The sequence below is a fragment of the Alkalibacterium sp. m-11 genome (genome assembly GCF_054658155.1).
Genome location: NZ_BAAGIR010000002.1, coordinates 1 through 57,671 on the forward strand (window position 1 = coordinate 1; position 57,671 = coordinate 57,671).

A 57,671-nucleotide genomic window follows, 5' to 3' on the forward strand; every position below is an offset into this window, starting at 1 on the left:
ACAACTGATTCACACTTTTTCCGCCATGGAAAGCGACTGTGAATAAAAAAGTAACGATAGCATTCGTACTGATACCATCTTCTTTTTTTATATTTGATTGGTGTAACAAGGTGCCTATTTTAAATTCTTTAAGAAATCGATCAATGCTCGAATAGAACTCGTTTTTTTCTGATTTTTTTGGTAAAATATTAGCCATAAGACATCTCTCCTTTGGAATGTTTGTTGGTAACTACATTTTACCAAAGAGAGGTGTCTTTTTCTGTACTTTTAAGTTCAATATTCTAACTGATCTTTACGGTAAAAGGATAGAACGTCGTTCTTAGGGGTGCGAAACTTGAGTCACTTATAGTATACCAAAATTAAAGCGTGTCTTCATACTTAATCCACTCACGCACTTCCAAATCATCCGGTTTCAGTTCAAGGTAACGTCTGGCCGTATTAATAAAGCCGGCTCTATCTCCATCTTCACGAAGGAATACGGCATAATCTTTCAGGAAGTCAGCATTGTCACTCAGATACACAGCAGCTTTATCATAGTAATCTCTTGCTTCTTCAAAGGCTTCTTCTTCATTATAAGCAATAGCCGCATACCAGAACAGCTGCGGGTCTTCTTCTCCACTCGCAAGGACCGGTTCAAACACGGCAAGTGCTTCTTCAAAGGCCTGCTCCCCGAAAAGGACTTGCACATACTCCAGAATCATTGTGATATTATCAGGGTCAAGCGCAATTGCTTCCTGATAAAACTGACGTGCCTTGTCCGAATCTCCAAGAATCTTGGCTGCTTCTGCGCCCATCGCATACAAGGAAGCATTCTGCCGGTCGTAAAAGAGCCCTTCTTCCACTTGTTCCAGCGCACGTTTTTCATCAGCAAGTTCAAGAAATCCTTTGGCCAGATAACTGTAGACGGACGTGTAGCTAGGGTCCAGTTCCTTAACTTTGAAGAAATGGCTGTTTGCCGTATCGTAGTCCTTTTTCTGAAAATACACGAGACCAAGCTGGAAAAGATGATCGCTCGTCTCCTGCAAATCAACAGCTTCTTTCAAGTAATCTATAGCAGAATCAAGGTCTCCTATCGCCGCATAAGCATTTCCCAGCCGTCCATTGAGACTGGTCCCGGCGAATTCAATATGGTTTGTGACGATCAGTTTTTCGTAATGAGTAATGGCCTCTTTATACTTCCCACTGGCAAAAAGCAGTTCTCCCAGTGCGAATTCGATTACCGGTTCTTCAGGCAGCAAAGTTCTTGCTTCTTCAAGCTTCTGTCTCGCTACTTCCGGTAGGTCCAGCACTTGATAGTAGTCCGCTGAAACCAGAAGCGCCTGGACATAATATGGACTGTCCTTATCTACTTTTTCGATCCACTCAAAGGCTTCCAGTTCATTGCCTTCTTCGATCGCTATCTCAGCCAAGGTCAGTTTCAGCCCCTCTTCATCGGGATGTGCTGTCAGCAGATGCTGAACAACCTGCTTCGTTTCATTTAAAAACCCCAGATCGAATAAGGTTTCAACTAGTGCAAACAAATCTTCATCCGAATCGTCTGCAATTGCCCGATCCAGCAAGAGTTCTGCCTTTTCGAGTTCTTCGTTCTGAAGTGCATCGATCATTTCTTTTGAGTACGACATCCTGACATCCCTTCTTTCCTGTCTCTTTTTATTATCTTATCATATCTAAGGGTTGATTTACTATATCAAAAAACAGTTCAAACCAGCTAAGGGTTCAAACTGTTTCTCGGCTTACTGTCCAGCATCTGTATGATAATACACGTCAATTAGAACACTCCCGCTCAGCACGTCTTCGCTTTCTCTCTGATAGGAGAGCTGATAGCTGTTTAAGAGTCGGTCCTGCTGATTCATGGTGGCCAGCATGCCTCTAATATTAGAGGCTTCTGAGCTTTCGAATTCAATCTGATAAACTGAATGAACATACCGGTCATTGGGTCCTTCAACAGGCTGCTCGTCGTTCAGGCGTGAGATCTGACGCAGTTTGACGTCATTTGACTCTGCCGCAGACTGGATCAGGACAATGACTTCGTTGATCGTTTCTCCTTCAGGAATGAAGCGCGATGAGTCAGCATAAGCCTCTTCCAGCTCATTAAGATCCTGTTCAGAAGGCGGGAAAGCATCCAGGAGCGATTCCTGCTCACTGACGATAGCTGCGGAGTTTTCCGCATCAGCCCTTACCGGTTCAATAAAATATCTGTTTCCATAATAGAACAGAGCAATCAGAATCATGATAAGGGTCAGCATCACCAGAAGGGATTCTCTAGTCCATTTGATGATCATTGCACTTCCCCCTCTTCTTTCAGAATCTGCTCATCGATGTCCAGTGTCAGTTCGATCAGATGACCGGCATCCTCCCCCTGATTTTCGAGACGAGTCATGTGCACTCGGGTGACATAGGGAAGCTCTTCAAGATCGGCTATTAATTCTGCACTTTCTTCTACTAATGACTGGTCCAGCTGTACCATCAGCTCATTCGTTTCGGTTAAAGTGAATGTCACAACCGTTTCTTCGCTGTCAGGAATCACACTGGAGATGTCCTCAGTCAGATAGACTAGAGGATACTGATTGTCCTCCAGCACTGTAATAGCCTGCTCATTCATCGTGATTGCCCGGTCTACTCTAGACATTTCCCGGGCCACTGACACTTCCTCGGAACGCTGCTGGAGAAGTTGCATACTGTGCTGATTTTGTCGAATGTAGAGCCCGCGCATCAGATAGAAATAGATTCCTATTAGTATAACTCCGGCAAAAAAGAAAACAACCATCAGATGAGGAAGCACATTTCTAGCTTTCTTCTCAAAAAAATTAATCTCGATCATTTGGCCACTTCCCCTTCGTCCTCAACAGTCAGATTCTCTACTTTCCTGAATCCTCTTCCTACCTTTTTATGTTTAGTTCCTAGGCTCTCCTTTGAGGCCCCGAACAGGGATTGCCCCGACTTAGGCTCTTTTAACGACAAACCGTACAGGACAGAGTCAGCCTGTACAAATTGGGAAGGAAGATCGACCAAGCTTATTTTGACAGTGAAACGTTCATCTAGCAGGCGTTTCAAACGGTCAAGATCCGGGAAATAACCGCTCAGCACGATAGCTGAAACGCTGTCTTTTCCATCCATAACGGAATAGCGGTAAAAATCCATAAACCGCTCCAGACCATTCAGCTGGTCCTCCAGATTATCTGTCAGTTCTTCATCCGTGCTTTTCCATTCCCACTTACCTTCTCTCGTCAGGTTCCATGATTCCATGAGTCTCTGAGATCGCGTATGCCTGTTGAATTGTGGGATTCCTTTATTGAAGACTGTGATCGAGGTATCCACTGGATTCCACTGCAGAACCATGACATGATCCTCTTCTTTGGCTTTAATCTGAGTCTGCTGGTCTAGAATTCGGTAGACACAAAGAGACGAAATATCTGCCACTTCCGGTTTCAAAGACACTCCTTCCAGAAGGTCCAGATAATGACGAACCTGATCTCCAGGATAAGCGGCAAGAAAAAGCGTCTGAGTCGTTTCATTCCTTCTGATGACTTCATAATCCACTTTCGGGTGATCAAAAGGCAGACGAATCGACTGGTTGATATGTAGATTCAAGTAATCTTTGATCTCATTTGAAGCAAGCTGAGCTGGAATGTCTTCCTCACGAATCGTGACAAAATCGTCTGGGAGAACGATGGACACCTTCGCATTTTTCCATTTCTTTTCTTTGATGAGGGCATCGATCCGGGCCTGAAGAAGCGGCACATTAGTCAGTCTGCCTTCCTGAACAATAGCTGTATCAAAAACAAGTTCGTCTTTTTCAATGAGTGTTTTTCTCTGACTCTCCATCACCAGATACTTGATACTGCGTTCAAGAAACTGCATGAACAGATGTGGTTTGGCTTTAAATAACATAATGATTCCTCCAGAAGTTCTTCATGTCAATCTATCAATTTCAGTAGATACTGTTCAAAACAATGAAATATACCAGCCGATCAACGGTTCTCCAATAAAGAAGACAGTTAGTGCCGCCAGCCCGATATATGGCCCGAAAGCGATACGAGACTTGCTGCCGAGGCGTTTGATTTTCATTGTAATGAGCCCCCCTATACTGCCGAACAAAGTAGATAGGAAGAATAATAACAGAAAATGATATAATCCAAAAACAAAACCGAATAAAGTAAAGTACTTCAGATCACCCACACCCATGCCACCTTTAGAGACTAAGATAATTATCAGGACGAGGATGAAGGCGACGGCTGCTCCGATGCCTGACATGTAAAAAGGGTTAAGCGGAAAGAACAGACGATACATCAGAAACAGCGGACTGAAAAAAATAAGAAGTCTGTTTGGTATCCGTTTATATTCAATGTCCGATACAGTTGTCGGAATAATTAGACTGATCAGTAGGAGGCCCAGAACCATTCGGTTAGTGAATCCGAAGAAAAAGTAATTTATCGCAAATAACATGCCGGTCGCCAGTTCCATCAGTGGATAGATTAGAGAGATGTGTTCACGGCAACCTCGACACTTCCCCTTTTGAATAAGATATGAGAAAATCGGGATCAGCTCTTTCCAGCTCAGCGTCCGCTGGCACGTATCACAGTATGACCTTTTTTCACTGAAAAGGGACTTTGTGGGAACCCGTAGACCCACCACGTTAAAAAATGAGCCGAAGATCAGTCCATATAGAAAGCTAACTACTATGAAAAATATGTCCATTTTTTACTCCTATGTAGTAAGAAAGACCCCGAGTGGGGGTCTTTCTTTTATAATTAATCGTTAATTCGATGTCCGGAGTTCTGCTCCTCCAGTATCGGTTCTGTCTACCATTCGAGTATTATCACTAGATAGATTTCCATCTCTAGGATCGAGGTAGTTTTCTTCTACGAGGGTACCTACGCTAACTTCTGTTGCTCCATCGTTTTGAGTGAAGTATAGTCGCGCAGCGTCTTCGATTAGTGCATTTTCAGCTGTTTCTGCATCTGTATTTGCTCTGCTAATAACTCCACCAATTGCTGGAATTGCAATAGCTAGAATAATAGCCAATATAACTATAACCGCCAGCAGTTCAACTAGTGTAAATCCGTCTTCTTTTTTCATCATCTGTCTGATTTTGTTTCTCATTTTATCATCCTCCTAATTTTTTCTTTATATTTTCATCCAGACTTAACAGAACATAAACACGATTGGGATGGCCGTGGTGAACTACCCACCACTTAAATCCTCCGGATTTTGAAGTGGGGGCTTCCTACGAACTCCATTCTTGTCTGCACAGGTTTCATGCAGACAGAGGAATCGGATATGGGTAGGCTCAAAAGGCAGTCCCTGCCTCATAGGTTTTCTTTTACTTGGCTAACGCCAAGGAATACTCAGTAGGCTTGGTTGTCGCCTATATAGACTTGGTTATCGTCTATATATAAAGTATACCAAATGAGAATGACATTAACCACTTCAAGCTATCGCTTGACCGAAATTCATCTCCCACTTTCACTGGTGCTTCGCACCCATACGCTTAGAAGTGGAAGACTTCTTTCGGAATTACGTTAAACTGAAACTAGACATCCCGCCATCTGATACCATAGGTAAAACAGTGTAATAAGCAAATGCCGACACTAATGATAGAAGCTGAAACATGAGCAGGTTAAGGGGATACCGGTAATGTTCATCGCTTTTTATATTAGAACGCAGCATTAATGCAAGTAAAGCCAGGGTGGTTACAACAATTTCTGCAAATAATCCATAAATAATAAATACGGCTACTGAGACTCCATTTGTTAGAAATAAAATTGATTTTTCAGTATGTATTGGATAAAAGGAGACTAACAGACAAAGCATAACAAAAAACATATAGTCTACAGACCATACCTGTTCCAGAGAAAACGTCGGTAAAGCCAGATAAAAAATCAAAGGAGAAAGGATGAAGAACGAGAGCCATATGCCCCCTTTTTTCTTTACTGATACCATGCTGTTTCCTCCAACATTAAATTATTTTTAGAATTTTTTCATTAAAGCTAGTTTATCTATAAATATTAAGTCCGTCAATTATTCTTAATTCAAAATATCTGTTAGGATGTAAAGGCTTAATATGAATTGAAACATTAAAAACAACTTGTACATTTTCTAGTTAACCTTATATTAATTGTTAAGATAGATGAAAACTTTTGTGCTATTTTGTTCAATTATAACAAATATTAATAAAAAACACTCAACAAAATTAGTCAGACGTATATTAACATCATGAGACTTCTTTTATTGAGCATCTTTAAACTGTTCAGTTTTGTAATTTAAGTTTAGTTAGTCTAGTGACCTCAGCTGGTGACACAGGTTTACTAAAAAAGTAACCTTGACCATATTCACAAGCATTCTCTTTAAGAAAGTTCGATTGTTCTATGTTTTCAATACCTTCAGCAATAATCTTGAAATCCAAACTCTTACCCATTTGTATCATTGTTTTGACTAATGAAGCAGTGTTTTCCTTGGAAACAACATGATCAATAAATGATTTGTCGATTTTAACAATGTCGATAAATACATTATTGAGAACACTTAGTGATGAATACCCTGTTCCAAAATCGTCTATCGCAACGTTGACGCCAATGTGATGAAGATCCTTAATGACACGGTTCGCGTGTTCAACATCCTGCATGACACTTTCAGTGATTTCAACAATGAAGTTTTTCGCATCTACTTCATATAATTCCAGAACATTCTTTATTCGAGTAACAAAATAGGTGTCTTCAAACTGCATGGCGGATACATTGACGGCAATATGTAAATGCATATCCTCTTTCTGCCATTCTTTGGCCTGTCTGACGGCTTCATAAATGACCCAGTAGCCAATTTCGTTGATCATGCCCGACTCTTCAGCAATAGGAATGAATTCTGCTGGTGAAACAGTGCCTAAAATAGGATGATCCCATCTAAGTAGAGCCTCCACACCGATGATTTTTTCATCATTCATTCTTACTTTCGGCTGATAGACAAGGTACAGTTCATTATGAAGCAGTGCCTCTTTCAGCCCGAATTCAATTCGTCGCTTACGTTCAATAGCTGCAGCATCATCTGTCATGAACAGATGGTAATTATTTTTACCAGTTCTCTTGACCTTATACATGGCGATCTCCGCCTGCTGCATCAGAGCTTCCATATCCTGAGCTGTTTCAGGATATCGACTGATTCCAACACTGGCAGTAACATAAAATGTCGATCCGTTGACCTTGAACGGCTTAGTAAACAAGTCGATGATGTCTCTAGCCAGGCTGATCGTCTGTTTCTCAGTTACATCTTCTATGAGAATATAAATTTCATCTTCACTTTCTCTGGCAATTACCGCTCGCTGACCTAAAAGAGTTCGAAGGCGCTCAGTAATTTTTATCAAGACCAAATCTCCTGCCTGTCGCCCATGAAGCTCATTGATGATTCTGAATCGATCAATATCCAGCATAAATATGGCTACTTCCACGTCAGCATCTCTCGTCGCATGTAAAGACAAGCGTTCCTGGAAATCTTTCATTAGTTTCACTCTGTTTGGAAGCTTTGTAAGCATGTCGAAGTATTTGACTTGATTCAACTCATGTTTTTTCTTCTCTATTTCTTGTATCCACTCAGTTTTCTTTCCTCTTGAAGAAAACAGCTTGTTTTTCAGTTTCTGAATCCAGCCAAAAGCTATAACTTTTTCATTCTGATCCTCTGGAAACTTAAGCGGATCACTTACGATTGAATATATGTATGGTGCCTTGAAAAAGTTTTTAGTTGCAATAAACAAGATGCCCAACGCAACTAACACAAATAAATACTCGACATAAAGCGAGTTATTCACTTGTCCTTTCATAATTTCAGTGGCCCATCCAGAGATGATTGTCATACGATTCTGTGCTCCTTTTACATAACCAGCTCAGCAGCTCAGCAGCTCGATAATTATGCAGTTTAATACGTATATTGTATAACTAGGTATAGTTTATCATACTTTAATCATTAAATTTCTAGATAATTTAAAAATTAATCATACTGATGTACTATATATATTTTTTCCTCTAAACTAAAATTTTACTTTTGATAACAGACTCAAGTTCTTTAAATTGAAGCGTTATTTCGTGAATATCCTGAGATATCTGAGCAATAAGTCTTTCTCCTCCTGCGACTACCAGATAACCCCCTACTACTGCAAACAGGTACAGCACCGCCATGATGCTGAATTCTACAGGGTCACTGATCATTGTATAATCAAGAGAAACGATCAAGCCCAGATTGAGTGCGCCCAGGCCTCCTGAAAGATAAAGAACTTTCTTATCCAAGTAAAGCATGGACAATATCAGGTACAGAAACAGAACGGTCCAGGCTGTTCTTGTATATAAGGTTGAACTAATTGCTATAGGCAATGCATACATCAGGCCGATAGTAATAAATTTTCCATAGGATTTCTGTCCGAATACTTTTAATGACAGGAACATCAGTACCAGAATTACTGCAGTATAACTTAGAAAAGCAAGGAAATTGTCCTGCTCGATCCAGTCCATTACTGAAAATAAATACACAATAGGATAAGCACTAAGTACCATTCCGATCATAATATAAGTCATCAATTTGTTTGCTTTTACATTGAACGACTCTTTCATATTAAGGTTTGATTCTGATTCATTAAATAACTTTTTTGGAGCCGGTACAGCAGCTGTCTTCATTTAATTACACTCCTTCTATAGTCTTCCTAGTAGTTATTATCGGATAGTTTTTCGAAAAGTTAAGACCATAATGTCTGATAGTTTGCATAGAAAAAGAGACGGTCAGACCGCCTCTTTACTATTATTTTCTTTAGTCTCATTTTCTTTTTTTGCTATGATGGTTTTTATCCGCACATAATCTTTTTCTATGATCATTAAATCGAATGATTCATTAAAGTTTTTTGAAGTCATATTATAAAGATAGTCATTGTACTCCTTAATGAATCCTAGATTATCCGGATGAGCAGAATAGACAATCGTTTTTACTGCTTCAAAAAGTGCATGAACACCGGAAATATCTTTCTGCATGTAGAACACAAGCTGCCAGTACCCTCTATAAAGGTCCTCAGAAAAATCATTATACCTATAAAAAACTTTACCTACATATGACTCAGGTGACTCATCTTTATCTTCCAGGGACTCATCTGATTCCCACATTATGACATATTTTCCTGGCAACGCTGCTAAGCGTTTTTCCAGAAGGGATTTGTAGTGCAGGATATGTATCGCTGTATTAGGATCATTGATACCTGGCGAAACAGCTCTTAAAGCAACTTCTGTAAGTTTCGTACGGCCATAGTCCGGGTCGTACATTGCAGACTTCTGTTCCTCATAACTAAAGCTTTGATTCACATTGTCGGTCAGCTGAAATATATCTTTGATATTCTTATTTGACCTGATCTCCACGACGGGTTCTCCTTCAGATACAAATTCCCCTACTCTAATTTTCACTTCAGCTAAGGATTCTATTTCATCAGCTATTAACTTCAATGAGTCGAAATGAATGTGTTCAATATAGGCGCTTTGATTGGCTTTAATCATGTAAGTGTACATATACTCTACTTCAGGCAGATGCTTTACTGTCCGGTAATCCTCTAAGCGTTCGATATAGTTCTCGTATACTGTTTCTGCTTCACTGTATAAATTGTGGATCAGTTTTTCAAGCTGTACATATTGCGAACTGGAGTATACAAAACGCGTAAACATAATTACTGCACCAAATGCATAGATTAAGGCTACGGTAGCTGATACAACTAAAAACTCATCTTCTGAACTTCTCATGAAAAAGAGAGAAGACAGACAATAGATGAACCCGCCTAAAAAGACACCTAGCGTCTGCATTGATACTCGGTTAAGTAGAAAATTCTCGGTAGCACGGGGCTGAAATTGGATGTGTAAAGCGTGACAATCGTCAGCATAGTCACAAAAGTAAAGGTTGCAACTGAGAATAGAGAACCTGCCAACAGACTGAGAATCTCCCTTGCCAGATCGACACTTGTTAAGGTCCACTCTGGAAAATACTCATTCAATGTAATTAGTCTCGTATCCAAGGAAATCACTAAGATTGCAAGAAGAAAAGAAAACAACACACTCCCGCCTAAAGTTAACCAAATCTTCGTTTCTTCCAGATTAAGGTTCCATTTTTCAATCATCGTTCATTCTCCTTTAAACTTCCATTCACTTATAAATAGCTTATGTTATGTATCAGTATACACGTCTTTATTTATATTTTTTACAGATTTGCTTAAAAACCTTTAATATAATCCGATAATAACATTTGTAATCAGCGGTTACTTTTAAATCTAATACGAGGGATGATGGAATGAATAAAAATAAGTTAATGGTTGGGTTAGCGAGTATTACATTCGGCTTGAATGTGCTCGTGCATGTTTTACACAGACAGTCTACAATTGATACTCACGCGCATGGAGGTGCCGGTCATGAATCTATTGGAATAGACGTTCCGACATATTACGGCATGGTAAATGGTCTCTTTTTCACTATTCCTCTGCTCCTTCTACTCATATCAATTTATCTATATTACTTTAAATCTAATTCCCTAATATTACCGGTGACAGTGACTCTCACGCTCACCTTGTCTGTTATCAGCATGATTATGGGAGGATTTGGAGCTGTTGAATATCATTTTGGAATCTTCATGGTAGTAGCCACTATGGCCTATTATAACTCGATTCCATTAGTTTTCTTGATGACTGGTATATTCGCATTTCAGCATCTGTTCGGCTATTTCTTTTTCCCAGCAACTTTCTTCGTCTATGGGCCAGGAAATTATTCCTTTGTCATGGTCCTTATCCATGCTGTATTTTTGTTATTGACTGCTGGTGCCGTTATCTGGCAGATAGCATCAAATCAGCAGCAAGTTAAGACTCTGGAAGCTATTAACAAAAACAGCGAAGAAACAATCCAGTCTATCATCAGCCAGCTGACAGATACTAGTTCTCAAGTCGACCGAACAGCTCGTCAGCTATCAGCAAACGCAAATGATACTCAGTTGAGTAGTGAAGAAGTCAAGTCTTCTCTATTGAGTATTCGCTCCGGTTCCGAAAAACAAGTTAATCAGACTATAAGTAGCCATGGCATACTAGATTCATTTTCCAGTTCGATAAAAGAAATCGAAGCCAATTCAAAAAATATAGTATCCTCTTCTAAAGTTATGACAACTGAATCTACTGAAGGGTTTGGCCTTGTTGAACAGACGACTGAAGATATGCATCGCCTGGCAGAGGCTTTTGAACAGGTCAACGTGATTGTCTCCTCTCTTGACTCGAGATCCAGTGAAATCAGCAGCATCATTACCGTTATCTCTGAAATTTCCGAAAAAACGAATCTGCTAGCATTAAATGCTGCAATTGAAGCTGCTCAGGCTGGTGCGGCAGGTAAAGGTTTTGCGGTGGTTGCTGAGGAAGTCAGAAAACTATCTACTCAAACTGATGAAGCAGTAAGTAAAGTCTCAGACATCGTCAGCACAATTCAGTCAGACAGTACTCTGGCAAGAGATTCAGTCAGTGACGGACAGGTTAAAATGGCAGACAGTCTCGATAGTGTCTCTAAAACAGAATTGAAGTTCAAGTATATTCTGGAAGCTGTAAAGACCCTTGACTCTGATATCAATAGAACTGCTTCTACATCGAAGGTCATTTCAGAGAACTCCAGACAAATTCTGCAGGCGCTCGATCTTATGCAGGAAATTGCTGAAGAAACGGCAGCCATTACTGAATCTACTGACAAACAATCAGATAGACAACTGCAGCTCATAAAAGACACAACAGAACTGGCTCGTTCTCTGGCTGGTGAAGTCGAAAAACTGAACCCGCTTATCGAAAGTCTTCAATTGAGTAAACAGGATCAGATAGAAGAAGTTACATTGAACGACGAACCTAAGCAACGTTCATTCTTCAGAAGAAAACCTGCCGCACATACTCTATAAATATGTCTATTAAAGGATTCTCCGAACGGGGATCCTTTTTACTGCGATGAATGGATGCATTTACAGGTTCTCTCCCTTGTGTGCTGGGTTCTGTTAGTGGTCGAGTCGCTCGGCTACGAGGATCTTAGTGATGAATGCCTCATATTAGTGGTTTATAACGGATTGGAGCATGCAGTTACGTCTTTAATGCCTCATATATAGGTTTTATAAGGCATTCATCAGTAATTATGAGTTGTGAATGGCTCATATATTGGACTTATGAGGCATTCATCTTCAACAGCACTTATAAAATGTAGAAACACGCTCCAGTGTTTCTTCTAAATGCAAAAAGCACGCGGAAGCAGTCAGGCTCGATCCTGGACATGCTTGCGCGTGCAATTATTTCTGTTAAACGACGTAAAATTCACCCATTGTATTATTCAATATCAGCAGGGTATGATTTTTAGACCGGTCACTCTTGACGATTCCGTTTTCAAGCCGGATCACTCGAGCAGGCATATGCTCGACAAAGCTGTAATCATGAGTAGACATGACAACTGTTGTACCAGATCTATTTATCTTGTGGAGAAGCTGAAGCATCTTGAGGCTGGTCCTCGGATCCAGACTGCCTGTCGGTTCATCGGCTATCAGCAGTTTCGGCTTATGTACAATGGCTCTAGCGATAGCGATCCGCTGCTGTTCTCCACCGGAACAATGTTCAGGCAGGTCGAGCTCCTTGTGCTTAAGACCTACCGTAGTCAAGGCTTCCATCACACGCTCTTCTATCTGATTTTCCTCAACTCCGGTCACTTCCAGCACATAGGCTACATTTTCATAGACCGTTTTATAGTCCAGAAGGTTGTACTCCTGAAATACAACACCGACCTCTCGTCTGAGGCGATACAGTTCATTCGACTTCAATCGGCTGACAATATAAGAGTCAAACACCACATGACCGTTCGTAGGTTTCACCTGACCATACAGATGCTTGAGTAAAGTCGATTTGCCTGAGCCACTTTTACCGATCAGATAGACGAATTCCCCCTGATCGATATCAATGGAGACATTTTTCAGTGCCTGAGTCTGGGTCTTATTATAATGCTTGGATACATTCATTAATCGGATCATCAGGGTGTCCTCCTCTAACTCGGAAAAGTTTTTCTTAGTTTAATTAAGTGAACTGATTGATCAGTGAGTATATTTCGTCTGTGCTCTGCATCACTTTTGAATTAAGGGAATAGGCACGCTGAGACATGATCATTTCCATCATACTCTGAGCCAGGTCTACAGTGGATTCTTCCAGGTACCCGCTCATGATCGTACCTACGCCTCCCTGATCCGCATTTGATATCAGCAGGTCAGCGCCTTCTGCCACTCGGTACGTGTTGGTTCCTGCCGGTTCGATATCACTTGAGTTAGCGGGAAGAAATAGTGGAATCGAACCGACTACTGTCGACTGTCCGTTGACTAGGCTGAGTATGTCGCCATTTTTGTCGATGCTGACTGTTCCTCCTGCCCACTGGTCAGCCGGTACAGTCAAGTTAACTTCCAGCAAGTCCCCTCTGTCATTAACGAGCTGGTTTGTGTTATTTAAATGAAAAGCCCCATCTCGTGTCAGCAGCCGTTCGTTGTCAGCATTACGGATCCCGAAGAACCCGTTTCCTCCAATAGCTAGATGATAGGTGTCTCCTGTATGAGCCAGCCCACCCTGGGTGTAACTGTCTTTCGTTCCGGCAATGCGCACTCCAGTATTCAGTGAAAGAGGATCGGCATTTTCAGATAACCTTACATCCTGTTCAGTCACCGCATTATGCATGAGCTCACTGAACTGAACATACTTTTTCTTGAATCCAGTTGTATTGACATTTGAAATATTATGGGCAACATGGTTCATTCTATGCTGCTGCGCCTGCAGGGCACTTTTAGAAATACTATATGGTATATTCACTAGCTCTCCTACCTCCCTTTATCAGATTATGTCCGTCCGACTTCCTGAGTCGCCCGTCTTAGTGTTTCATCGGCAGACTGCAGGACTTTCTGGTTGGCTTCAAATTCTCTCGAGATCTGTAGCATATCACTCATCACATCGACCATATTGACATTTGATGATTCCACGTAGCCCTGTTCGATCGTGAAGCCATTTCCTGCAGGTGCTCCGCCGTCACCTTGGAACAAAGTCCCACCAGCACTTGTCAGGCCGGTTGGATCATCAAACTGGGTCATGTACAGGAACTGTGGCACGTTACGGTCATTGGTATAGACAAAGCCATTATTGCTTACTGTGAATGCTTCTTCGAAATCAGTTCCCACCATGATCGGAGACATGCCGCCGTTCTGCTCGATTCCCATGACGAGGTATCCTTCCTGGGTGATCAGCTGTCCGTCGGCATTCACGGAAAAGTTCCCGTTTTTTGTATAAAGGAGTTCACCTGCATCATTTTGCACGGTGAAAAAGGCGTCGCCGTTGACAGCCAGATCAGTTTTGTGATCCGTCAGCTGCAGACCGCCTGATGAAAAGTTTCGTACGGCTTCGTCCAGCTGGTTGCCGAAGACAATTGATCCGACATCTCTGCGTCTATTCGATTCAGGCCCTCTAGTGTAATTATGTACATCTGTCTGTTCAGTGGTACTGGTCATCAGCTGCTGGGACTTGTAGCCTGGCGTCATCGTATTCGCTGCATTTGTCGCCAGATTTTTCTGTTTCTGGGTCAGGACATTGAAGCTCCCTGACACAGTATCTAGACCTCTAATCATGTGCATAGTCCTTTCTCATCACTTCTCTTAGTTTAAGGAGAGCTTTTCCGTGGATCTGGGAAACCCGCGGTGTTGAAATATCATAAATGTAGCCGACTTCTTTCATGCTCAGTTCTTCAAAGTAAATGAGCTGAAGAATCTGCTGTTCTCTTTCAGAAAGAGTCAGAATGGCTTCTTTCATGAAGGAAAGCTGCTCTTTTTTAATCAGTTTTTCTTCCGCTTGAACTGCCGATTCATCCTTCATGACTTCCATAATGTTCGTTTCACTGGACGAATCCTCGAATAGAATATCATCAAGGGAGACATCCGACAGCTGGTGAACCGTTTCATAAATCTTCTTCAGGTCAGTATCAGTGATACCCATCTGCTGACAAATTTCTTTTTCTGTCGGTGTTCTAAGCAAGGTCTGCTGCAGTGAATTGATGGCATCATAATACTCATTGACTGCCTTGATTTTATTGCGGGATACCCTGGATGTCTTTCTTATCTCATCGATGATAGCACCTTTAATTCGCATGTAGGCATAATTGATAAAAGGGACATTTAAGGCATCATCATACTTCTCTATGGCTTTCATCAAGCCAATCACTCCGATATTGACCAGGTCTTCATGTTCGTATTCTTTGTTATTGATTTTCAGTCCGTGAACCACTTTATGTACAAGCGGCATATACTGCATGACCGTGTCGTTTCTCAGCTGCTCTTCCATGTTCTCCCTCCATTCTAATTCATGCTTACCATTCCAGTGCTCTCGATCGCACATTCATTAGGTATCTCATTTAATGACAGGACAGTCAGGTCCGGAAAATTGAACGACAGCAGGTTTCGCATCGCTGGTCTGATTTTCGGTGAAGTCAGCAGGACAAAAGGAATCCCTTGAGCCGTCAGCATGGCACTCTGCTGATTGATGCTGTCAAACAATTGATTGACTTCCTGAGGCTGCAGCACAGGTATCGATCCTTGCGTCGACTTCTGAATGCTTGACCCCAGACGTTCCTCGACTTCAGGGTGAACAGCCAGAACATTCAATGTGTTCTGATCATCCATGTGTTCTTTGACAATGGTCCGTTTAAGTGCCTGTCTGACATATTCTGTCAGTGTTTCATGTTCTTTTGTCGTGTTGCCGTAATCGGCCAGTGTCTCCAGAATCGTGACAAGATCCGTAATAGTCACACCTTCACGAAGCAGGCGCTGAAGGACTTTCTGAACGTCGCCCAGCTGCAGGATATCAGGAATCAGTTCATCGATAACAACGCTGTAATGCTCTTTCAGCCCTTCGAGCAGTTCCTTGACTTCCTGGCGGCCTAACAGTTCATCCGCATTCTGCTTCATCACTTCTTTGACATGTGTAACTAGAACGGTTAACGGGTCAACCACAGTATAATCATGAAGTTCTGCAATTTCCTTGTTTTTCTCTGTTACCCAGAGCGCATCCAATCCAAAAGCAGGTTCTTTTGCGTCGATCCCGTCGATTTCCTCTTCCATCCCTCCTGGTTCAACGACCAAAAACATATCGGGATAAAGGGTCCCTTGGGCAACTTCATTTCCTTTTATCTTAATAACATAATCATGCTGCGCCAACTGCAGGTTGTCTCTTATACGGATGGGATTCAGAAGTATTCCCAGTTCATAGGAAAGCTGCTTACGAATGGCCGCGATCTGGTCGGTCATGCTGGATTCCTGATCTTCATTTGCCAGCGGAATCAGACCATAGCCAATCTCAACGGCAATACGGTCGACCTGAAACTGAGAAGCTGATTCCTCGACGGGTTCTGCCTCACGACTCGCTGCTGCCTGAAGGTTTTGAGCTGCAAGATCCTGTTCAGTGGCTTTCTGACTTTCACTGACAAGATAACCTGCGACGAACAAGCCAGTAGCTAATAGAATGAATGGGAAGAACGGAAAGCCAGGTGCCATGGCAAATACGACCATCAGAGTACCAACGATATACATGACCTGAGGTGTATGGAACAACTCCCCACCGATCGTATCTCCGAAGGCTTTTTCATTAGCTGTTCGGGTAACCAGGATACCGGAAGCGACTGATATCAGAAGCGAAGGGATCTGACTGACTAGACCATCCCCGATAGTCAGCTGACCAAAGTGAACCAGTGCTTCCCCTATCGTATAGTCCCCTTGAAGAGAATGAATGGCAATCCCACCAATCAAGTTGATCAGTGTGATAATGATTCCGGCAATGGCATCCCCTTTGACGAACTTACTGGCACCGTCCATGGCACCATAAAAGTTGGCTTCTTTTTCAAGGTTTGAACGTCTGAGTTTTGCCTGTTCTTCAGTAATTAGACCACTGTTCAGGTCCGCATCGATTGCCATCTGTTTGCCGGGCATGGCATCAAGTGTGAAACGGGCTGATACTTCCGCGACTCGACTGGCTCCGTTTGTAACAACCATGATCTGAACAACGACGATGATCACAAACAGGACAGCCCCTACAATGTAGTTATTACCTGCTACAAAGCTACCGAACGTATCAATCACTTGTCCGGCATCTCCCTGACTAAGAATCAGTCGGGTCGAACTTACATTCAGACCCAACCGAACCATTGTCGTAATCAGGAGCAGGGTCGGGAAACTCAGAAAGTCCAGTACAGAGTGCGTAAACAGAGTTAGTACGAGAATCGTTATGCCTAATGATATGTTCACAACTAAAAGGAAATCTAGTATAAATGTGGGCATTGGGATGATAATGATCCCGATAATAGAGACGACGACAAAAGCAATGATTATATTTAAAGTGTTGGCTAGTGCCGCTTTACGTTTAGCTGCCATCGGGTTGTTCATAAGTACTCATCCTTTTTTATATCTTGTGTTTTCTGCTAGCTTCTGCCTGGAAGATCAGTGCAAGAATTTCTGCGATTGCTTCATACATGTCAGTAGGTATTGGATCCATTGGTTCAACTTGTTTATATAAAGCTCTTGCGAGCGGTTTGTTTTCAATAATCGGTACGTTTTCCTGCCTGGCGAGTTCTCTCATCTTGAGTGCCATATGGTCCTGACCCTTGACTAAGACGACTGGGACCTGATCTTTAGTCTGGTCATATCGGACGGCAATAGCAAAGTGAGTCGGGTTGGTGATTAGAACAGTTGATTCAGCGACGTCTTTTATATTTCCAGCTAGCATATCTCTGTAGCGCGCTTTACGCTGAGATTTAATCTGAGGGTCCCCTTCCATCTCCTTGTACTCGTCCTTGATTTCCTGCATGGACATCATCAAGTTCTTTTTATGGTCGTACCTCTGGTAAACATAGTCGAGTATGCCCAGGATAGCCATGAAAACGGCTAGACGAAAGGCCAGCTGACTGACCAGCTCGATCATTAGAGGAAAGATGGCAAAGGTGCCTACTCTACCTGCATTCAAGATGACAACGGCTGACTGATAAAGTGTATAGACTGTAAACCCTACGACAATAAACAGTTTCATCAAGTTCTTCACCAGTCCGAACAGTGCCTTTTTACCAAAGATATTCTTGAAGCCACTGATTGGATTGATTTTGCTAAAACTAGGTTTTAAGGGTTCTTTCGTAAAGAGAAAACCTACTTGAACCATATTTCCAACAACTCCAGTGCAAAAGGCGATGCCTAGAAACGGTGCAGCTAGAACGATGAACCAGATGATGGCATTCATTCCCATTGCAGGCAGTTCATGAACCACCCGTGCCGGATCATTCCCGAAACGAAGGGATTGCTGCAGATAGACATAGGCTCGTTGAAGGACATACATGGCCAGAGCAGTAAAGCCTAACGCAAAAAGCCCGAATGATATGGCCGATGACAAATCCTGACTTTTCGGCACCTGTCCCTTCTTCCTCGCTTCACGGAGTTTCTTTGGGGTGGGTTTTTCTGTTTTTCCATCTTTATCTGCCGCCATCAGTCATCGCCTCCTTTACTGAAGAGAATACAGCCATTCGTTCATATATCTGATCATGTCTGGAAACAGGGCCCCTATGTTTCTCATGAGTAGTGGTACAAAGAAGAACATGAATACCAGACTCGCCAGTGTTTTCATCGGCATCCCCAGTATCAGTACGTTGATCTGAGGAACTGTTCTGGATATCAGAGCAAGGGTTAACTCAGAAAGCAAAGCGACGATTATAAGTGGGATAGCAAGTGAAATGGCTGCGGCAAACAGATGGCCGAACAGACGCACAATGCCTTCCATACCAATATGTGAAAGCATGACTTGATCCGTACTAATTGGCGCCCAGGTAAACGATTCAACCAGTGTTGTAATGACTTGGTGATGAATATTTGCTATGAAAAAAATCATGATTGAAATCCAATAATAAATCCGTCCATAATAGGATGCGTTGACTCCCAGAGATGGATCATACATTGCTCCCATAGAGAAACCGACCTGAAAATCAACGAGGGTTCCGGCAATCTCAACTGCCGTAAAAAACAGCAGCGTAATATATCCAAGTGCCATACCAATAAGCAGTTCTCTTATTCCCAGCAGTAAAAAATTTCCCATGGTCAGTTCAGCTGTAAACGCTGGAACAGCACCTATCACAGGTAGCGCTAATCCAGTCGACAGTGCCACTTTACTGACAGTCGGAAAGGACGAGTGTGAAAATCCTGGGCTGATCGAGATGAATACGGTCAATCTGATCATGATCAGTAGAAATTGCTGTACTTCTCCTGTCATGCCATCACAATCCTGCGATGATCGAGAAGAGTCGATCCGTGAAAGCCACTAGTGTATTCAGCATGAAATTTCCGAGAAGGACAAGTGTCAGTAAGATAGCGAAAAGTTTAGGTACAAAACTTAATGTCTGTTCCTGAATCTGAGTCGTTGCCTGTATAATACTGATGACCAGTCCGATTACCAGTGCAGTGATGAGTACCGGTCCACCTACTCTGATGAGAACCAGGAATGCATCCTGGAGGACATCTAAAACATTTTGTGTTGACATATGTATATCCTTTCATTGTTACATCTCAGATTGGTACAACCGATCACATTTGTAATGAATTTACGAGAACTTTAATTTAATAAAAACTTCCAATAAGTGACTCGACCACCAGATACCACCCATCAACCATAACGAACAGCAGAAGCTTGAATGGCAGAGAAATCATCACTGGAGAAAGCATGAACATCCCCATGGACATCAAAATACTTGCCACAACGATATCGATGACGAGAAACGGAATGAAAATTAGAAAGCCAATGGTAAATGCTGTCCGTAGTTCACTGATTGCAAAAGCCGGAATGACCGTGAATAACGATAGATCTTCCGGATCTTCAGGGAAATCATCTCCGCTCAGCTGAACGAAGAGTTCCAGATCAGTTATCCGTGTCTGGTCGAGCATGAACGTCTTGATCGGTTCCTCTGCAATATCCAGCGGTTCTTCTCTTGTAATCTCCCCTGCCAGCATTGGCTGCAAGGCCTGCTCGTTCACTTCCTGATACACTGGACGCATGACGAATACTGACAGAAAGAGAGCCAGACCGATCAGCACCTGGTTTGGTGGACTCTGCTGTGTTCCTAAAGCATTTCTTGTAAATGACAGCACAATTATTGTTCGTGTAAAGCTTGTAGTCAGTACCAGAAAGGAAGGGATCAGTGCGATCAGAAAAAGCAGAAGATATAAGTTGACGACTTCAGACGTGTCGTTAGTCAGCGTCAAAGCGTCTACCAGATTTTCTGTCATGTCTTGTGTGTTCCTTTCTTCTGAAACTCTGTGTACTGTTTCTTCCACTTCTTAATATATGTAGTGAGCGTGGCCAACCTCTTACTTGATAATGAAGCGACTTGACTCGTCAGCTGTCCTGCTTCATGACTATGATGCTTCTTAGCCAGACGCTGCTGGATCGCTTCCTTTTCTTCATTAGTAAATGTCTTGATGACCTCATTAGAAGTTTCGGAAATGCTCATCAGCATGTATTCCGACTCGACTTGAACAATGCAGAGAGAAGAAGATTTGGAAACCTGTACCCGCTCGATTATTTTTATGACTTGGCTCGATGGCTGCTGGATGCCGTTTAGTTTCTTCAGCAAGAAATTAGCTAAAAACACAATCACAACCAAAGCTGTAATCATCTGGAAAATATCCATTATATCCATTTCCTCATCTCATCTCTCTTATTTTTGAATCAGTATATTCGTCACATAGACGTCTTCTATCAGTTCATTATCAAAAGACTGATTGATTCTGTCTTTGATCTGATCTTTGATGATGAACTCGCCATCTTTTTCTTCCATAATGGTAGAAACTGACTGACTTGATACAACGTGAATCACAGCATCTCTTACTTTTGCGATATCGGTAGCGATTATTTCTGATGCGTCATCATCCATACTCGTGACAGTGATCTCCATTCTGACGATCGGCTGACTTCGAGCTGTTTCCCCTTTAACATTTACTATAAATTCATCCAGTGGGATGGCAATCTCGGTCGCCTGTGCTTCATTTAACGACCTGAAGCGGCTCATCAGTGATTCCTCTCCTGGTTCACCAAAGACTGTGATTCCTATTCCCATACCAGCTACAAGGACAATCACCCCAGCTACGATCCCTATCACTAAGTTTCTTACTTTTTTCTTTTTCGACTGTTCACTATTCTGTGCCACTTGGAACTTCCTCTCTGTCATCATGAACAATTACAATGTTAACCCGACGATTAAGCGCCCGGTTCGCTGCCGAATCATTCGGTACGATCGGCCTGTATTCCCCGTACCCACGGGCAGACAAGCGAGTTGGTTCAATGTCATGATTTTCGTACAAATATCTTAATACGGTCACTGACCTGGCTACGGACAGTTCCCAGTTCGTTTCGAATCTTCCTCCACCCGTTGGAACATCATCTGTGTACCCTTCGATAATAACTTCATTGTCAAAGAGCTCGAACAGTCCTGACAGACGACTCAACGTTTCCTGCCCATTATCTTTCAGGTCGGCCAAGCCAGAGTCAAACATGATGGCTTCCTGGATATCTATATAGACACCTTCCTGATCTCTTGATAAGGTGACATCAGCTTCAAGTCCTTCTTCTTCGAGAAAAAGATTAACGGTGTCATATAATTCAAGAACTTGTTCAGGAACATAGTTCGGGTCTATAGGTGTTTCTTCTGCTGAAACTTCTTCCGGATCCATACCCTCATATTCATTGAGGTCGCCATACTCTTCAAAATCCAGATCTCCAACGGTCTCTCCGCTGTTATCCAGAATTGAATCACTGCTGCTTCCAGCAATAGCTATACGCAGCGATTCTGCTGCTTCTCTAAAGCGTTCTTCATTTACCATAGACATTGAAAACAGTAAAATAAAGAATGTTAAAAGCAAAGACATTAAGTCAGAAAAGGTTGTCATCCATGCAGGGGAACCCGCTGCTGCTTCTTCTTTTTTAACTTTAGTTCGTTTCCTAGCCATCTTTTTCTCCTAACCTTAATACATATCAAAATCTTAAAATTCTTGAGCTACTTCTACAGATTTTTGCTCTTCTTTTTTTCTTTTCTTGTCAGTCTGAGACAAAAAGCTCTGAAGTTTCTGTTCAATTACTCTAGGGTTGTCTCCTCTTTGAAGAGCCAAAACCCCTTCAACAATCATTTCATTCGTTTTCATTTCATTGGCCGTCTGAATTTCCAGATTTTTTGCAATCGGCAGAAAGACAATATTAGCCAGAAGACTCCCATAAAAAGTAGTTAGTAAGGCAGTAGCCATTCCTGAACCAATCAAAGCAGGATCCTGCAGGTCTCCAAGCATGGCAATCAGTCCGATCAAAGTTCCAATCATACCAAAAGCAGGAGCATACTCTCCCCATTTAATGAATACTTGCTGGCCAACAGAGTGTCGATCTTCAGTTTGTTCCAATTCTACGTTTAAAATTTCTTCAATCGTATCGATATCTGTTCCATCTACAACCATTTCCAGTCCATGGATCAAAACAGGATTATCAAGATCTTTAATCTCATTTTCAAGAGCCAGTATGCCTTCTGTGCGACTCTTTTTAGCTAAATGAGTTAGCGTTTCAATCAATCCCCAGCGATTTTCATCCGGTGCAAACATGAGCATTTTCAATAATGCAGGAACTTTTTTTAATGTGCTTAATGGAAAACTGATCATGATGGCTGATAAAGACCCAACAAACGTTATAATTAAAGAAGGTCCATCAAAGTATCGAAGCAAGGAACCGTCAGCTGCCATTGAGGCAAATATTAATCCGAGACCTACTACTAACCCAATAACGGGTAATAAATTTCGTTTCACTTCTTACACTCCCATCGATGACTGATAAATTTTTTGTTTAAATACTATTACTTTTTCGGCAATTTCTTCAGGTGTATCCAATACTCTAAGTGTTTTATGATCCACAAGAGTAATCAGCGTATCAAAATCCCGTTCTATTTTTAATATACAATCATTGTTCAGGTAAAATTCTTTTCCTGAAACTGTTCTTAACGCAATCATATTAAGCCTCTTTTCAGTCTGATTAAGTAGTCAGGACGGTAAGCCATTAATCGGTTATCCGTCCCGGCTTATCAATTAACGTTTCAGGTTGATCAGTTCCTGCAGCATCTCATCTGACGTAGTAATGCTTCGGCTGTTGGCCTGGAAAGCACGACTCGCAACAATCATTTCTGTAAACTCTGTTGCCAGATCGACGTTTGACATTTCCAAAAATCCAGAACGAACGACACCGAATCCGTCATCAGAAGGTCCACCAAACTGAGGAACACCTGAGTTAGCAGATTGGTTATAGATATTCTCTCCTGCTTTTACAAGGCCATCCGGGTTGGAGAAGTTTGAAAGGGCGATTCGTCCAATGACATATGCATTCCCATCGCTGTACGTTCCAAGAATAGTCCCGGTACTGTCAATACTGAAGCCCTGTAAAGTTAAGCCGTCTCTGACCTGAGGGATAGATAGTGCTGTCAGTCCGCCTTGAAGACTAGTATCCTGGTTGTAAGAATCAGCAGGTACTAATTCTCCATTAGCTGCTGTATATCCCATCAGACGGAAACCGTTTGATGTCGTAAGATTTCCTTCATTATCAGTATAGAATCCGCCGTCACGCGTGTACTGCATCAGTCCACTTTGACCACCATCCTGGCTGACAACAAAAAATGAATTGTCCCCGTTTTGAATACCGAAGTCAAGTGCACGTCCGGTAAACTGAAGTGAACCACCTTGCATCATCATGTCAGTCGCTGCAACTTGTGTTCCGAGTCCCACCTGCTGAGCATTTATTCCGCCTCGGCCGTTATTGTTCGGGCCTTGCGCATTGGCATTAGTCTGAGAAATCATATCCTGAAAACGGACACGCTGGGATTTAAATCCCGTTGTATTCACATTAGCGATATTGTTAGCTATAACGTCCATTTTAGTTTGCTGGCCTTTCATTCCTGTAATACCTGAGAACATTGAATTTAACATGTGATTTCCTCCATTTTTAAACGTTTCTGAATCGGTCGGTCATCAGAAAAAAGCGTCTTTTCAGTCCGGCTTTTACGTTTATCTATTTTTGTTTATCTGTATTGCGCTGTCTATATTAGTGACATCATTCATTTCGTTTGCTTTTAATGCAGTTATAACTGTTTTATTCTTGATGCTGGCAATGAGAGCCAGATCATCGTAGAGAATCAGTGACTGCCTGGACCCTTTTGCCTCAAGCGTTTCAACAGCCTCTTCCAGTAAATGTAAATCATTCTGGTTCAGTTTGAAGCCGTGCTGATCGAGACGCTTCTGAGCATGATTCGAAAAGGTCACACCTTCAGTGAGGGTACTGCTTTCTCTGATAGCTTCTTTCATAAATGACTGGAAAGCAGGATCTATTCTGCGATCAGATATGTCTTTATGATTGTTGACAGGTTTAATCGGGTGATTTCCTTGTATGGGCTGTACCATCTTACTGGCTCACCTCGATGACATCGTTCATCTGATATAACTTTCCGTTTACCATTAAAGTGGCGTAGCCTTCATCGAATCTGACTTTTTCTACAGCTCCTTTTACAAGCTGGTCTTCTTTGCCGGCTATGGTTACCTGTTTTCCGACCAGGCTTAGTGCCTGCTGCTGCTGGTTCATCAGCATACTCGTCTGCATGGTGTCGTTCAAATCATTAACAGCGTTCAGCATACCGAACTGGACCATTTGTCCAATATAATCTGTCTCAGAACCGCCGCCGCTTCCCTGTCCGTCAAATGAAGGCATACTCATGGCATTTGCTATGATATATAAAAACTGCTCCATATCAAGATCAGAATTCTGACGTGTCTCTGCTTCTGGCTGGATCGACTTTAAAGATCCGATCATCATATTTGATGGAATAGTCATGATCTGCTCCTTTTCTTATGCATATAAATTTAGTCCTGTTCTCTCAGTTTCTGAGTCAGTTCCATTATCTTTTTCTTCATTACTTTCTTTTACAAGTCGACTATCGTATGACGTTTGTGAAGCACTTGATGACTGCTGCTGTGACTGCTGATTAAACTGCTGACCGGATTGTGCAAATGTGTCTGCATTCTGATTGAAAACGGCAGATGGTTCCACAACTGAAAACTCAAACTGATTCATAAAGATACCCTTCGTTTCCAGCGGCAGTTTCAACTGATTCCATTGCTTCTCCATCCACTCTTTTGATTCTTCAGAGCTGAAAACAAGCTGGCCACTTATCCCATCTTTGGTATAAATCAGTTCAATTTTTACTTCTCCTAAAGTTTCTGGAGTAAGAGTTAAAGTAGAGTTATAAATCTTTTCTCCACTTTTTTCTGTACTGACAGTCATCAGCATCTCACTTATCACCTCAAGACTCTGTTCCTGAGTTACTGGTGTTGATGGCTGTGCCTCGACTTTCGGGCTGTCCTTGACTATCTGTTTATCTGTAGATGCTATTTGAGAAAGGTTCTGTTCTAAAGACTTCATATCGATTGAACTATTCTGAGTGTCAGACTCTTTTACAGAAGAATTTATAGTTGGTTCAAAAATCAAATCTTTTTCTTGGCCTTCCATATCTTCTGTGGAGTTTTCTGACTGCACCGTCATTCTTTCTAATGAATCATTTTTCTGTTCTCGTGCACCTTCTAGATTGCTATCAAAGTCAGACGGATTTTTCCGTGCCGCTGTCTGTTCATACTCGACTGAACTAGTTTTAGAAGATATAGAGTCAATTGATGTTAATTCATTATTATCATCTACTTGCTTATTATCTGAATGAGCTGGCTTAGATGCGTCATTAAAAGCATCCTTTGCAGATTCTTCAAGTCTTTGAGTGCCGTTCAGCGATATATTTTCTGTCTCTACATATTGAATGTTTTCACCAGTACCTTCTTCTATTAAGATATCCACTTCTTTATTTAAGACAGAAGGATCTTCATTAATCTGTGAACCAGTTAAATCTGACTGTGAAATCGTACTGATTACTTTGGGAGTATTCAGTACCTCTTGAGTATCACTTTCTTCAATGGTTTGATTATGTAGGGCAGTGATACCTAATTCGACAGGCAGCTCTTCCAGACCTTGATGAAGTCTGACGAAAGGATGAATGAGTGTAAAATCTACTTCTTCCTCTTCTGTAAGATCCTCGATTTCTTCAGATTCAAGCGGTGTCTGGGACGATTCACCTTTTAAATCCTTAGAGTCCTGAGTGCCTTTCTGGGTAGAAAATTTTTCCATTTTTTTAGAGAAAAGCGTCTGATCCACATCAGAAGATTCATTATTTTTAACACTGAGTGTCTTTAAATGGGTTAAGGCTGCGATTTCTATCGTATTCACCTCCCTTCACTGTCACTTATGTAATTTAAAACAGGGATGGTCTGCCGTAAGTCAGGGTGGTCAGTTCATCCAGCTGGGACTGTTCTTTTTTCTTTTCTTCTTCCTTAAAGCGGTAATGTTCTTTTTCATCCAGTTTCTGCATGACCTTCTTGTCTCTATGGGCTAGCTGGAGACCGAGTCTAGCTTGTTCAAGCTCCTGCTCCGCTTTCTGTAGAGACAGGCGCTGCCTGATGATTTTGTCATCAAGCAGGTCTTTGTATAGACTGTGACGTTTCAGATGATCGATGCTGCTTTTAAACAGGTTCTCACTTTTAAGTCGTCTGCTTTCAGACACCATTTTGTCAAGTCTGGCCTGCTCCATTAGGACGGCATCTTCTTTTTCCTTCACGACCCGCTGGGCTTCTTCTTCCAGGTCTTCCCGCCAGTCGAGTACTTTTTCCATTGAAAAACGGTAATTCTGCATTCAATCTACTCCTTATCTTATCGGCTGATTATTCAGAACAGCTCGCATAGCCTGAACTGTGTCTTCAAAGTCATACGATTCTGACGTCTTCTGTTTTAAGAATGATTTGATTGGCTGGTTCAGTCTGATCGCCTGGTCAACAATCGGATTGGACCCCTGCTGGTAAGCACCCACGTCGATCAGGTCTTTGGATTCTCTATAAGTGGCCAGGTTTTCTCTTATTTTGCCTGCCGTTTCATCATGACTGTCTGAGACGAGTTCTTTCATTAATCGACTGAGACTGTTTTGAATGTCGATTGCCGGATAATGGTTCTCTGAAGCGATTTGTCTGGAAAGGATAATATGCCCATCCAGAATCCCTCGAACAGAATCCGCAATCGGTTCATTCATGTCGTCACCCTCAACCAGTACTGTGTAGAAAGCCGTGATTGATCCTGATTCGGCGTTTCCGCTACGTTCCAGAAGCTTTGGCAGAACCGTGAAGACGGAAGGCGTATATCCTTTAGTGGTCGGCGGTTCGCCAGTAGCCAGACCGATTTCACGTTGTGCCATAGCGACACGAGTAACTGAATCCATCATGAGGACAACTTTCTTACCCTGGTCTCTGAAATATTCGGCGATTGCAGTTGCAACGTATGCGCCTTTAAGTCTGACTAGTGGAGGCTGATCGGACGTGGCTGCGACGACGACGGATTTCTTGTAGCCTTCTGGACCAAGGTCATTTTCAATGAACTCCAGAACCTCCCGGCCACGTTCCCCGATCAGTCCGATAACGATCACATCAGCGTCGCTGTATCTGGCCATCATGCCCAGGAGTGTTGATTTACCGACACCGGATCCGGCGAAAATCCCCATCCTCTGTCCTTCGCCAACAGTCAGCATGCCGTCGACCGCTTTAACACCGGTCTGCATGATCGTATTGATTCTTGGCCGCTTAAAGGGATCTGGTGAGGCCCGGTTCACATCATAAGTTGCAGTGTTTTCCAAAGCGTCCTGACTCAGTGGCCGGCCCAGTCCATCGAATGTTTTGCCCAGCATATCGGGACTTACTTCTATTTTAAGTGCTTTTCCAGTAGGCCGAACAAGACATCCGGGACCGATGCCGTCCAGATCATCCAGAGGCATCAACAGAACCGTTTCATCGACGAATCCAACGACCTCACTTAATACCGTCTTCGATCGGGACTTGATTTCGATCTCACAGACTTCACCAATAAAGGCGTCAAGACCATCGACTTTTATTATCAGTCCTATGACCTGGCTGACTTTCCCGTGCTTCAGTGCCACGGCCTTTTTATTCAACGTTTCATGATATAACTCGAATGGAATATCGATCAATTCATCTCACGTTCTCTTTCTTTCATCTCTTCCACCATAGTTTCCAGCTGTTTTCTGACTTGAAGATCTACAACTTTATGTGCACTTTCAACGATACAGCCCAACGGGTCGATATTGTCATCTCCAAAAACGACAAATCTGACACCTGGATAATTCTTCTCCAGCATAGGCAGGCGTTCTCTCAACTCTTTCCTCTTTGAAGAATGCACAGTCAGACTGACGTAATCCTCTTTCCGGTCAAGCTGATGAAGGACTGGATGGACCAGTTCCATAATCCCGTCCGGCGTCAGGTCAAGCTGTTCCTGAACGATTTTCTGAGCCATGTGGATCGCAAGCGAAAGCAGGCTGTCTTTTTTATCCTGAATATACTCTTCAATATTAAGCTGAGCTTCTGTGATCATGGCTCTTGCCTGACTCATCAGCTCCTGGCTGTCCGCTTTTCCTTTTTCGAACCCCTGGGACTGTCCTTCCCTAAATCCTTGTGTAAAGCCGTCATTTCGACCGGCTTCGAATGCTTCCCGATACGCCTCTTCTTTCAGACGGGCGATTTCTTCTGCAGCTTCCTGAATCATGATCTCTTTTTCAGTCTGTGCTTTTTGAATAAGCTGAGAACTCTTCTGCTTAGCCTGGGCCAGTTCATCAGCGGCTTCCTGATTATAGCCTTCGTACTCTTCAGCCTCTTCTTCGTACTGATAAGCTGTATCAATGATCCAGTCGCTGTCCTGTCTTGCGTTTGCCTGAACAGATTTAATAATCCTACTCGATGATGGCATCTTGATCGCCTCGCATAATGTAAATTTCCCCATACTCATCTAAACGGCGGATAACCGTGACCACATTCTGCTGGGCTTCTTCAACCGCAGACAGACGGGCAGGTCCCATGAACTGCATATCCTCTTTAAGGGTTTCCACTGCCCTGGTGGACAAGTTGTCAAAAATAAAGTCACGCAGCTCGTCGGACACCCCTTTGAGCGCCAGGACAAGATCGTCGTTGCTGACTTCTCGAAGAACCTTTTGAACATCGCTCTTCTGTAAAGAGATGATATCTTCGAAAGTAAATAGACTTGCTTTAACTTCTTCAGCCAGTTCAGGCTGACGTTCTTCCAGTTCACCGACGATGGCTTTCTCAGTAGTACGGCCGACCTGGTTGAGGATTTCGACCAGTGTCGATACACCTCCGACATTTTCAGTGTCGTTTTCAATATATGTAGAGAATTTACTCTCAATGACCTTTTCAATTTTTTCGATCACAGCTGGGGATGTACTGGTAATCGTACCAATACGTTCTGCGATTTCCGACTGTTTTTCAGGGGGGAAGTTAATCAGAATCTGAGCCGCTTTATCCGGCTGCATATAACAGAGGATCAGTGCGACTGTCTGTGGCTGTTCGCCTAAAAGCAGGTTAGTCAGCTGGGCAGGGTCGGCTTTTCGAGCGATGTTGAATGGCCGCTCCCTCAGTTGAATCTGGTTCAGCATGTCAATGACTTCTTTCGCTCTCTGAGTCCCTAAGGCCTTATTAAGCAACGTTTTGGCATAATCGAAGCCTCCATCAAGAATATATTCTCTGGCCTGGGACATTTCCAGATACTCATTAATGATGTCTTCTCTTTCCTTCTGACTGACGTGATCGATATTGGCGATCTCATAGCTGACTTTTTGTATAAACTTATCCGGCAGCTGTTTCATGATCTGCGCTGAGGTTTCAGGCCCCAGCGAGATCATAAATATAGCTGCTTTGCGTATGCCGTCCATTTCTTTAGAGGATGCTAATTTTTCAGTTGTTTCAGCCAATTAAGGACACCCTTTCTAGTCTTTTAACCAAACTTTCATTAATTCAGCAGCCAGCTCAGGGTTCTCTTTTGCCTGAGTGCGAACGCGGTCTTCTTTTTCAGACATAACTTTGTTCTTATGCTGAAGCACTTCGTTTTCTTTGTCGATCTGTTCGATCGGATCCACTTCCGGTACAAGTACTGGCTCTGGCTGGATAGCTTCCTGAACTGCCATCTCTTCAGCCTGCTGAGCTTCTTTTCCACGTTTCAACAGTGTCAGAACTGCAATAGCCACAATGACTAGTACTAAACCAAGTGACATAAACAACCAGCTTGATGTCAGGAAGTTCACTAGTTCATCCATAATGCCGTCTCCCCCACCAATTGCCAGATCTTCACCTTCAGCAAATGGTAATATCTCAACGGTTACATCTCCAGGGAGAGGAATCTCTGCCTGATTATCCAGCCCAAGTGCACGACTGATGATCCTGCTGATCTGCGGTTCTGCAGGTACAACTCCAGCATTCTGATTGACAACCACTGATGCATTGATTGCTTCGACTACACCTGGTGCACGGACATAGCGTTCAGTCACCTGATCCAGTTCATAGTTGATTGTCCGGTCAAGAGAAGATGACAAATCTTCATCTCCATCTTCGGCAACCGGCATTTCTCCACCGGCTATTAGTCCGGCCAGCATATCTCTCGCCCCGTCAAAACTCTCTGTCTGACTTCTTATAAGGCCTTCTCTGTTTTCATCATCTTCGCCCGTCATCGGAGCAGTGAATTCAATGCTCTCACCTTCAATGACATCAAAGTTCATCGACGCATTGACAACGACTCTTAAATTGTTATATCCATAGACAGGTGCCAGAAGAGACAAGATCCGTTCTTCCAGATCTTTCTCATACGACCGCTTGATTCCCTGCTGGTTAGAAGATAAGTCAGCTGGGGAAGCCATGCCTTCCCCAGCTGATTGAAGGAACCCGCTCAACAAATTGCCGTTCGTATCAACAATCTGAACATTTTCCATAGGCAGTCTGTCAACAGCTCCCGTTACTAGAGACGCAATCCCCTGAATGTTCTGCTGGGAAACGGTTCCCCTTGTCTGAACGACTATTGAAGCAGACGCTTCACTTCGATAAGCCGGATTCTGGAAAATGCTGTCTTCTGGTAGAGACAGCATGACTTTCGCAGAATCGATTTGCTGCAGCGAAGAAATAGAGCGTTCAAGTTCTCCAGTCAGTGCGCGCTGATACATAATCTGACGGTCATCATCCGTTGTCATCATATTCGTATTATCAAATATTTCAAATCCGGTCGAATGTTCGGGCATCATCCCGTTCACTGCCAAGTTAATTCTGTAGTTATCTACTTGCTTCTCGTCAATCAGAATCGTTGTTCCGTTATCCTCAAGACGGTAGTCCATATTCTGAGCATTCAGATCTTCTACGATTGCACCCGCATCAGCCTCTTCCAGGTTGGAAAACAGAACAGTATACTGCCTTCTTTGAGTGAAGTAGCCGATCGTGCCCAGTAAAATCAGAGCAACCGATACAAGAATGATGAGGCGTTTACGTTTTTTTTCTTCTAGCTGCTGCCACCCATCCTTAATCGATGTGCCGATGTCTTTTACTTTATTCATTTATGACTCTCCCTCTAAAAATAACGTTAAATAAACTAGAACTGCATATTCTTTATTTCGTTATATGCTTCTAAACATCTGTTTCGCATCTGTACTGCGACTTCTAGAGAGAGTTGAGCTTCGGTTGTTTTAATCATTACTGTATGTAAGTCGTCTGCTGTACCATCGATCAGGGACTGAACGGCTTGTGCAGATTCAGCTTGCTTCCCTTCCAGGGTCATCAGAGAATCTTTCAAAAGGTTGGTAAACTCTGCTGGGTTTGATTCTTCTGTATTTACAAGATTATTTGGTCTTGCATTGTTGACTTGATTGAGCGCTTGTGTGTATAGCTGATCCATTGGATTGATCACATGTCATACTCCTCTAGTATAATTATTTGTTAGCCTTGTCTGCCGATTTCTAGTGCACGCTTCAACATATCTTTGCTGCTGTTGACTGCTGTGACATTGGCATCATAGGTGCGGATGGCGGTCATCATATTGACCATTTCATCGGCCATATCGACATTCGGGTAAACGACGTAGCCTTCTTCATCAGCGTCCGGATGATTCGGTTCAAACACGATACGAACATTCTCTTCATCGGCCTCGACTCCGGTAATACGCACACCCGCACTTCGAGTAGCCGTATCGCCTGTAAAGCCGGACGTCATCCGCTTAAGGTTTTCTTCAAATTCTACAGTCTGTTTGATATAAGGTCCTTCGCCATCTTCAGTACGTGTTGTATTCACATTGGCAATATTAGTCGAGATCGTATCCAACTTGAACCGCTCAAGAGTCAGTCCGCTGGCATTGATCTGCATTGAATTAAATATAGACATTAGTTCTGCTCCTCATCTTTAACGTAATACAGAACGAATCGTTCCATAGTGATTACTCAACTGAGTCGTCAGTGCCTGATAATAGATAGCATTGGCAGACAGCTCAGCCATCTCTGTATCGATTGCGACGTTATTTCCATCTTCTCTTACACGATTTCCAGTCTGTTCTTTAATTTGAGGACTGACAGCTGATAAGTCCGACACGCCGAAATGATTATCGTGTGTACTTCTCATAGCTGATCCGTCCATCGTTTTCTTCAAGACATCTTCGAATTCCACCCGTTTAGCTTTATATCCAGGTGTATTAACGTTTGAAATATTAGAAGAAATCATTTCCTGTCTCATTGAAGAAGCATTTAAAGCATTCTTGATTAAACTGACATTGGCTCCAGTAAACATATTTTCACCTCGATAAAATAACACATCTGTATAAATATACTAATTATTTTAGCAACGTGGATAATTCTATCGAACAAAATCACTAGCCGCAACAGGTTTTTTTACATAAAACCGCTTTAGTATGGTGATTTGTGACATCTTATTTCTTTTTAATTAAAATTGTAACTTTTTTCATTCATCTCTCAAATATCGTTTGATACTCAAAAAGGTTATCAGACCAACAAAAATACTAAACCATGTGAAATAGAATAGCACTAGTTATGGTTAATTTCGTCATACTTTTTTTGTGATAAATGATTATATATTACTAATTGTATATTATGACATTTTTGTGAACGTGCACTATTTTTAAATGTTCAATGATTTCAGTTAACTCTCTACTAAATAATATTACCCATCTATTTTAAAAATGATGAAAAAATTGATGAATCGTCAATTCTTAGTATTATTTCAATAACGTTACGTACGTAATTCTGTAGACGCTATGAGAACCGGTTATAAACATACAAAAAGACCAACATCAAATGCTGGCCCAGGCTTCCAGAAGTTCAGACATCAAGTGACGTGTTTCTGACATCTTCTTCTGGTCTTTATCTAGATTGGCTTGTATCAATTGGCTGAGAATAAATGAGTACAATGATTGAAGTTCACTGGCAATCGCGTTTTGACCTTCCTGATGGTTGAGTGACACCATCAGTTCAGTTACAATATCCTGTGCTTTGATCAGATTCGTGTTCACTTTGTTGAAGTCTTCTTTTTCGACGGACAATTCTGCCAAACGAATGAATTTGATGGCACCTTCATAGAGAAGGACTACCAACTGCTTAGGTGAAGCTGTTTCGATCTGATTTTTCTTATATACTTTTGAAGCAGATGTATAACTCATAGCTTTTTCCTTTCTTACACTTCTCGGTCGACGAAGAGTGACTCTTCCTTGTCCATATAATGGCTGACTACTTTATCTCGCTTATTAACTTGCTTCATTTGCTTAGACAGCTCTTTTGACTCTTTCTTTATGATTGTGATCAGATGCTCCTGAGCTGAAATGACCTGCTCGATAAGCTGTCTGTTATTTTCAGTAAAGTTCGACATTTCATCTGAAGAAAGATCCTTATCCAGTTCGATGATTTCTTCAATGGTAGCTTGATTTTGATCCAGAACGTCCTGAGCGGAATCAGCTGACTGATCCCAATTGACCAGACGATCCAACATCTCCTGAAGGTGCTCTTTTTTTAGTGTGAATATCGTACTTGTACTCGGTGTCATCAGCTGTTTCTCCTTAATTATTCTGATTCATACCTAACTGACTGAACATGAAATTCATCTGAGACTCTGCTCGCATCATAGCTGTATCAAGAGCAGTAAACTGTCTGATATAACGGTTTCTTCGCATCTCCAGGCGTTCTTCAAAACGAGTAATACGGTCATTTACATCTCGTATCATACGGTCGAATGTGTCGCGTCTAGATTTAATGATGCCATTGGAGCTGGAAATATACTGATTGACGAATGTACGCATATCTTGAGAGAAGCCTTTGCGTTCTGTACGCGTATTAGTTACAAGATTTACTTCGTCATCTTCTATTGTCTCAATTATACGTTCACTGGACGAAAAGAATCGCGATACTTCATCAGGATTGTTCCTAACTTGCTTATCCAGCACAGTACGATCAAAACTGGCTGTTCCGTTACGGTCGATGGTTACGCCTAGACCCTGTAGTCCATTTATAGATGTCCCATGTGATTTTGAACTAGTCATCATAGACCGCAGACTTGATTGAAGACGCATCAGTGTCCCGTCTCCAGTTAACATTCCGGTCTGGTTGTTTTCTGCTGAAGGATCACCAACGCTAAGCTGAGACCTGATAAAGCTTTGTGTTGAATTATACTGGTCAACGAACTTTTGAAGGGCTTCTGCCGCTTTATCCAAATTCTCGGTAACTGAGATCACTGTAGAGTCATTTTCATTGTGTACATTAGTCAGATTAAATGTCAATCCTTCAATGACGTCATCAATGGTATTGGAATAACGAGTAATAGATAAGCCATCTATCGTAAACTTGGACACTTGTCCAATAACTGCTGTTACGCCATCAAATCTCAAATCATTCGCAAGTGATCCACCGACCACAAGGGTCTTTTCGCCATATTCAGTATGTGTAAGGATTAATCGATTATCAACAATGGATGATCTTATTCCCGAGTTAGCTGTAGAGTTGTTGATTTTATCACTTATCGAACGCAAACTGTCAGTCTCATCTATCTCTATCGTTTCAGTTTTATCTTCACCGATTTTTAAAGTGATTTCACCTTTAGTCAGTCCAAGAGCTGTACGTATGTCTCCGTCCTCAGGAATATTAACTTTTCCACCTACCAAACGCGTTTGCGTGGCTAATTGCTGAACTTGAACACGGTAATGACCAGTTGCTGCAGAACTGGTCGCAGTTACTCCAACGTTAGATGGACCAGTCATTTTCACTGACTTAGAATTAAAAGTATCTGGTTGCTGAAGATCTTCCAGACGCTTATATAAAGAATCCAGACGGGTATTCATATCTCTCCATGCATTTTGAGACTTCGTATACTTTTCTTTTTGTTGAGTAAAACGAGCGCCTCTAGCTCGTTCCGCCTCCATAATCTGTTCGACCATGCTCATATCTATACCTGAGTATAAGCCCATTACGTTCATTTATTTCACTCCGTTCTATCTACTACAACGCCTGCCCATTGCCATATACCTGCAATGACATCAAGCATTTTTTCAGGTGGAATTTCTCTAATTACTTCATCAGTGCCTTTTTCTACGATTTGAACGAGTGTCCGCCCGGTACCTTCATGTATCTTAAATGATAGGTGAGCATTAACGCGCTGCAAGACATTTTGGGCTTCATCCACCCATTTTTGCACCTGCTCTTTAGCCGGTTCGTACTGTACGCGGTCGAAAGAGGTATCGATTCCTTCCACAGCTTTAATAGGCTCCACATAACGGTCACCAGAATAGGATACCGCACTTTTATTTGAATGTAAAACCCGGTCGATCGTTTTAATTGCATCAATAGACTCAATACGCTGACTCATTTAATCCAGCTCCTCTGATAAAGTAATAGTTTTCATATTGCTCACTATGTAAAACAGAACCGAAGCAGCAACCCACCGCTTCGGTTCTGACTAAAATTTAATACTTACTATCCAATTATCGGAATTATCCCAGTAATTGTAGAACCCCTTGAGGCATTTGGTTAGCTTGTGCAAGCATAGCAGTTGAAGCTTGAGAAAGGATGTTGTTCTTAGTGAATTCCATCATTTCTTCAGCCATATCAACGTCACGGATACGTGAGTTAGCTTCAGACAAGTTTTCTTTAGTTGTAGTTAGGTTGTTGATTGTGTGTTCTAGGCGGTTTTGAGTAGCACCTAGTTCAGAACGTTGTTTAGATACAGTAGTGATTGCTTTATCTAATGCAGTGATTGCAGCAGATGCATCTGTTCCCACATCAAGTCCGGTAACATTTAGTCCTGTAGAAGACATGTCAGCAATGTCTAATGTCAAGGTTTCACCAGAGTTTGCGCCGATTTGAAGTGTCAAACCTTGGACACCAGCCCCGTCTAACAGTGTCGTACCGTTAAACTGAGTTGTACCTGCGATATTATCGAGTTCTGCAACTAATTCATCCATTTCAGCTTGGATCGCTGCTAAGTCTTCATCAGCGTTTGTGCCGTTGTTTGCTTGAACAGATAGGTCACGCATACGGTTAAGAATTGAATGAGTTTCATTCAATGCGCCTTCAGCTGTTTGAATCAATGAAATCCCATCTTGAGCATTTCTAGTAGCTTGTCTAAGACCAGAAATTTGGTTTTTCATTTTTTCAGAGATTGAAAGTCCTGCTGCGTCGTCGCCTGCTCTGTTAATCCTTAGTCCTGATGATAGTTTAGCCATTGAATTACTTCTAGCTCCGTTTGCTTGTGTCAAACGTGAGTATGTATTCATAGCTGCTGTGTTTGTATTAATACGCATATTGTTTTCCTCCATTTGTGTTTGTTTTTAAGGCTCATCGCCTTCTACACTTACTATCGGAAGGACCCTATCTTTGTTAAGTCATTTCTTTAAGTTTTTTACTTTTTTTGAAAAAAAGACCAAAGCCATTGGCTTCAGTCAATTTTATTAACGTACATAGTCTAGTATATTTGTCTGTAGTATTCTTGTTCCCATATTTAAAGATGCCTGGTAGGAGACCATCTGCATAGAGTACTTCATAAATGTTTCAGCCAAATCTATATCTTCAGTAGTTGATCGTGTGGTTTCCAGGTTTAAATACTCTGCTTCATTACGATCTCTAGCTGCAATCAATCGATTTTGAATGGCACCAATATTTGTTCGCTGATTAACTGTGTTATTTATAGCTCTGTCAACACCACTTAACAAACGACCGCCTAATGCTTCGGTATCATCAGAATCTAGTGCCTGAAATAAGTCAGAGAATAAGGCATTTAAATCTTGTGCATTACCTCCATCATCCGTAAAAGCGTTAAACAACTTAGCCCCATCAGTCTGCAGCTCTACCATCACACCTCTACCGATTTTCTTAGACACATTACCATTCGGAGCGCCATCGGGATTGTTGAATACCAGTTCAAACCCACCATTTTCTTTATTAACTGAAAAAGGTTTGTCAGAACTAGCTTGTCCACCGAAAATATAGCGTCCGCCAAAGTTTGTATTTAAGGAGTCGACCATTGTTTCGACTTCACTCATAATTTCAGCTTTTATCGCTTGTCTGTCATCAGTGTTAAATGTCCCATTTGCAGCCTGCTGGGTCAATGTGTAAATTCTTTGAAGTGATGAAGTCATGCTGTCTAGCGCTGAATCCTGAACGTTTGTAAAATCGATGGAATCACTAATTGTCGTTTTGTACTGCTGATTCTGCTTGATTTCATTTTTCAGATCAAGAATTTTTGATACCCTTAACGGATCGTCACTCGGGCGGTTGACTTGTTTCATTGAAGACAACTGCTCCTGATATCGGAAGACACTGTTTGAATTTTTGTTTAGATTTGATAAAAAACTTTGAGACATTAAGGAGTTAGTTATTCTCATTTTTATACCCCTGTTCTATTAATTAATGTATCGAGCATGTCGGAAATCGTCTGAAGCACACGAGCATTTGCCTGAAAGGCACTAGAGTATTTAATCATATCTACGACTTCTTCATTGATATCCACGCCGGAAATTGATTCACGTCTTTGTGTCAGCAAGTGCATCAAGGCACTTTGAGTGTCCAGCATATTATCTTCCTGCTGTTTGACTATACCCATCTTAGTAACCATACTGTTGTAGCGACTGAACAATGTTGAACCGACACCTGATCCTTCAATTTTCATCGAGTCCTGATTGAACGCCCAGCTCTCTGAATTAAGAGACAGATTCTGGTACTGAAGTCCGGAAATTGCTTGAGCCCTTGATCCATCACCTGAAAAAGTATTATTAAGGTCTTTACCTGAAACAACGTTTTCGGGATTTTTTCTAAGTGACTCACTTACTCGGATAGTTAAAGCTGCATTTTCTTTAGTCAGTTCTCCGTTATTGAAGAAGTCGACTCCGCCGTTATCATAGTCTCCACCATTACTGTGGATGAGGTTGACTGCAGTAGCGAAGCTGAACGCAAACTCGTTTAAATCACTTTGCATGTCGGAGAGGACTTCAAGAGCGTCTTGAGTCCCTTTCATTGATCCTTTTTGAGGATTGATAAACGTTGCAGAACCATCTTCATTCTTAACAATGACTTTACCTATTAAACTTTCGCCTTCAGGACCTTCAACGCTGTCTCCATTTGAAAGGTAGAATGTGCCGTTCTCTTCTTTAGTGACCACTGCGAGTTCTTTGCGTGACGAACTGTCCAGTACGTTGGTTCCGGCAACATCTACAGATACTCTGTTAAAACTGTCACGTTCAACCGTGATGTCCACTTTACCTGCTAAATCTGTCAGCAGTCGATCCTGCTGATCCAGAAGGTCGTTAGGAGTAAACCCACGAACAGATGCCTGCCAGATCTGATGGTTCAGATTTTCCAGCTGCTTTAAGGTTGAGTTCGCGTCTAGTGCGGATTTATCCAGTTCATTTAATGTATCTTTATGTAAGCTGTTCATGCTGTTAGCCATATGATGGATCGTATCGGTAAAGGTTTCGGTTGTCTGAACCAGCATCGTACGCGCTGATGCCTGTTCTGGATTAGACGCAAGATAGGTCCAGGCGTTGAACACTTCAGAAATCTGATTGGATAGACCAGTATCCGACGGCTCGTTGAACGTTGCTTCCAGTTGGCCGATAATATCTGATAGGGCTTTATGTTTCTCTGTAGTTGAATGTGCGTCTCTCAGTTGTGTGTTGACATACTGATCGCTTACTCGGTCAATGTTTCCGATACGCACGCCTGTACCGATCTGTCCAACCCCTGCAACACTTTGAGCCAGATCAGCCTGCATCGTAACGCGCTGTCTTGTATATCCCGTTGTATTGGCGTTCGCTACGTTATGTCCGATAGTCTGAAGAGCTGTCTGCTGGGCGTTTAGGCCTTTAGTAGCTGTATTTAAAGTTCCAAATAATCCACTCATATGCTTTCTCCTTAAAGTGATTGATCAAATAACGTGCTTTTTTTCGTGTCGTCAAATGTCCCTTTTTTCGAGTACGTATTGTTCTGCTTGGCTGCTTTTTTGATATGCTCAAGCAATGTTTCAGTGTATCTGATCGACTGTTCGGTCAGCATCAGGTTCGTTTCCTGAAGGGCTTTGACTTCACGAGAAAGAACGCTGAGTTTATCCACCTCAACGTCGTCTTCGCTGAACTTAGACAAAGTAATCATAAGGTCTTCTTTCTCCTGAATGATTCCCGGCAGCTTTTCCGCATCATTTTCGATGAGCACTGACTTTTCTCTCTCAAGTACGTCTTTCAACTGGGAAAGATGCGCCAGCACTTCTTCTGTTTTACTCATTCAATTAAAGCTCCTTTTGTTCCTGAAGCGCTCTGACCAGTCCATCTGTGATCTTGCTGGGATCCACTTCGTACTCTCCATTTTGAATAGCCTGCTTGATCGCATTGACACGTTCAGAAAAAGCAGCTTTATCGGCATCAAGTAATGCTTGTGCTTCTTTAGAAATACTGACCTGGACAGCTTCTTTTGACTGTGTTTTAGGAGCTGGTTCAGTAGCTATTTCTTTTTTTAGTTGTTTAGACTGGTTTACTGATGAAACCATGTTTGAGTATTTATTTATTTTCATCGTTGGAACTCTCCTTTACCCTACACCATTTAGCCGACAGAGATTCAAAATATTACGCTTTGGTGTATCTAGTCATTATTATCGGATAGTCGAAACAGATATTAACCCTTTTTCCCAATTTACAAAAACTAGAATAAGTATATCGAAAAAATCAGCGAAATGTAACCCTTTGATGAGTCCAATCTGTGACGCGGATAGACTCGTCTTCATATCAGGCAAGCTATATATAGGTAACAGAGTTTAGTTCAAATGAAATCCGCCTGATGAACTGCACTATTGATGTCTCATAATGCAGTTCACGATCACAAGGATCCCCTGAACTACACTGGCCAGTAAACCAGTGTAGTTCAGGCACGTTTTCAAACTCTAAACTGCATTATCCACTATCCAGAATGGAGTTCACAACTACTAATCAGAATAAACTCAACCTGGCAAAAGATTTTCTCCAAAAGAAAAAAGCAGGATTGCTCCTGCTTTTACATCTACCTAGTCTTTATTCAAATGACGGACACGCTGTTCTTTACTTAGAATATTTGTGATGCGGATACCAAAGCTTTCATTGATAACGACGACTTCGCCTTCTGCAATCAGTTTTCCGTTGACGTATATTTCAAGTGGTTCGTCAGTCATCTTGTCCAGTTCAACAACAGATCCTGTATTCAATGACAGAACATCTTTGATTGTCTTACGACTTTTGCCCAGAACGACACTGAAGTCGAGCGGAACATCCATAATCAGGTCAAGATTACGAGGCGTATTTTTGGACTCGTTTGGGGTCAGATCCTGGAATTTAGGCTTCTGAATGCTAACCGACTCTCTTTGAACAGATGACTCTTCAGCCGGTTCCACTTGTTCTTCCTGAGACGGATGTGTGTCTTCAACAGGCTTGACTATAACCTGGTCGCGGCCGTGCACCACTTCAGCTTCATCCCCTAGCATAATATCAGTAATCTCCAGAGCTGTTTCGAGGGGCAATATTTGCATGATTTCACTTTCCAGCAAGCCCTCAACACTTAATCTAAATGATGTGGTGCAAACCATTTCATTCTGGTCAGGCATTTCAACTGCTGCTTCTTCAGCGTTTTCCCATTTCTTTACAGTCGGTGGTGATATGTCCACACGTCTGTCGAACATAGTAGCCATAGCTGTAGAAGCAGATCCGATCATCTGGTTCATGGCCTCTGATACGGCACTCAGTTCAAGTTCAGTGAACTCACTATCTTCGACATTCGTTCCGTCATTCCCCATCATTAAATCAGCGATAATAATTGCATCGTTCACATCGATCATCAGGACATTTTTACCAATCAGTCCTTCTTTGAACGAAATGGTCGTGAATACTTTTGGCGTTTCATTTGCATCGACTATTTCTTTTATTGTCGCGCCTTTGACCACAGGTGTTGTAATTTTCACTTCTCGATTCAATAACTGGGAAAGAGTCGTGGCTGCCTGTGACATGGATATGTTACCGACTTCGCCAATGATATCTTTGACATCCTGACTTAACGGATCTTCCGTCGGCTCAGGGGTCTCAGGTTCGACCGACCCGCCATTAAGCATGGCATCGATTTGTTCCTGTGTTAACTGCTCACTCATCGTCACTCTCTCCTCCCGTAAATTTCAGTATTTCGACTGCCAGTTTCTTATTCAGCAGTCCAGGTTTGACCTTAAAGTAAGGTTTATCTTCAACATATAAGGTCAATGGTTTGGATGTCTTTTCGTCCAGCTGTATAATGTCGCCTTCTTCCATTTCAAGGAAGTCCGAGACATGCATCTGTGATTCTCCCAGAACCACTTCAATGTCTACAGGTACACGGTCCAGATTATGCGCAATTTGTCCTCTTTCAGAAGAATCAAACTCTTTTCCGGAATGGAACCAGTTCTTGAAACTGAGTTTGTCGAGTATGTCTTCAAAGAATATGTATGGAATGCACATGTTAAGAAACGTTTTCTGTTCACCTAAGGACACTGCAAATGTAACCATCACAACGGGTTCATTCGGGGACATCGTCTGAAGCAGCTGGGGCTTCGTTTCCGTGTCTTCTAAAGTAACATCAATTTCCTTGATGTCTCTCCAGGCTGCTTCAAAAGAACGCATAAGAGCCTTAAGGACATCCTCAAGTATAGCCAGTTCAATATCAGTGAAACTGGATTTGTTTTTCAGAGTTTCTTCTGATGATACTTCAGTATAACCACAGAGAAGCTCAACGATCTGCAGACTGAACTGAGGATTGATCTCCAGAATCTGCAGGCCACTTAATGGGGAACTTTTAAATATGCCCATTAAAGTAAAGCTTGGGACGGAATGGACGAATTCGTCAAAGGAGACCTGTTCGATGGCGGCAATCTTAGCTTCGACAGGCTTTCTCAGTTGAGTCGACAGCATATTGGATGCCAGTTTCGAGAAATCCTCAAAGACCATAGTGATCGTTGACAGATATTCTTTAGACAAGCGGACAGGTCGTCTGAAATCGTAAGTCTTGACCTTCGCGCCACTTGTTTCCTCATCCATTTCTTCTGTATCGATTTCTCCGCTATCCATGGCTACCAGCAAAGCATCTATCTCTTGTTGGGATAAAACTTGTTGGCTCACGCTACTTCCTCTTTCTCTTTAAGAATTGAGTCAATATTTATGATACTGACCATTTCATTGTAGACAGAGACATAACCGTCAACAAGCGCATCCTCCTCATCGTCGAATCGCTGGATCTGATCTTCAGTGATGTCGGTAACTCCGACAACCTTTCCAACCATCAGTGCAAGCGGATTATCTTCTGTATTCACAATGACGGTATTATTGTACCACAATTCTTCTGAAGCGCTAGACTCGTTAAGCAGAGCTTCAAGGTCGATCAGGGTCATGATCTGACCTCTCAGGTTGATCAGCCCCTTAGTCCAAGATGGTCCCTGGGGGATAATCGTCTCCTTGAGAGGAGTGGTAATTTCCTCTATATTCTCTGTATTGAAGCCATAAAATCGTTCTTTTAATTTGAATACTATCAGCTGCATTGAGCAAATCCCCCTCGGTTAATCTTCGGCTAATTCATGATGTGACAGAATTCTGAATCTTTATTCATTTAAATTGAATGAATTAACTAATGGCCTTATCCAGTGCCTTGATTACACGTTCCGTATCAAATGGCTTGACGATGAAATCCATTGCTCCTGCACGAATGGCGTCCATAACCATCGTCTGCTGACCCATTGCTGAACACATCAATACAATTGCGCTGCTGTCCATCGCCTTGATTTCTTTCAAAGCTTCTACACCGTCTTTTTCGGGCATGGTAATATCCATGGTAACGATGTCGGGCTGAACTTCTTTGTATTTTTCAACAGCTTCATTCCCGTTCTGGGCTTCTCCAGCTACTTCATATCCATTTTTCTCCAAGATATCTTTCAGTTTGATGCGCATGAAAGCTGCATCATCGACGATTAGTACACGTTTACTCATTTTATAAATCCTCCTATTATATTCCTAGTTGTATCAGTAATAGTTCCAATGTGTTGGGTTTTGGCACGAAGTACAGACTGCCTTCGATCTTATGCCCTTCACTGTGAAAATTATTCCTGATGATAAATAGCTCATCACTGTACTGTTCCTGCTGCATATAGACGCTGGTCAGAATGGATCCGAACAGATCGGTCGTCATGACCGGGAGTGAAGCGATCAGTGGTTTACTGATCAGCTGCATCACTGCCTGAAGGAAAGACTGAAACAGGATATTGCTCAGTTCCTTCAATGCTGAATCGATCAGGTCTTCTGTAAACTCCGTTGTTTCCGGCAGCAGCATCTGAGCCAGTTTCTCTGCATCTTCAGGATCAATCACGAATAAAAATACTCCGTACTTCTTTCCGTGCAGTTCAGAAAGGACAGCCTTAACAATTGTATCATCAGATTGTACTGTTTGATAGACCTCTTCGTAAGAAAGTAGTTCAACAAAGGGGACATCCATATCCACCGGACGTCCGATCATCTTGGACAGGCTGGTTGCAGCATGTCCGCCGCCTATATTGACGACTTCTTGAAGCGCATCTTGTCTGAGCAGTGTATGATCTTTCGTCATCTTATCTGTCCTTCTTTCTCGTACAGATCGATGTGACATCAAGAATCAGACTGATGCTTCCATCTCCGAGAATGGTTGCTCCGAGGAAGTTAGAGACGTCATTTAACTCACGTCCTAGTTTCTTGATGACGATTTCTTTCTGATGGATCAGCTCATCAACAACCAGTGCGTAGCGGTTTTCACCGATCAGAACGATGACTACATGATGAGTGCTGTCTTCAACTTCAGCAATATCCAAAGCTTTGGATACTCGAATTAGAGGGATAGTCTGGCCTTCGTACTTATAGACTTCCTTCTGATGAACAGATATTGCTTCTTCCTCATCAAACCGGTTAACTTTGTCGATAACCGCTTGTGGAAAGGCAAATGTTTCCGTTCCTACTTTGACTAGCAATGACTGAATAATTGATAAGGTCAGAGGCAGGGTAATTCTGAACGTTGTCCCTTTACCGACCTCGCTGAAGGTTTCGATTGTTCCGTTCAGGCTGGATATTTTTTCCTTAACAGCATCCATTCCGACTCCACGACCGGATATACCTGTGACAGAAGCAGCCGTTGAGAATCCTGGGTGAAAAATCAGATTTTGGATCTGCTCGTCGGACATCCCTTCAGTCGAAATACCTTTTTTATTGGCGCTTTGTTCAATCAGTCGAGGATTCAGTCCTTTGCCGTCATCAGACAAAGTCACAATAACCCGGTTGCCCTCAGGATAAGCGGACAATTTGATTGTTCCAGTTCTTGGCTTACCTGCCTGTTCACGTTCATCCGGCATCTCGATGCCGTGATCAGCCGCATTTCGAAGCAAGTGAATGAGTGGTTCCCCAATCTCCGATACGACTGTCCGATCAAGCTCGGTGTCTTCTCCTTCAGTCAGGAAGTCGATTTCTTTCCCAAGTTCATTAGTCAAATCTCTCATCATACGTGGGAAACGCTGAACGACTACGTTGAAAGGCTGCATACGCAGCTGAAGGACCAGTTCCTGAAGTTCTGTAGTAATTCGGCCGACCTGTGTCAGTGGTTCATTCAGTTCCTGAAGCTGATTCTTTTCAGAAACGTCCTCGAGTCGTGTCCGGTGAATAACCAGCTCTGACACTAGATTCATAAACTGATCCAGTCTTGTCAAGTCTACTCGTATGGTCTGACGAGCGGGAGCTTTCTTACGCTCCGGAATTTTCTGTACTGACTCGTTGACTTCAATTAAAGCCTCAGAATCTATCTGATTAACCGGAACAGATTGCGCTACTTCTGACTTGTTCTGTCTGTTCATCTCTTCTTCTATTGTAGTAGCAGTGACGATAATTTCTTCGATTTCACTGCTTCCTTCTACGTGCTTTTCGATTTCTTCTTTATCTTCTTTAGACAGGAAATAAAGAGTGACCGGACCTTCCAACTCTCCCTGTTCGAGAGCATCAGCTGAGGGTTTCATTTGAACAAAATCACCGATCTGCTCCAGTCGATTCAACAGCATAAAGGCACGTGCGGCTTTCATCATGCTGTCTTCTTCTACTCGAACACCTATAGCATACAACTGGTAACCTGTAGCTTCTGCCGACTGAACAGCCAGTTGATCCGCTTCTTCCAAATCAGGGAAGTCAAAATTCGGTTGACTGTTTTCATTAAGTACGGCTGAATCGGACGCTACCCCTTCTTCAGTAGCGACTTGATGCAGCCTCTTTACAAGTGCCGATATATCGACAGCTTCCACGTTTTCAAGACGCAGATTTTCAACGATTTCAGTCAACAGATCTAAGCTATCAAAGAACAGAGAAATCAGTTCACTTGACACTTTCACTTGATCGCTTTTAACCAGTTCAAACACACTTTCGACCGCATGAGTCAGTTTGGCCATTGTTTCAAATCCCATAGTTGCTGCCATTCCCTTAAGAGTATGGGCCGCTCTGAATATTGCGTCAATAATCTGCTTATCTTCAGGATGCTGTTCCAGCTGAAGGACTTCTTGGTTCAGTATGGCTAAGTTTTCATCTGTTTCTTCAAAGAACAGATCCAGATATGCACTATTGTCTTCCATCATCTTCCTCCTATCGCATTACATCATTTTTTCATAGATGAACGAAGACACTTTCTTCAGTCTAAATTGTTCAGGCTGATAAATTGTCTCTGTCGCACCTGTAAACAGTAAGCCACCTTTGACCAGTGAATCGCTCATTTTTCGGTAGATCTCTTCTTTAATTTCATGTTTAAAATAAATCGTGACATTTCTGCAGACAATGACATGCAGGTTCTTTTCAAACTCATCAAGAACCAGGTCGTGCTTTCTGAAATCAACCATCTCTTTGATCTGATCATTAAGCACATAGCGGTTATTTTCGAGAGCAAAATAATCGCTGCAATCGATCACTGAGACATTCTTTAGCTCACTTTCTTTAAAAATACCCGTTTTTGCTTTTTCTAAAATCGTATCATCGATGTCAGTAGCAATGATCTTTTTCTTTAAAGGGAGGGAATGACGGTCAATGATCATAGCTAATGAATACGGTTCTGCCCCAATAGAGCAGGCTGCGCTCCAGATCGTTAGCTTATCAAATTTTCTAGAAAGATCGGTAGTTAAAAGCTCTTCAAACTTCTCGAACAAGTCTTTATTTCTGAAAAACTCCGTTACATTGATCGTAATGTAATCTAGAAACTGTTTTCTGATTGTTTCATCGCCATGTATCATTATGGAGTATTCTTTTAAATCATTGGCTCCCGCCTGTCTCATGACAGTCTGGATTCTTCTGTTAAGCTGCTTTTCCTTATATGCATCCAGACGGATATTTAAATTTGTATGAACCCAGCTATAAAAATAATCAAAGTCTAAAGTTGTCATATGGTCACCTTGTCATTTCTTTTAATATGTCTGCAATGTCATTCAAGCTTGCTGTCTGATCTGATAAACCTCTTTCAACAACTGCTCTTGGCATGCCGTAAACGATTGATGATGCTTTATCCTGTGTCAGAACGTACCCGCCGTTCTTCTTAATTACTTCACACCCGGGCGCCCCGTCACTTCCCATTCCCGTCATGATGATTCCCAATATGTCTCTCCCGTATTTGTGGGATGCTGTTTCAAACAAGTAATCCACTGCCGGTCGAACACCATGAACTTTCGGTCTATTATCCAGTTCAAGATGATTTCCATTGATCGTCATGTGTCGTGCACCTGGAGCAAGATAGACTGTACCCGGTCTGATTTTCTGGCCATGCTCTGCTTCTACTACTGGAATGCTCGCTGCAGTGTCCAGACGTTTCGCAAAAGAAGCCGTAAACCCTTCAGGCATATGCTGAACGATGAATACCGGTATCGAAAGATTAGGTGATATCGCCTGAATGGCTTTGACCAGTGCTTTCGGTCCTCCAGTTGAAGCCCCTATCACAATTGCTTTAAGTAAATTTTTCTTCGATAACAATGCGTCATTTAACACTTTTGATGGTTGCTCTGTAATTAAAGGCTGTTTTTCCTTAGTAAAATGTATCTTGATTCGTCTGGATAGATCACTTTGAAAGACATCCCAGTTCTCACTGATTGAGACTGGTTTTTCTATAAAGTCTTCTGCACCTAACTCAAGTGCCTGAATCGTCGTTTCTTCATTAGTCTTGGAACTAAGCATGATAACCGGTAACTTATATTTTTCTTTTATTGCTTCCAGTGTTTCAAGACCATTCATCATCGGCATTTCGACATCCAATGTAATGAGATCCGGCTTAGATTGTTCAATCAGCTTTAATGCTTCTACACCATTTCTGGCTACGTCTGTGACTTCGATTCCACTGCAGTCATTGAGTACGTTAGTCAGTACTTTTCTGAGCAATGCAGAATCGTCGACGACTAAAACTTTAATAGTCATGCTACATTCCTCATTCTTCTCTATAATACATATTCTTCCCGGTTGACCATTCTTACTCTTACATCAAAAGTCTCAAGATCGACAAACATCGATCGGCCCATATTGCCACCAAGGTGTTCTGAGAGTATAGGCAGCTTAAGATCCTCAAGCGTCTGTCTGACGGCTTCAATATTCCGCTGGCCAATTTGTAGTGTTGCAGATTCACTCGCAAAAGCGAACATGCTCGCACCTCCTGCTATTTTTACCTGGAATGTGTCCACTTGAGTTCGTTCCTTTAATTCCGAAACGATTCTAGGCAAAGCCAGATCCGCAAATTTAGGCCAGTTATTTACATCTGAAAACGATGTACTATCCGGCAGCATGATGTGACTCAATGCACCTATCTTGGATTTAGGCTCATATATGGCTATACCTATACAAGAGCCTAATCCAATGGTTACCAGCTCGTCTGGTGCCTGCGCTATTTTATAATCTGATATTCCCACTTTAATTTGTTCCGACATCTTATTCTCCAATATGATTGCTGAATTTAGTCTTTTACTGTATGGATCGATACTAAACGTCTCAGTTCTTCGCCTTTTTCATCTGCAAAAAGGTAATGGCTGTCAAGAATTGGGATGATGCCCTCTTCTGTCTGAACAAAAAATGAAATATAAGACGTTGATAGGCCATCAATTTTTTCTTCTTCAGTTTCGATCAGATCTTCAGTGCTGAATGTTTTGACTACAGTAACTTCGTCAACCAGCAGACCGATAGTTGTGTCTTTCCAGTTAGCTAAAATGATGTCGGCTTCCTCAGGAGAAGGATGAGGTTTTTTATAGAAACGATCAGCCAGATCTACGACCGCTAAAACCTCTCCTTCTACTTCCTGAACGCCGACTATATAAGAAGACATATCAGGTACAGGTGTATGGTTTTCGAGAGCAATGATTTTATCTGTTTCTGAAATAGGGAGGCCGAATGTCTGATCTCCTGCCTTGAATAAGATGTACTGTGTCATAATTGTATCTACTCCTTCTTATTATGCAAACTCCGGAGCCAGTCCGTCCATATCGACTTCATTATCCGTCTTCTGATTGGTGTGATTCTAATCAATAACGAATTTTTCGGCTGACGCTTTAAGTGTCACGGCTACGTTTTCCAGTCGATTGATATGTGAAGTGAATTCTTCCATTGTTGCAAGAATCTCTTCTGCATTTGCTGACACCTGTTCAGTCCCAGCAGAATTCTCCTGTGCGCCTGCTGCAATACTTTCGAGCTGAGCCACTACTTCTTCTTTCTTCTCATTGATGATTGAAGAAGACTGCATGACCACCATCATGCTGGCCACAAGTCGTTCCAGAGATGCGGCAACATTTTCTGAGCTCTTGATCGCTTCATCAATTTTTTCTGTCTGCACTTTACTGTCTTCATTCGTTTCTTCCAGATGATGAACCATGCCAGATGACTTCTCCTGAATTGTACGAATGATGGTCTGAATGTCTTTTGAAGATGTCGCACTCTGTTCGGCAAGTTTACGGATTTCTTCAGCAACAACTGCAAATCCGCGACCGGCATCTCCAGCTCGTGCTGCTTCGATTGAAGCGTTAAGAGCGAGAAGGTTTGTCTTGGAAGCAATCGTTGTGATCGCCTGGACAATGCCTTCTATGTTTTGAATGTCGCCATCCACTTCCTCAATCTTCTCTTTAAGATCATCCAGTGTTTCTAACGTTTCTTTCCACTTCTGTTCAACTTCATGGGTCGCAAATGTATTCTGACCGTTCACGATCATTGTCTTATCTGCATGCTCGCCCATTTGTCCGACGGCCTGATTGATTTCTTCAAGAGCTTCTGACAAGGCATTCATCTGTGTAGCCGTTGCTTCAGTATCCTGTGTCTGCATGGATGTCGCTTCTGCAACCCCATTGATGGTTTCAGAAACTTCTGCTGTCGAACGGCTGGTCTGATCAGCTATTTCTGTCAAAGTCGTTGCCATTGTTGATACATTCTGACTATTTCCTTGGATCACTTCTACAGTTTCTCCAAATGTTTCCATTGTACGGTTGAAAGCCAGTCCAATCTGATGGATTTCATTTCCTTTAGGATCGAGAGCCTTGCCTTCTTTTGGTTTCCTGCCACGTTTTTCATTCCATTTGTCCAGCCCTTTAATTAAAGTTACGCTTGGGTTGAACAAGTCTTTTTTATTCAGTCGAGCTGTCAGATCTCCTTTTTCTACTCGTCTGAATGCATTCATCAGAGCATCAGAGATAGCTGCAACCAGTCCGGAAGCCAGAAGCGCCACGACTGCAGCGACAATTATTGTTAGAACAGTAATGAAGATCAAAATATTACGTAATGCACCCTGTTCTTCAGCCATTTCATCTTGACGAACCATTCCATATATATTAAGTCCTAAGTTCGGAAGAGAGTCGTGATAAATTCCAAATCTCCCACCGTTGATTTCTCTGTCGTAAACCAGTGCAGTTGCAGTCTCATCACCTGGATCAGATGAAGACGGTGATACGTCCTTTCCAACTGTCTTCTTGAAGAAGTCCGAAGATGACATGTTTTCTCCTACCCAGTCCTGCTGTGAGGATGCAACAACGTTTCCACTGTCAGTCAGAATACTGATGAACCCTGTATTGGCAATTGCTGTATTATTGATTTCTTCACGAATAACATTCATATCCAGGTCGATGGCCAGAACACCCGTTGTGTTTGTCCCAGTACCGATAGATCTGGTGACAGTCATCCTAGATCTGTTATTGAATACATGCGGTTCATTCCAGTTCAAACCCGATGAGACAAGAGCACGCTCTAGCCATGGGTAGATGTCATGAGGATCTTGATTCCCTCCCACTACTGAGAGCGTGGATACGAATGGATTCTGAGAATCTGCTGGCACAAAATGCACATCTGCAATGTAGGGACTCCCTGTGACCACATACTGAAAACGTGACCCCAGTTCCATCTGAGCAGATTCATCACCGCTCGCAACACGTTGGAGCACGTCATCTATGGCCAGACGCTGAACGGTTTCTTCAGCAGCTATAGCAGCAGCTGATATATTTTCAACCAGGTTGGCTGTGATCTGCTGCTGCTGTTCTTCGACTCTCTGGGTAATCAGATCGGAAGTTCTGTTATATGTATAAAGCATGGCTCCTATAACCGGAAGGAGCATCAAAACGATCAGGCTTACTGCTATTGGAAGCCTCACACTTTTGTGCTCTTTCCTATTGCCATTCTTGCCTTTCTTACTGGTGAAGCGGGACAATTGACCACTTACTTTAATTTTTGGCCATTTCAAAGCTTTCAGTTGAGTTTTCAACCGATCAAACTGGGTTTTAGCTTTGTTCATATGTATTCTCCTCGTTTATAATTTTTTTATTAGTGCACTTCATTATTTATGTTCGGTCAATTATGCAAATTGTTTATGCTTACAGCGTATCTAATCGAATATTCTTAATTCTGTCACAAATGATCAAGCCAAAACATCCGATCCTACCATTAATGGAGTTGCATCCCATCAAAACCTACATTTTCACCTAAGCCCTTTTTTCTAATTGCACTGACTATAAAAAACTCGAGACTTCTCCTTAAAAGAGAGCCTCGAGTCGTTAATGTAATTTTAAGTGAACTGGTTAGTCGATTCTCTTAAGTTTCCTGCCAGTTCTTTCATCTGTTCGATTGATGCAGTAAATTCTTCCATTGAAGCTAGGATTTCTTCAGCGTTAGCGGATACTTCTTCAGTTCCTGCTGCATTTTCCTCAGCAGAAGCTTCGATACTATCCAGAGCTTTTACGACAGCTTCTTTTTTCTCTTCAACTAGAGAAGCGAGCTGGAATGCCTGAGCGATATGCTTAGCCAACACCTGAATGTTCATCGATATATCTTCATTGGTCTGAGTGACACCTTTCAATGATTCTGTCTGTTTGTCACTATCATCCAGCACACGGTCCAGTGTTGATACCATCTCATTAGAATCATGTTGAATGACTTGAATGATTTCAGTGATCATTTCAGATGAGGCATTACTCTGTTCTGCAAGTTTACGTATTTCTTCAGCTACAACCGAGAACCCTTTTCCTGCTTCCCCAGCACGGGCCGCCTCAATTGACGCATTCAAGGCCAGTAAGTTGGTCTTTTCAGAAATGTCCTGAATAGCTTTCAGTATTTTTTCTACATCCTGGACATTGCCGTCCACTTTTCCAATATTATCTTTCAGCCTATTGAAAGAATCTACAGTCTCGTTCCAAGTGTCATTTACATGTCCCATTTTACGGTCGTTTTCTCCCAGAGCCAGCACAGTACCGTCGGCATGCATCCCGACTTCCTGCATGTTTGATGAAATCGCATTGACATGTTCTGACAGCTCGTCCATGAGCTTGACCGTGTTCTGAGTATCCGAAGTCTGCTGAGCACTGGAGTGAGCAATGCTCTGAATCGTTTCTGATACTTCTTCTGTCGCATTTTTTGTCTGTTCAGTTATTTCTGCCAGATCAGATGCGAGTTCATCTACTGATTTAGCTTTACCTTGAATATCATAGATTACCTTCTGGAATGTTGAGACAGCTGCATTGAAACTCCACCCGATCTGATGGAGCTCGTGCCCATTTTCTTTAATCTCATTAACAGCCGGCTTGGTTTTCTTCGATGTTTTTTTCTTTTTCCCAGTCCTTAAAGAGGTTATGCGTGTTCTCAAGTCCCCTTCCTGAATTCCAGCTAGAGCTTCCCTTATCATTTTAGTAATCGATACGAGATAATTCGATAGAAGAATGGATAACCCCGCTGCACCTATTATGCTGATGGCCAGCACTCTTAGACTGCTTGTCAGAAACAAGTCATTTTCCGCAGACATCTCATTAGAGGTGACTGCTCCGTATACAATTAGGTTCATGTCTGGGACTCGTTCATAATAGATTGGGAAGGTCCGGCCATTAAAATCATTATATATTTCACCGGACATGTCAGTTGCTTCTAAGAAAATACTCTGGTTGCTTACGTCTTGTCCGGATAGAGTTGGATCTTGTGTAAACTGCCAGTAGCCTGCTTCAGTTATGACAAACGGATACCCTGTCTCTCCAATTTGACTACTGTCGATGACAGCTGCAATACTCTCCATGTCCATTTGAAGACCTAATATTCCAGTCTCTCCATTTTCCTGATCGATTGTCATGGCTGCAGCCATTGTTGTGGCCCCTGATACTACATCAGTATATGGCTCAGAGAAGTAGATATCTCCACCCGCTCCAGTAGCTCCAGCAAGCCAGTTTTGTGAAACTGTCTCTAAGTCCTGCTGTTCCATTGTTCCAACTGCTTCCTGACCAGGGATAAAGAAGAAGACATCGCTTATGTATTGTGATGCTGACTGGACGACGGTCATCAGCTGATCCAGCTGGCTTTCATCTTCCAAAGTTGTGACTTGTGTCATGTCTTCTATTTCAGCGAGAGCCTCCAGACCACTTCTTGCTTCAGATCCGGCATCCTCCATAAGAGTAACGATTCGACTTGTTGCCGCTGCTCTCTAAGCACGCGCCTAGTTACTGCCTGATCCATGCGGTAGTATAGTGCGCCCGAAACTATTAATATAGGAACGAACACCAAAGTTGTGAACAATAGAATAAAACGAAGGCGTAATGATTTCTTTTTTTGATCACTATTAACTATTCTGTTTCTTTTCTTGCCTGATATCTTTTTCACTCTAATCCCTCTTTCAAATATTGTGCATACTTTCTCATTATCGGATTAGGGTCTGAAAAATTAATAGCTAAAATTTAAAAATTCTTCTTATTTTATAATTAAGAGTATTATATAATTAAATAACAAGTTAAATTTGTCGGTTAGTTTGTAAATATAAGAAAATGAGCATATTCTTCCTTTTAGTGAAAACTGATCAAAAAAGCCCATCCATTGCCTTTAGGCGGGCAAAAGATGGGACTGGTTTATACTATTATGTCAGTAACGATTAAAGATAGTTGCTAATTAATCCTGGACCCATCTGGATCCTTTTTTTGCGTAACCTTCTACTGCATATACCTGATTGTCTTCATCAAAAAGCTGACGTTCGAGAAGAGTATTCTGACGGAGTTCGACTAGCCAGTCTCCACGTTCGCTGGGAATACTGAGTTGATAATGGACCATCTGTTTTTTTATTTCTTTTTCAATCGCATGTCTTAGCATCTCTATATCTTCAGGATCGCGTGCCGAAATCGTGCAGTTTGGAAAGAGCGTAGTTTGCGCAGGGGATTCCAGCAGATCTTTTTTGTTGTATACCGTCAGCATCGGGATCAGGTTCATGCCCAGTTCATCAAGCAGTTCCATAACCGTTTCCTCATGGGCTTTGATATTTTCTGCAGATGCATCAACGACATGTAATAGCATATCCACGTGCTTTGATTCTTCCAGTGTCGACTTGAACGCTTCAATCAGCTGAGTCGGCAGCTCCTGAATAAAGCCGACCGTATCCGTCAGTGTAATCTGCATGCCTGATGGCAGTTCACTTTTTCTGGTCAACGGATCGAGTGTCGCAAACAGCTGATCTTTTTCATAGGTTTCCGCTTGGGTCAGCTGATTTAAAAGCGTTGATTTTCCGGCATTCGTATACCCGATCAGACCGATCTGAAATACGTTACTGTTTTTACGCTGTTCCCGGCTTCGCTCACGGTGAGCCGCAATCTTCTTCAGTTCCTTACGTATCTCTGTCATCTGTCTCTGAATGTGCCGGCGGTCAGTTTCCAGTTTCGTTTCCCCTGGACCTCTTGTTCCGATTCCTGCACCCAGCCGGGACATGTTCTCTCCCTGACCAGCCAATCTAGGCAGAATGTAAGACAGTTGTGCCAGTTCGACCTGCAGTCGCCCTTCCTTACTCTGTGCTCTGAGGGCAAAGATATCAAGAATAACCTGTATCCGGTCGATGACTTTAGCATCAACTTCCTCCTGAATATTTCTTACATGACTGGGTGAGAGTTCCTGGTTGAATACAATCGTCTGGGCTTCCAGCTCGTCTGCCAAATGCTTCAGTTCATTTACTTTTCCTTTTCCTATCACTGTTTTATGATCGATCCGCTCTCTTTTCTGAGACAGTTTAGCAACGACTTTTCCCCCGGCATTTTCAACGAGCTGCTCGAGCTCATCGAAAGAATAACGAAAAGCAACTTCTTCGTTCTGTTTTTCTATGCCGACGATGATGACTTTTTCATATGTCTGTTCTTGTTCCATTTAATCACTTCCTATATGGTCTTTTATCTGGCTTTTTAATGTGTCGATTGACTCAGGATGCTCAATAAGATCAGCCCACTGATCGATTTCAAAGCGATTTCTGAACCAGGTTAACTGACGTTTTGCGTAATTTCTGGAATGCTTCTTGATTGTATCGACTGCTTCTTCTAGCGGCATACTTCCTTCAATATACGGAATCAGTTCTTTGTAGCCAATCCCTTTCAAACTCTGAGCATCTTCCGGAACATGTCTGATCAGCTCTTCCGCTTCCTCGAGCAGGCCAGACTCCATCATCTGATCCACCCGTCGATTGATTCGGTCGTAGAGTACAGCTCTGTCCGCAGTCAAACCAATGACATATGCATCGTACAAGGGTTCTTTCTTTTTTTCCGACTGATAAGTCGAAAAGGGCTGACCTGTTTCATGAATGACTTCCAGCGCTCGAATCACCCGTCTAACATTGTTAGGATGAATCTGTTCAGCGGATGCCGGATCCTTTTCCTTAAGCTTAGCATGCAAAGCTTCTCTGCCATCCTCACGGGCCAGCCTGTCCATTTCGTCTCTGAATGCCTGATTCGGTTTCGCTTCACCGCCATGACTGATGTCAAAGAGAAGGGATTCGATATATAAGCCAGTCCCTCCTACAATAATCGGAAGCTTGCCTCTCTCAGTGATCTCACTTATTTTCTGAGACGCGACTTCTTTAAAATCCGACACACTAAATGGGTCTATAGGGTCTTTGATATTGATCAGATGATGCGGAAGACCTTCCGCTTCATTTTCAGTCACTTTTGCTGTCCCGATGTCCAGACCTCTGTAGACCTGCATCGAATCTCCATTAATCAGTTCACCATTAAATGTTTTTGCCAGTTCAATACTTAACGCCGTTTTTCCCACTGCTGTCGGTCCGACGATCACAATTATCTTATCTTTCACACAATTCCTCCGCGATCTGTTGTATTTCAAGTATAGCATACGACACAGGAAAATTTAAAAGAGAGTCTATTGCTGAATAAAGCTTTTATAGTGAAATGAAATGGACTATAGAATGGATGGATGGAGTTTATGGGGATTATTTCTTTTGAACTAAACTGAAGAAGGGCTAAAAGGTAGTTCAGCACTGGAAAAAGCGCTGAACTAAACCCACCTGAAAACGTGTGGAGTTCAGAGGGTAAAAAGATTGGTGAACTTCATTTTACCAGGAATAAATGAAGTTCACATCGTAAATTACTGATAAACTCAATTCCAAATACAAAACCGGAGCAAAAGGAAGTCTAATTATAGACTTTCTTCTGCTCCGATCATTATCGGTTAGGCATTTACAAAACTTCTGCAGGCAAAGCAGGCCTTCGCACATTCCTGACAATGGTCATGGTCGTGCTGCTCACATTCTTTTCCACAGGCCTGACAGATCGTTCCACAAAGTGAAACCAGGTCGTTTCTCAAAGACCCTTCTCTTCCACTGAACGACAGAACCATCTGGCAGATATCTGCACACTCCCGGTCCAGACGGATACACTCTCTCATCATATCAAGGTGTTCTTCTTTTAAGCAGGCATCAAAGCAGTTATTGCATGCCTGCATGCATTCATATGTCGCATCCATCACTTTTTTTAATTTCTCATCCATCGTTTCCCCTCCTCCTGTATCAGTCGTATCGTCGCTTCATCTTAATTATACGAGCAGGAATCGGGGGCTTTCAAGCAATAGCCACTGAGTATAGGTTCTTAGACCGGGTCAGCAGAATATCTGTCCTTGCATGACATTTCATCATATATAATCAGTCTTCGAGCAGCGTCAGTACTTCTTCTGTGCTTAGACTGTTCAATGTCTGAGTATTGCCTTTAGTAATAACTGAATCGATCAGTTCGCGTTTCTTCTCCTGAAGATCGTTGATGCGTTCTTCGATCGTCCCCGTTGTAATCAGACGAATGATCTGTACGGATTTCTTCTGACCGAACCGGTGCACCCGGTCAGCCGCCTGATCTTCGATTGCCGGATTCCACCAGGAGTCATAAAGAATGACGGTATCTCCACCTGTCAGATTCAACCCTGTTCCACCAGCTTTGAGTGAAATCAGGAACAGGTCCTTTTCTCCAGTATTGAATCGGGTCGTCAAATGCAGACGGTCTTCATTTTTGGTCTGACCATCGAGGTAATGGTAATCCACATCTATGGCATCCAGACGCTCCCTAATGATTTTCAGCATGGAAGTGAACTGAGAGAACAGGACAACACGTTTGCCGTTGGCCCGCGCCTCTTCAAGGTATTCCATCAGACGTTCCAGTTTAGAAGATGAGCCTTCAAAATTAGGCATGACTAGCCTTGGGTCACAACAGATCTGTCTCAGCCTGGTCATACCTGCCAGAACTTTGATCCGGTTGGCATTCAGCTCATCCGTATCGATCAAGGTCTTGATCTCCTGCTTAATTGCCGCATGCTGGGTTTGATACAGACGTTTCTGATT

Annotated in this window: 61 protein-coding genes and 2 pseudogenes (1 of these 63 running past the window's edge); 1 reads left to right on the plus strand and 62 read right to left on the minus strand. The window is 42.3% G+C overall.

Annotated elements, in window-relative coordinates; all coding sequences use genetic code 11:
* The 11 genes and pseudogenes from ACYQ2O_RS00330 to ACYQ2O_RS00380 all read right to left on the minus strand — a co-directional run.
* Positions 1-196: pseudogene (locus ACYQ2O_RS00330) on the minus strand (hypothetical protein); the annotation flags it as partial.
* 163 nt (positions 197-359) lie between these two features.
* Positions 360-1,622, minus strand: coding sequence for a tetratricopeptide repeat protein (locus ACYQ2O_RS00335; RefSeq protein WP_459795785.1), 1,263 nt, complete (start codon positions 1,620-1,622; stop codon positions 360-362).
* Between the two features lie 111 nt (positions 1,623-1,733).
* On the minus strand, positions 1,734-2,282 hold the full coding sequence (locus ACYQ2O_RS00340; RefSeq protein ID WP_459795786.1) for a hypothetical protein: 549 nt from the start codon (positions 2,280-2,282) through the stop codon (positions 1,734-1,736).
* A complete protein-coding gene (locus ACYQ2O_RS00345) occupies positions 2,279-2,821 on the minus strand; it encodes a hypothetical protein (protein WP_459795787.1) in 543 nt (180 codons plus the stop codon). Before ACYQ2O_RS00345 ends, ACYQ2O_RS00340 begins: the two co-directional genes overlap by 4 nt.
* The gene (pilM, locus tag ACYQ2O_RS00350) at positions 2,818-3,891 is read right to left on the minus strand and encodes a type IV pilus biogenesis protein PilM (protein WP_459795788.1); all 1,074 of its coding nucleotides are present in this window, start codon (positions 3,889-3,891) and stop codon (positions 2,818-2,820) included. Before pilM ends, ACYQ2O_RS00345 begins: the two co-directional genes overlap by 4 nt.
* Positions 3,892-3,945: 54 nt before the next feature.
* On the minus strand, positions 3,946-4,698 hold the full coding sequence (locus tag ACYQ2O_RS00355; protein WP_459795789.1) for a prepilin peptidase: 753 nt from the start codon (positions 4,696-4,698) through the stop codon (positions 3,946-3,948).
* A gap of 60 nt (positions 4,699-4,758) precedes the next feature.
* Positions 4,759-5,103, minus strand: a complete 345-nt coding sequence (locus ACYQ2O_RS00360; RefSeq protein WP_459795790.1) for a prepilin-type N-terminal cleavage/methylation domain-containing protein — start codon at positions 5,101-5,103, stop codon at positions 4,759-4,761.
* Positions 5,104-5,517: 414 nt separating this feature from the next.
* The gene (locus ACYQ2O_RS00365) at positions 5,518-5,943 is read right to left on the minus strand and encodes a hypothetical protein (RefSeq protein WP_346024792.1); all 426 of its coding nucleotides are present in this window, start codon (positions 5,941-5,943) and stop codon (positions 5,518-5,520) included.
* A 307-nt stretch (positions 5,944-6,250) separates the two neighbouring features.
* The gene (locus ACYQ2O_RS00370; RefSeq protein ID WP_346024793.1) at positions 6,251-7,843 is read right to left on the minus strand and encodes a putative bifunctional diguanylate cyclase/phosphodiesterase; all 1,593 of its coding nucleotides are present in this window, start codon (positions 7,841-7,843) and stop codon (positions 6,251-6,253) included.
* A gap of 169 nt (positions 7,844-8,012) precedes the next feature.
* Positions 8,013-8,657, minus strand: a complete 645-nt coding sequence (locus ACYQ2O_RS00375; RefSeq protein WP_346024794.1) for a hypothetical protein — start codon at positions 8,655-8,657, stop codon at positions 8,013-8,015.
* Between the two features lie 102 nt (positions 8,658-8,759).
* Positions 8,760-10,129 (minus strand): annotated as a pseudogene (locus ACYQ2O_RS00380) (DUF2254 domain-containing protein).
* A gap of 170 nt (positions 10,130-10,299) precedes the next feature.
* Here ACYQ2O_RS00380 and ACYQ2O_RS00385 point away from each other — a divergent pair.
* The gene (locus ACYQ2O_RS00385; RefSeq protein ID WP_346024797.1) at positions 10,300-11,925 is read left to right on the plus strand and encodes a methyl-accepting chemotaxis protein; all 1,626 of its coding nucleotides are present in this window, start codon (positions 10,300-10,302) and stop codon (positions 11,923-11,925) included.
* Between the two features lie 387 nt (positions 11,926-12,312).
* On the opposite strand, the gene ftsE is transcribed toward ACYQ2O_RS00385, so the two are convergent.
* From ftsE to ACYQ2O_RS00640, 51 genes are all read right to left on the minus strand, one after another.
* Positions 12,313-13,032, minus strand: coding sequence for a cell division ATP-binding protein FtsE (gene ftsE / locus ACYQ2O_RS00390; protein ID WP_346024798.1), 720 nt, complete (start codon positions 13,030-13,032; stop codon positions 12,313-12,315).
* Between the two features lie 43 nt (positions 13,033-13,075).
* Positions 13,076-13,852 carry a flagellar hook-basal body protein gene (locus ACYQ2O_RS00395; protein WP_459795792.1) on the minus strand — a complete coding sequence of 259 codons (777 nt, stop codon included), beginning with the start codon at positions 13,850-13,852 and terminating at the stop codon, positions 13,076-13,078.
* Positions 13,853-13,878: 26 nt separating this feature from the next.
* Positions 13,879-14,658: a flagellar hook-basal body protein gene (locus tag ACYQ2O_RS00400; protein ID WP_346024800.1), complete on the minus strand. Its 780-nt coding sequence runs from the start codon at positions 14,656-14,658 to the stop codon at positions 13,879-13,881.
* Positions 14,651-15,367: a sigma-70 family RNA polymerase sigma factor gene (locus tag ACYQ2O_RS00405; protein WP_459795793.1), complete on the minus strand. Its 717-nt coding sequence runs from the start codon at positions 15,365-15,367 to the stop codon at positions 14,651-14,653. Before ACYQ2O_RS00405 ends, ACYQ2O_RS00400 begins: the two co-directional genes overlap by 8 nt.
* Positions 15,368-15,381: 14 nt before the next feature.
* Complete coding sequence (flhA, locus tag ACYQ2O_RS00410) at positions 15,382-17,460, minus strand: flagellar biosynthesis protein FlhA (protein ID WP_459795795.1); 2,079 nt, start codon at positions 17,458-17,460, stop codon at positions 15,382-15,384.
* A gap of 16 nt (positions 17,461-17,476) precedes the next feature.
* Positions 17,477-18,547 (minus strand): flagellar biosynthesis protein FlhB, encoded by a 1,071-nt coding sequence (gene flhB / locus ACYQ2O_RS00415; RefSeq protein ID WP_459795796.1) that lies wholly within the window; start codon positions 18,545-18,547, stop codon positions 17,477-17,479.
* A gap of 15 nt (positions 18,548-18,562) precedes the next feature.
* Entirely contained in the window at positions 18,563-19,324 is a 762-nt protein-coding gene (locus ACYQ2O_RS00420) for a flagellar biosynthetic protein FliR (protein ID WP_459795797.1), read from the minus strand.
* Between the two features lie 4 nt (positions 19,325-19,328).
* Positions 19,329-19,592, minus strand: a complete 264-nt coding sequence (fliQ, locus tag ACYQ2O_RS00425) for a flagellar biosynthesis protein FliQ (protein ID WP_346024805.1) — start codon at positions 19,590-19,592, stop codon at positions 19,329-19,331.
* A gap of 76 nt (positions 19,593-19,668) precedes the next feature.
* Positions 19,669-20,334 (minus strand): flagellar type III secretion system pore protein FliP, encoded by a 666-nt coding sequence (fliP, locus tag ACYQ2O_RS00430; RefSeq protein ID WP_459795799.1) that lies wholly within the window; start codon positions 20,332-20,334, stop codon positions 19,669-19,671.
* The gene (locus ACYQ2O_RS00435) at positions 20,331-20,747 is read right to left on the minus strand and encodes a flagellar biosynthetic protein FliO (RefSeq protein ID WP_459795801.1); all 417 of its coding nucleotides are present in this window, start codon (positions 20,745-20,747) and stop codon (positions 20,331-20,333) included. The genes fliP and ACYQ2O_RS00435 overlap by 4 nt, the downstream gene beginning before the upstream one ends.
* An 18-nt stretch (positions 20,748-20,765) precedes the next feature.
* The gene (locus tag ACYQ2O_RS00440) at positions 20,766-21,254 is read right to left on the minus strand and encodes a flagellar basal body-associated FliL family protein (RefSeq protein ID WP_459795803.1); all 489 of its coding nucleotides are present in this window, start codon (positions 21,252-21,254) and stop codon (positions 20,766-20,768) included.
* Entirely contained in the window at positions 21,241-22,053 is an 813-nt protein-coding gene (locus ACYQ2O_RS00445) for a flagellar motor protein MotB (RefSeq protein WP_346024809.1), read from the minus strand. The genes ACYQ2O_RS00440 and ACYQ2O_RS00445 overlap by 14 nt, the downstream gene beginning before the upstream one ends.
* A 33-nt stretch (positions 22,054-22,086) precedes the next feature.
* A complete protein-coding gene (locus tag ACYQ2O_RS00450) occupies positions 22,087-22,890 on the minus strand; it encodes a motility protein A (protein WP_346024810.1) in 804 nt (267 codons plus the stop codon).
* A 3-nt stretch (positions 22,891-22,893) separates the two neighbouring features.
* Complete coding sequence (locus tag ACYQ2O_RS00455; protein ID WP_346024811.1) at positions 22,894-23,091, minus strand: flagellar FlbD family protein; 198 nt, start codon at positions 23,089-23,091, stop codon at positions 22,894-22,896.
* A 75-nt stretch (positions 23,092-23,166) separates the two neighbouring features.
* Positions 23,167-24,057, minus strand: a complete 891-nt coding sequence (locus ACYQ2O_RS00460) for a flagellar hook-basal body complex protein (RefSeq protein ID WP_346024812.1) — start codon at positions 24,055-24,057, stop codon at positions 23,167-23,169.
* A 78-nt stretch (positions 24,058-24,135) separates the two neighbouring features.
* A complete protein-coding gene (locus tag ACYQ2O_RS00465; protein ID WP_346024813.1) occupies positions 24,136-24,528 on the minus strand; it encodes a TIGR02530 family flagellar biosynthesis protein in 393 nt (130 codons plus the stop codon).
* A 1-nt stretch (position 24,529) separates the two neighbouring features.
* A complete protein-coding gene (locus tag ACYQ2O_RS00470) occupies positions 24,530-24,955 on the minus strand; it encodes a hypothetical protein (RefSeq protein WP_091480955.1) in 426 nt (141 codons plus the stop codon).
* Between the two features lie 15 nt (positions 24,956-24,970).
* Complete coding sequence (locus ACYQ2O_RS00475) at positions 24,971-26,392, minus strand: flagellar hook-length control protein FliK (RefSeq protein WP_346024814.1); 1,422 nt, start codon at positions 26,390-26,392, stop codon at positions 24,971-24,973.
* Between the two features lie 25 nt (positions 26,393-26,417).
* The gene (fliJ, locus tag ACYQ2O_RS00480) at positions 26,418-26,855 is read right to left on the minus strand and encodes a flagellar export protein FliJ (protein WP_346024815.1); all 438 of its coding nucleotides are present in this window, start codon (positions 26,853-26,855) and stop codon (positions 26,418-26,420) included.
* A 12-nt stretch (positions 26,856-26,867) separates the two neighbouring features.
* Complete coding sequence (gene fliI, locus ACYQ2O_RS00485; protein ID WP_346024854.1) at positions 26,868-28,184, minus strand: flagellar protein export ATPase FliI; 1,317 nt, start codon at positions 28,182-28,184, stop codon at positions 26,868-26,870.
* Between the two features lie 5 nt (positions 28,185-28,189).
* On the minus strand, positions 28,190-28,966 hold the full coding sequence (locus ACYQ2O_RS00490) for a FliH/SctL family protein (RefSeq protein WP_459795804.1): 777 nt from the start codon (positions 28,964-28,966) through the stop codon (positions 28,190-28,192).
* Positions 28,950-29,945, minus strand: a complete 996-nt coding sequence (gene fliG, locus ACYQ2O_RS00495; protein ID WP_346024855.1) for a flagellar motor switch protein FliG — start codon at positions 29,943-29,945, stop codon at positions 28,950-28,952. Before fliG ends, ACYQ2O_RS00490 begins: the two co-directional genes overlap by 17 nt.
* 54 nt (positions 29,946-29,999) lie before the next feature.
* Entirely contained in the window at positions 30,000-31,607 is a 1,608-nt protein-coding gene (gene fliF / locus ACYQ2O_RS00500; RefSeq protein WP_346024817.1) for a flagellar basal-body MS-ring/collar protein FliF, read from the minus strand.
* Positions 31,608-31,642: 35 nt separating this feature from the next.
* On the minus strand, positions 31,643-31,957 hold the full coding sequence (gene fliE, locus ACYQ2O_RS00505) for a flagellar hook-basal body complex protein FliE (RefSeq protein WP_346024818.1): 315 nt from the start codon (positions 31,955-31,957) through the stop codon (positions 31,643-31,645).
* 29 nt (positions 31,958-31,986) lie between these two features.
* The gene (flgC, locus tag ACYQ2O_RS00510; RefSeq protein ID WP_346024819.1) at positions 31,987-32,427 is read right to left on the minus strand and encodes a flagellar basal body rod protein FlgC; all 441 of its coding nucleotides are present in this window, start codon (positions 32,425-32,427) and stop codon (positions 31,987-31,989) included.
* An 18-nt stretch (positions 32,428-32,445) separates the two neighbouring features.
* A complete protein-coding gene (flgB, locus tag ACYQ2O_RS00515) occupies positions 32,446-32,826 on the minus strand; it encodes a flagellar basal body rod protein FlgB (RefSeq protein ID WP_459795805.1) in 381 nt (126 codons plus the stop codon).
* Between the two features lie 520 nt (positions 32,827-33,346).
* Positions 33,347-33,712 (minus strand): flagellar export chaperone FliS, encoded by a 366-nt coding sequence (gene fliS / locus ACYQ2O_RS00520; RefSeq protein ID WP_346024821.1) that lies wholly within the window; start codon positions 33,710-33,712, stop codon positions 33,347-33,349.
* Between the two features lie 14 nt (positions 33,713-33,726).
* A complete protein-coding gene (locus tag ACYQ2O_RS00525; RefSeq protein WP_346024822.1) occupies positions 33,727-34,092 on the minus strand; it encodes a hypothetical protein in 366 nt (121 codons plus the stop codon).
* Positions 34,093-34,105: 13 nt separating this feature from the next.
* Entirely contained in the window at positions 34,106-35,515 is a 1,410-nt protein-coding gene (fliD, locus tag ACYQ2O_RS00530; RefSeq protein ID WP_346024823.1) for a flagellar filament capping protein FliD, read from the minus strand.
* Positions 35,516-35,520: 5 nt separating this feature from the next.
* On the minus strand, positions 35,521-35,904 hold the full coding sequence (locus ACYQ2O_RS00535) for a flagellar protein FlaG (protein ID WP_346024824.1): 384 nt from the start codon (positions 35,902-35,904) through the stop codon (positions 35,521-35,523).
* 124 nt (positions 35,905-36,028) lie between these two features.
* Positions 36,029-36,838 carry a flagellin N-terminal helical domain-containing protein gene (locus ACYQ2O_RS00540; protein WP_346024825.1) on the minus strand — a complete coding sequence of 270 codons (810 nt, stop codon included), beginning with the start codon at positions 36,836-36,838 and terminating at the stop codon, positions 36,029-36,031.
* A gap of 147 nt (positions 36,839-36,985) precedes the next feature.
* Positions 36,986-37,918, minus strand: coding sequence for a flagellar hook-associated protein FlgL (gene flgL / locus ACYQ2O_RS00545; protein ID WP_346024826.1), 933 nt, complete (start codon positions 37,916-37,918; stop codon positions 36,986-36,988).
* Between the two features lie 2 nt (positions 37,919-37,920).
* The gene (gene flgK, locus ACYQ2O_RS00550; RefSeq protein ID WP_346024827.1) at positions 37,921-39,432 is read right to left on the minus strand and encodes a flagellar hook-associated protein FlgK; all 1,512 of its coding nucleotides are present in this window, start codon (positions 39,430-39,432) and stop codon (positions 37,921-37,923) included.
* Between the two features lie 11 nt (positions 39,433-39,443).
* Positions 39,444-39,809, minus strand: coding sequence for a hypothetical protein (locus ACYQ2O_RS00555; RefSeq protein WP_346024828.1), 366 nt, complete (start codon positions 39,807-39,809; stop codon positions 39,444-39,446).
* A gap of 4 nt (positions 39,810-39,813) precedes the next feature.
* Positions 39,814-40,095, minus strand: a complete 282-nt coding sequence (gene flgM, locus ACYQ2O_RS00560) for a flagellar biosynthesis anti-sigma factor FlgM (protein ID WP_346024829.1) — start codon at positions 40,093-40,095, stop codon at positions 39,814-39,816.
* A 486-nt stretch (positions 40,096-40,581) separates the two neighbouring features.
* Positions 40,582-41,691: a flagellar motor switch phosphatase FliY gene (fliY, locus tag ACYQ2O_RS00565; protein ID WP_346024830.1), complete on the minus strand. Its 1,110-nt coding sequence runs from the start codon at positions 41,689-41,691 to the stop codon at positions 40,582-40,584.
* Entirely contained in the window at positions 41,684-42,688 is a 1,005-nt protein-coding gene (gene fliM, locus ACYQ2O_RS00570) for a flagellar motor switch protein FliM (RefSeq protein ID WP_346024831.1), read from the minus strand. The genes fliY and fliM overlap by 8 nt, the downstream gene beginning before the upstream one ends.
* Positions 42,685-43,104, minus strand: a complete 420-nt coding sequence (locus tag ACYQ2O_RS00575) for a chemotaxis protein CheW (RefSeq protein WP_346024832.1) — start codon at positions 43,102-43,104, stop codon at positions 42,685-42,687. Before ACYQ2O_RS00575 ends, fliM begins: the two co-directional genes overlap by 4 nt.
* An 82-nt stretch (positions 43,105-43,186) precedes the next feature.
* Positions 43,187-43,549, minus strand: coding sequence for a response regulator (locus tag ACYQ2O_RS00580; protein ID WP_091479060.1), 363 nt, complete (start codon positions 43,547-43,549; stop codon positions 43,187-43,189).
* 16 nt (positions 43,550-43,565) lie between these two features.
* Positions 43,566-44,162: a chemotaxis protein CheC gene (locus ACYQ2O_RS00585; protein ID WP_346024833.1), complete on the minus strand. Its 597-nt coding sequence runs from the start codon at positions 44,160-44,162 to the stop codon at positions 43,566-43,568.
* 1 nt (position 44,163) lies between these two features.
* On the minus strand, positions 44,164-46,191 hold the full coding sequence (locus ACYQ2O_RS00590; protein ID WP_346024834.1) for a chemotaxis protein CheA: 2,028 nt from the start codon (positions 46,189-46,191) through the stop codon (positions 44,164-44,166).
* An 18-nt stretch (positions 46,192-46,209) separates the two neighbouring features.
* On the minus strand, positions 46,210-46,989 hold the full coding sequence (locus ACYQ2O_RS00595; RefSeq protein ID WP_346024835.1) for a CheR family methyltransferase: 780 nt from the start codon (positions 46,987-46,989) through the stop codon (positions 46,210-46,212).
* A 4-nt stretch (positions 46,990-46,993) separates the two neighbouring features.
* Positions 46,994-48,007: a protein-glutamate methylesterase/protein-glutamine glutaminase gene (locus ACYQ2O_RS00600; protein ID WP_346024836.1), complete on the minus strand. Its 1,014-nt coding sequence runs from the start codon at positions 48,005-48,007 to the stop codon at positions 46,994-46,996.
* Positions 48,008-48,027: 20 nt separating this feature from the next.
* Complete coding sequence (locus tag ACYQ2O_RS00605) at positions 48,028-48,510, minus strand: chemotaxis protein CheD (protein ID WP_346024837.1); 483 nt, start codon at positions 48,508-48,510, stop codon at positions 48,028-48,030.
* 26 nt (positions 48,511-48,536) lie between these two features.
* A complete protein-coding gene (locus ACYQ2O_RS00610) occupies positions 48,537-49,007 on the minus strand; it encodes a chemotaxis protein CheW (protein WP_459795806.1) in 471 nt (156 codons plus the stop codon).
* Positions 49,008-49,094: 87 nt separating this feature from the next.
* Entirely contained in the window at positions 49,095-51,344 is a 2,250-nt protein-coding gene (locus ACYQ2O_RS00615) for a methyl-accepting chemotaxis protein (protein WP_459795807.1), read from the minus strand.
* Positions 51,345-51,614: 270 nt separating this feature from the next.
* Entirely contained in the window at positions 51,615-53,477 is a 1,863-nt protein-coding gene (locus ACYQ2O_RS00620) for a methyl-accepting chemotaxis protein (protein WP_459795808.1), read from the minus strand.
* Positions 53,478-53,968: 491 nt separating this feature from the next.
* The gene (hflX, locus tag ACYQ2O_RS00625; RefSeq protein ID WP_459795809.1) at positions 53,969-55,204 is read right to left on the minus strand and encodes a GTPase HflX; all 1,236 of its coding nucleotides are present in this window, start codon (positions 55,202-55,204) and stop codon (positions 53,969-53,971) included.
* Positions 55,205-56,179 (minus strand): tRNA (adenosine(37)-N6)-dimethylallyltransferase MiaA, encoded by a 975-nt coding sequence (miaA, locus tag ACYQ2O_RS00630; protein ID WP_459795810.1) that lies wholly within the window; start codon positions 56,177-56,179, stop codon positions 55,205-55,207. It lies immediately after the preceding gene.
* A 336-nt stretch (positions 56,180-56,515) separates the two neighbouring features.
* Positions 56,516-56,833, minus strand: coding sequence for a four-helix bundle copper-binding protein (locus ACYQ2O_RS00635; protein ID WP_459795811.1), 318 nt, complete (start codon positions 56,831-56,833; stop codon positions 56,516-56,518).
* A gap of 151 nt (positions 56,834-56,984) precedes the next feature.
* Positions 56,985-57,671, minus strand: partial view of an SNF2-related protein gene (locus ACYQ2O_RS00640; protein ID WP_459795812.1) — the 3' end only. Its footprint extends 2,595 nt past the window's final position; 687 of the gene's 3,282 nt are visible here — the last part of the coding sequence; its start codon lies beyond the right edge, outside the window; its stop codon occupies positions 56,985-56,987.

Bases quoted from the DNA above. Each gene is read 5' to 3' on its own strand.
- ACYQ2O_RS00435 (WP_459795801.1), bottom strand. From the start codon at position 20,747: ATGGATATAATGGATATTTTCCAGATGATTACAGCTTTGGTTGTGATT.
- ACYQ2O_RS00595 (WP_346024835.1), bottom strand. From the start codon at position 46,989: ATGACAACTTTAGACTTTGATTATTTTTATAGCTGGGTTCATACAAAT.
- ACYQ2O_RS00535 (WP_346024824.1), bottom strand. From the start codon at position 35,904: ATGAGTCAGCGTATTGAGTCTATTGATGCAATTAAAACGATCGACCGG.
- ACYQ2O_RS00555 (WP_346024828.1), bottom strand. From the start codon at position 39,809: ATGAGTAAAACAGAAGAAGTGCTGGCGCATCTTTCCCAGTTGAAAGAC.
- ACYQ2O_RS00375 (WP_346024794.1), bottom strand. From the start codon at position 8,657: ATGAAGACAGCTGCTGTACCGGCTCCAAAAAAGTTATTTAATGAATCA.
- ACYQ2O_RS00445 (WP_346024809.1), bottom strand. From the start codon at position 22,053: ATGGCTAGGAAACGAACTAAAGTTAAAAAAGAAGAAGCAGCAGCGGGT.
- fliY (WP_346024830.1), bottom strand. From the start codon at position 41,691: ATGAGTGAGCAGTTAACACAGGAACAAATCGATGCCATGCTTAATGGC.
- ACYQ2O_RS00600 (WP_346024836.1), bottom strand. From the start codon at position 48,007: ATGACTATTAAAGTTTTAGTCGTCGACGATTCTGCATTGCTCAGAAAA.
- ACYQ2O_RS00400 (WP_346024800.1), bottom strand. From the start codon at position 14,658: ATGATTAGAGGTCTAGATACTGTGTCAGGGAGCTTCAATGTCCTGACC.
- fliD (WP_346024823.1), bottom strand. From the start codon at position 35,515: ATGAACGTAATGGGCTTATACTCAGGTATAGATATGAGCATGGTCGAA.
- fliG (WP_346024855.1), bottom strand. From the start codon at position 29,945: ATGGACGGCATACGCAAAGCAGCTATATTTATGATCTCGCTGGGGCCT.
- ACYQ2O_RS00455 (WP_346024811.1), bottom strand. From the start codon at position 23,091: ATGATTGCGTTAAGAACAGTTTCAGGAAAAGAATTTTACCTGAACAAT.
- flgK (WP_346024827.1), bottom strand. From the start codon at position 39,432: ATGAGTGGATTATTTGGAACTTTAAATACAGCTACTAAAGGCCTAAAC.
- ACYQ2O_RS00620 (WP_459795808.1), bottom strand. From the start codon at position 53,477: ATGGAGGATGCCGGATCTGAAGCAAGAAGTGGTCTGGAGGCTCTCGCT.
- fliP (WP_459795799.1), bottom strand. From the start codon at position 20,334: ATGACAGAAAATCTGGTAGACGCTTTGACGCTGACTAACGACACGTCT.
- ACYQ2O_RS00335 (WP_459795785.1), bottom strand. From the start codon at position 1,622: ATGTCGTACTCAAAAGAAATGATCGATGCACTTCAGAACGAAGAACTC.
- ACYQ2O_RS00540 (WP_346024825.1), bottom strand. From the start codon at position 36,838: ATGCGTATTAATACAAACACAGCAGCTATGAATACATACTCACGTTTG.
- flhB (WP_459795796.1), bottom strand. From the start codon at position 18,547: ATGGCGGCAGATAAAGATGGAAAAACAGAAAAACCCACCCCAAAGAAA.
- ACYQ2O_RS00605 (WP_346024837.1), bottom strand. From the start codon at position 48,510: ATGTCGGAACAAATTAAAGTGGGAATATCAGATTATAAAATAGCGCAG.
- ACYQ2O_RS00360 (WP_459795790.1), bottom strand. From the start codon at position 5,103: ATGAGAAACAAAATCAGACAGATGATGAAAAAAGAAGACGGATTTACA.
- ACYQ2O_RS00615 (WP_459795807.1), bottom strand. From the start codon at position 51,344: ATGAACAAAGCTAAAACCCAGTTTGATCGGTTGAAAACTCAACTGAAA.
- fliQ (WP_346024805.1), bottom strand. From the start codon at position 19,592: ATGTCAACACAAAATGTTTTAGATGTCCTCCAGGATGCATTCCTGGTT.
- ACYQ2O_RS00585 (WP_346024833.1), bottom strand. From the start codon at position 44,162: ATGACGAAAGATCATACACTGCTCAGACAAGATGCGCTTCAAGAAGTC.
- miaA (WP_459795810.1), bottom strand. From the start codon at position 56,179: ATGCTATACTTGAAATACAACAGATCGCGGAGGAATTGTGTGAAAGAT.
- fliF (WP_346024817.1), bottom strand. From the start codon at position 31,607: ATGAATAAAGTAAAAGACATCGGCACATCGATTAAGGATGGGTGGCAG.
- ACYQ2O_RS00610 (WP_459795806.1), bottom strand. From the start codon at position 49,007: ATGACACAGTACATCTTATTCAAGGCAGGAGATCAGACATTCGGCCTC.
- ACYQ2O_RS00355 (WP_459795789.1), bottom strand. From the start codon at position 4,698: ATGGACATATTTTTCATAGTAGTTAGCTTTCTATATGGACTGATCTTC.
- flgL (WP_346024826.1), bottom strand. From the start codon at position 37,918: ATGAGAATAACTAACTCCTTAATGTCTCAAAGTTTTTTATCAAATCTA.
- ACYQ2O_RS00470 (WP_091480955.1), bottom strand. From the start codon at position 24,955: ATGACTATTCCATCAAATATGATGATCGGATCTTTAAAGTCGATCCAG.
- flgM (WP_346024829.1), bottom strand. From the start codon at position 40,095: ATGAAAATAAATAAATACTCAAACATGGTTTCATCAGTAAACCAGTCT.
- ACYQ2O_RS00365 (WP_346024792.1), bottom strand. From the start codon at position 5,943: ATGGTATCAGTAAAGAAAAAAGGGGGCATATGGCTCTCGTTCTTCATC.
- ACYQ2O_RS00420 (WP_459795797.1), bottom strand. From the start codon at position 19,324: ATGACAGGAGAAGTACAGCAATTTCTACTGATCATGATCAGATTGACC.
- fliJ (WP_346024815.1), bottom strand. From the start codon at position 26,855: ATGCAGAATTACCGTTTTTCAATGGAAAAAGTACTCGACTGGCGGGAA.
- hflX (WP_459795809.1), bottom strand. From the start codon at position 55,204: ATGGAACAAGAACAGACATATGAAAAAGTCATCATCGTCGGCATAGAA.
- ACYQ2O_RS00635 (WP_459795811.1), bottom strand. From the start codon at position 56,833: ATGGATGAGAAATTAAAAAAAGTGATGGATGCGACATATGAATGCATG.
- ACYQ2O_RS00460 (WP_346024812.1), bottom strand. From the start codon at position 24,057: ATGTTAAATTCAATGTTCTCAGGTATTACAGGAATGAAAGGCCAGCAA.
- flgC (WP_346024819.1), bottom strand. From the start codon at position 32,427: ATGTCTATATTTAATTCAATGCAGATCAATGCCAGCGGACTGACTCTT.
- ACYQ2O_RS00590 (WP_346024834.1), bottom strand. From the start codon at position 46,191: ATGGAAGACAATAGTGCATATCTGGATCTGTTCTTTGAAGAAACAGAT.
- ACYQ2O_RS00465 (WP_346024813.1), bottom strand. From the start codon at position 24,528: ATGGTACAGCCCATACAAGGAAATCACCCGATTAAACCTGTCAACAAT.
- flgB (WP_459795805.1), bottom strand. From the start codon at position 32,826: ATGTTTACTGGAGCCAATGTCAGTTTAATCAAGAATGCTTTAAATGCT.
- ACYQ2O_RS00490 (WP_459795804.1), bottom strand. From the start codon at position 28,966: ATGCCATCATCGAGTAGGATTATTAAATCTGTTCAGGCAAACGCAAGA.
- ACYQ2O_RS00525 (WP_346024822.1), bottom strand. From the start codon at position 34,092: ATGACACCGAGTACAAGTACGATATTCACACTAAAAAAAGAGCACCTT.
- fliS (WP_346024821.1), bottom strand. From the start codon at position 33,712: ATGAGTTATACATCTGCTTCAAAAGTATATAAGAAAAATCAGATCGAA.
- ACYQ2O_RS00370 (WP_346024793.1), bottom strand. From the start codon at position 7,843: ATGACAATCATCTCTGGATGGGCCACTGAAATTATGAAAGGACAAGTG.
- ACYQ2O_RS00345 (WP_459795787.1), bottom strand. From the start codon at position 2,821: ATGATCGAGATTAATTTTTTTGAGAAGAAAGCTAGAAATGTGCTTCCT.
- flhA (WP_459795795.1), bottom strand. From the start codon at position 17,460: ATGAACAACCCGATGGCAGCTAAACGTAAAGCGGCACTAGCCAACACT.
- ACYQ2O_RS00340 (WP_459795786.1), bottom strand. From the start codon at position 2,282: ATGATCATCAAATGGACTAGAGAATCCCTTCTGGTGATGCTGACCCTT.
- ftsE (WP_346024798.1), bottom strand. From the start codon at position 13,032: ATGATCCGATTAATGAATGTATCCAAGCATTATAATAAGACCCAGACT.
- ACYQ2O_RS00580 (WP_091479060.1), bottom strand. From the start codon at position 43,549: ATGAGTAAACGTGTACTAATCGTCGATGATGCAGCTTTCATGCGCATC.
- ACYQ2O_RS00405 (WP_459795793.1), bottom strand. From the start codon at position 15,367: ATGGAAGAGCAGCTGAGAAACGACACGGTCATGCAGTATATGCCGCTT.
- pilM (WP_459795788.1), bottom strand. From the start codon at position 3,891: ATGTTATTTAAAGCCAAACCACATCTGTTCATGCAGTTTCTTGAACGC.
- ACYQ2O_RS00575 (WP_346024832.1), bottom strand. From the start codon at position 43,104: ATGCAGCTGATAGTATTCAAATTAAAAGAACGATTTTATGGCTTCAAT.
- ACYQ2O_RS00385 (WP_346024797.1), top strand. From the start codon at position 10,300: ATGAATAAAAATAAGTTAATGGTTGGGTTAGCGAGTATTACATTCGGC.